Source organism: Pseudomonas sp. Pme6b (assembly GCF_058129925.1).
In genome coordinates this window covers 1,603,463-1,660,538 of record NZ_CM176704.1, presented here as the reverse complement: position 1 = coordinate 1,660,538, position 57,076 = coordinate 1,603,463, and the positions used below count along the sequence as shown (strand labels likewise).

The 57,076-nt window shown below is 58.3% G+C and carries 52 protein-coding genes and 2 pseudogenes (2 of these 54 cut by a window edge); 23 read left to right on the top strand and 31 right to left on the bottom strand.

Features of this window, described 5'->3' with window-relative positions; translation table 11 throughout:
• The 10 genes from AC4ANE_RS07535 to aauR all read left to right on the top strand — a co-directional run.
• Positions 1 to 199, top strand: partial view of an MIP/aquaporin family protein gene (locus tag AC4ANE_RS07535; RefSeq protein ID WP_002554858.1) — the 3' portion only. 659 nt of this gene lie to the left of the window's left edge; only the last 199 of its 858 coding nucleotides appear in the window; its start codon lies off the left edge, out of view; its stop codon occupies positions 197 to 199.
• A gap of 60 nt (positions 200 to 259) precedes the next feature.
• Complete coding sequence (gene glpK, locus AC4ANE_RS07530) at positions 260 to 1,765, top strand: glycerol kinase GlpK (protein WP_002554859.1); 1,506 nt, start codon at positions 260 to 262, stop codon at positions 1,763 to 1,765.
• A gap of 99 nt (positions 1,766 to 1,864) precedes the next feature.
• The gene (locus tag AC4ANE_RS07525) at positions 1,865 to 2,620 is read left to right on the top strand and encodes a DeoR/GlpR family transcriptional regulator (protein WP_031596991.1); all 756 of its coding nucleotides are present in this window, start codon (positions 1,865 to 1,867) and stop codon (positions 2,618 to 2,620) included.
• A gap of 440 nt (positions 2,621 to 3,060) precedes the next feature.
• Positions 3,061 to 4,599: a glycerol-3-phosphate dehydrogenase gene (gene glpD, locus AC4ANE_RS07520; protein WP_002554862.1), complete on the top strand. Its 1,539-nt coding sequence runs from the start codon at positions 3,061 to 3,063 to the stop codon at positions 4,597 to 4,599.
• A gap of 347 nt (positions 4,600 to 4,946) precedes the next feature.
• The gene (locus tag AC4ANE_RS07515; protein ID WP_002554863.1) at positions 4,947 to 5,861 is read left to right on the top strand and encodes a glutamate/aspartate ABC transporter substrate-binding protein; all 915 of its coding nucleotides are present in this window, start codon (positions 4,947 to 4,949) and stop codon (positions 5,859 to 5,861) included.
• A gap of 130 nt (positions 5,862 to 5,991) precedes the next feature.
• Positions 5,992 to 6,738 carry an amino acid ABC transporter permease gene (locus tag AC4ANE_RS07510; RefSeq protein ID WP_002554864.1) on the top strand — a complete coding sequence of 249 codons (747 nt, stop codon included), beginning with the start codon at positions 5,992 to 5,994 and terminating at the stop codon, positions 6,736 to 6,738.
• Positions 6,735 to 7,403, top strand: coding sequence for an amino acid ABC transporter permease (locus AC4ANE_RS07505; protein ID WP_170947361.1), 669 nt, complete (start codon positions 6,735 to 6,737; stop codon positions 7,401 to 7,403). The genes AC4ANE_RS07510 and AC4ANE_RS07505 overlap by 4 nt, the downstream gene beginning before the upstream one ends.
• Positions 7,400 to 8,134 (top strand): amino acid ABC transporter ATP-binding protein, encoded by a 735-nt coding sequence (locus AC4ANE_RS07500; RefSeq protein ID WP_002554866.1) that lies wholly within the window; start codon positions 7,400 to 7,402, stop codon positions 8,132 to 8,134. Before AC4ANE_RS07505 ends, AC4ANE_RS07500 begins: the two co-directional genes overlap by 4 nt.
• 55 nt (positions 8,135 to 8,189) lie before the next feature.
• Entirely contained in the window at positions 8,190 to 10,121 is a 1,932-nt protein-coding gene (gene aauS / locus AC4ANE_RS07495) for a two-component sensor histidine kinase AauS (protein ID WP_002554867.1), read from the top strand.
• Between the two features lie 10 nt (positions 10,122 to 10,131).
• Positions 10,132 to 11,460, top strand: a complete 1,329-nt coding sequence (gene aauR, locus AC4ANE_RS07490; protein ID WP_002554868.1) for a two-component response regulator AauR — start codon at positions 10,132 to 10,134, stop codon at positions 11,458 to 11,460.
• 131 nt (positions 11,461 to 11,591) lie between these two features.
• On the opposite strand, the gene AC4ANE_RS07485 is transcribed toward aauR, so the two are convergent.
• The 3 genes from AC4ANE_RS07485 to AC4ANE_RS07475 form a co-directional block, all read right to left on the bottom strand.
• Positions 11,592 to 12,239 (bottom strand): DsbA family oxidoreductase, encoded by a 648-nt coding sequence (locus AC4ANE_RS07485; protein WP_002554869.1) that lies wholly within the window; start codon positions 12,237 to 12,239, stop codon positions 11,592 to 11,594.
• Positions 12,240 to 12,320: 81 nt separating this feature from the next.
• Positions 12,321 to 13,313, bottom strand: coding sequence for an alpha/beta fold hydrolase (locus AC4ANE_RS07480; RefSeq protein ID WP_080164866.1), 993 nt, complete (start codon positions 13,311 to 13,313; stop codon positions 12,321 to 12,323).
• 123 nt (positions 13,314 to 13,436) lie between these two features.
• The gene (locus AC4ANE_RS07475; RefSeq protein ID WP_005732226.1) at positions 13,437 to 14,171 is read right to left on the bottom strand and encodes a 5-methyltetrahydropteroyltriglutamate--homocysteine methyltransferase; all 735 of its coding nucleotides are present in this window, start codon (positions 14,169 to 14,171) and stop codon (positions 13,437 to 13,439) included.
• A 106-nt stretch (positions 14,172 to 14,277) separates the two neighbouring features.
• On the opposite strand from AC4ANE_RS07475, the gene metR reads away from it, so the two are divergent.
• Complete coding sequence (metR, locus tag AC4ANE_RS07470; RefSeq protein WP_002554872.1) at positions 14,278 to 15,195, top strand: transcriptional regulator MetR; 918 nt, start codon at positions 14,278 to 14,280, stop codon at positions 15,193 to 15,195.
• Between the two features lie 38 nt (positions 15,196 to 15,233).
• Here the strand turns inward: metR and AC4ANE_RS07465 are convergent, their stop codons facing one another.
• From AC4ANE_RS07465 to AC4ANE_RS07455, 3 genes are all read right to left on the bottom strand, one after another.
• Entirely contained in the window at positions 15,234 to 15,644 is a 411-nt protein-coding gene (locus AC4ANE_RS07465) for an NUDIX hydrolase (protein ID WP_002554873.1), read from the bottom strand.
• The gene (gene ddlA / locus AC4ANE_RS07460) at positions 15,641 to 16,732 is read right to left on the bottom strand and encodes a D-alanine--D-alanine ligase (protein WP_002554874.1); all 1,092 of its coding nucleotides are present in this window, start codon (positions 16,730 to 16,732) and stop codon (positions 15,641 to 15,643) included. Before ddlA ends, AC4ANE_RS07465 begins: the two co-directional genes overlap by 4 nt.
• 151 nt (positions 16,733 to 16,883) lie before the next feature.
• A complete protein-coding gene (locus AC4ANE_RS07455) occupies positions 16,884 to 17,165 on the bottom strand; it encodes a type B 50S ribosomal protein L31 (protein WP_002554875.1) in 282 nt (93 codons plus the stop codon).
• Positions 17,166 to 17,459: 294 nt separating this feature from the next.
• Between AC4ANE_RS07455 and AC4ANE_RS07450 the strand changes: the two genes are divergently transcribed.
• Positions 17,460 to 18,590 (top strand): OpgC domain-containing protein, encoded by a 1,131-nt coding sequence (locus AC4ANE_RS07450; protein WP_002554876.1) that lies wholly within the window; start codon positions 17,460 to 17,462, stop codon positions 18,588 to 18,590.
• A 65-nt stretch (positions 18,591 to 18,655) separates the two neighbouring features.
• Here AC4ANE_RS07450 and AC4ANE_RS07445 read toward each other — a convergent pair whose 3' ends face one another.
• Both AC4ANE_RS07445 and AC4ANE_RS07440 read right to left on the bottom strand, forming a co-directional pair.
• Entirely contained in the window at positions 18,656 to 19,372 is a 717-nt protein-coding gene (locus AC4ANE_RS07445) for a hypothetical protein (protein WP_223216151.1), read from the bottom strand.
• A gap of 57 nt (positions 19,373 to 19,429) precedes the next feature.
• Positions 19,430 to 19,588: a hypothetical protein gene (locus tag AC4ANE_RS07440; protein ID WP_223216150.1), complete on the bottom strand. Its 159-nt coding sequence runs from the start codon at positions 19,586 to 19,588 to the stop codon at positions 19,430 to 19,432.
• Positions 19,589 to 19,792: 204 nt separating this feature from the next.
• Here AC4ANE_RS07440 and AC4ANE_RS07435 point away from each other — a divergent pair.
• A pseudogene (locus tag AC4ANE_RS07435) lies at positions 19,793 to 20,507 on the top strand (hypothetical protein).
• Between the two features lie 178 nt (positions 20,508 to 20,685).
• The gene (locus AC4ANE_RS07430; protein WP_002554878.1) at positions 20,686 to 21,375 is read left to right on the top strand and encodes a hypothetical protein; all 690 of its coding nucleotides are present in this window, start codon (positions 20,686 to 20,688) and stop codon (positions 21,373 to 21,375) included.
• A 50-nt stretch (positions 21,376 to 21,425) separates the two neighbouring features.
• Here AC4ANE_RS07430 and AC4ANE_RS07425 read toward each other — a convergent pair.
• A pseudogene (locus AC4ANE_RS07425) lies at positions 21,426 to 22,334 on the bottom strand (hypothetical protein).
• A 360-nt stretch (positions 22,335 to 22,694) separates the two neighbouring features.
• Between AC4ANE_RS07425 and AC4ANE_RS07420 the strand changes: the two are divergent.
• From AC4ANE_RS07420 to AC4ANE_RS07410, 3 genes are all read left to right on the top strand, one after another.
• Complete coding sequence (locus AC4ANE_RS07420) at positions 22,695 to 25,814, top strand: transglycosylase domain-containing protein (protein WP_460408984.1); 3,120 nt, start codon at positions 22,695 to 22,697, stop codon at positions 25,812 to 25,814.
• An 87-nt stretch (positions 25,815 to 25,901) separates the two neighbouring features.
• Positions 25,902 to 26,492 (top strand): PadR family transcriptional regulator, encoded by a 591-nt coding sequence (locus tag AC4ANE_RS07415; protein ID WP_002554881.1) that lies wholly within the window; start codon positions 25,902 to 25,904, stop codon positions 26,490 to 26,492.
• Complete coding sequence (locus tag AC4ANE_RS07410) at positions 26,489 to 27,256, top strand: siderophore-interacting protein (RefSeq protein WP_002554882.1); 768 nt, start codon at positions 26,489 to 26,491, stop codon at positions 27,254 to 27,256. Before AC4ANE_RS07415 ends, AC4ANE_RS07410 begins: the two co-directional genes overlap by 4 nt.
• Positions 27,257 to 27,271: 15 nt before the next feature.
• On the opposite strand, the gene AC4ANE_RS07405 is transcribed toward AC4ANE_RS07410, so the two are convergent.
• Both AC4ANE_RS07405 and AC4ANE_RS07400 read right to left on the bottom strand, forming a co-directional pair.
• Positions 27,272 to 27,928 (bottom strand): Pr6Pr family membrane protein, encoded by a 657-nt coding sequence (locus AC4ANE_RS07405; RefSeq protein ID WP_002554883.1) that lies wholly within the window; start codon positions 27,926 to 27,928, stop codon positions 27,272 to 27,274.
• A 53-nt stretch (positions 27,929 to 27,981) separates the two neighbouring features.
• Positions 27,982 to 28,209, bottom strand: coding sequence for a VF530 family protein (locus AC4ANE_RS07400; protein WP_002554884.1), 228 nt, complete (start codon positions 28,207 to 28,209; stop codon positions 27,982 to 27,984).
• A gap of 444 nt (positions 28,210 to 28,653) precedes the next feature.
• Between AC4ANE_RS07400 and AC4ANE_RS07395 the strand changes: the two genes are divergently transcribed.
• Positions 28,654 to 31,071, top strand: a complete 2,418-nt coding sequence (locus AC4ANE_RS07395; RefSeq protein WP_031594848.1) for a glucose/quinate/shikimate family membrane-bound PQQ-dependent dehydrogenase — start codon at positions 28,654 to 28,656, stop codon at positions 31,069 to 31,071.
• Between the two features lie 240 nt (positions 31,072 to 31,311).
• Here the strand turns inward: AC4ANE_RS07395 and AC4ANE_RS07390 are convergent, their stop codons facing one another.
• The 8 genes from AC4ANE_RS07390 to AC4ANE_RS07355 form a co-directional block, all read right to left on the bottom strand.
• Complete coding sequence (locus AC4ANE_RS07390) at positions 31,312 to 32,508, bottom strand: ABC transporter substrate-binding protein (protein WP_031594847.1); 1,197 nt, start codon at positions 32,506 to 32,508, stop codon at positions 31,312 to 31,314.
• Positions 32,505 to 33,512, bottom strand: a complete 1,008-nt coding sequence (locus AC4ANE_RS07385; RefSeq protein WP_460408769.1) for a CobW family GTP-binding protein — start codon at positions 33,510 to 33,512, stop codon at positions 32,505 to 32,507. Before AC4ANE_RS07385 ends, AC4ANE_RS07390 begins: the two co-directional genes overlap by 4 nt.
• On the bottom strand, positions 33,509 to 33,808 hold the full coding sequence (locus AC4ANE_RS07380; protein WP_002554888.1) for a hypothetical protein: 300 nt from the start codon (positions 33,806 to 33,808) through the stop codon (positions 33,509 to 33,511). Before AC4ANE_RS07380 ends, AC4ANE_RS07385 begins: the two co-directional genes overlap by 4 nt.
• A gap of 22 nt (positions 33,809 to 33,830) precedes the next feature.
• On the bottom strand, positions 33,831 to 34,580 hold the full coding sequence (locus AC4ANE_RS07375; RefSeq protein WP_002554889.1) for an SDR family NAD(P)-dependent oxidoreductase: 750 nt from the start codon (positions 34,578 to 34,580) through the stop codon (positions 33,831 to 33,833).
• Positions 34,581 to 34,611: 31 nt separating this feature from the next.
• Entirely contained in the window at positions 34,612 to 35,373 is a 762-nt protein-coding gene (locus AC4ANE_RS07370) for an SDR family NAD(P)-dependent oxidoreductase (protein WP_002554890.1), read from the bottom strand.
• 10 nt (positions 35,374 to 35,383) lie between these two features.
• Entirely contained in the window at positions 35,384 to 36,724 is a 1,341-nt protein-coding gene (locus AC4ANE_RS07365) for an MFS transporter (protein WP_002554891.1), read from the bottom strand.
• A 27-nt stretch (positions 36,725 to 36,751) separates the two neighbouring features.
• The gene (locus tag AC4ANE_RS07360; RefSeq protein WP_002554892.1) at positions 36,752 to 37,633 is read right to left on the bottom strand and encodes a polysaccharide deacetylase family protein; all 882 of its coding nucleotides are present in this window, start codon (positions 37,631 to 37,633) and stop codon (positions 36,752 to 36,754) included.
• Positions 37,634 to 37,710: 77 nt separating this feature from the next.
• A complete protein-coding gene (locus AC4ANE_RS07355) occupies positions 37,711 to 39,084 on the bottom strand; it encodes an amidase (protein WP_002554893.1) in 1,374 nt (457 codons plus the stop codon).
• 347 nt (positions 39,085 to 39,431) lie between these two features.
• On the opposite strand from AC4ANE_RS07355, the gene AC4ANE_RS07350 reads away from it, so the two are divergent.
• Positions 39,432 to 40,424 carry a GntR family transcriptional regulator gene (locus tag AC4ANE_RS07350; protein ID WP_369812048.1) on the top strand — a complete coding sequence of 331 codons (993 nt, stop codon included), beginning with the start codon at positions 39,432 to 39,434 and terminating at the stop codon, positions 40,422 to 40,424.
• Between the two features lie 440 nt (positions 40,425 to 40,864).
• Here the strand turns inward: AC4ANE_RS07350 and AC4ANE_RS07345 are convergent, their stop codons facing one another.
• Genes AC4ANE_RS07345 through AC4ANE_RS07330 form a run of 4 tightly spaced genes read right to left on the bottom strand, consistent with a single transcriptional unit; the run spans position 40,865 to position 45,197 of the window.
• Positions 40,865 to 41,293: a group I truncated hemoglobin gene (locus AC4ANE_RS07345; protein ID WP_002554895.1), complete on the bottom strand. Its 429-nt coding sequence runs from the start codon at positions 41,291 to 41,293 to the stop codon at positions 40,865 to 40,867.
• Positions 41,293 to 42,168, bottom strand: coding sequence for a DUF3034 family protein (locus AC4ANE_RS07340; RefSeq protein WP_005746589.1), 876 nt, complete (start codon positions 42,166 to 42,168; stop codon positions 41,293 to 41,295). The genes AC4ANE_RS07345 and AC4ANE_RS07340 overlap by 1 nt, the downstream gene beginning before the upstream one ends.
• A 3-nt stretch (positions 42,169 to 42,171) precedes the next feature.
• Positions 42,172 to 44,526 (bottom strand): bifunctional diguanylate cyclase/phosphodiesterase, encoded by a 2,355-nt coding sequence (locus AC4ANE_RS07335; protein WP_010215407.1) that lies wholly within the window; start codon positions 44,524 to 44,526, stop codon positions 42,172 to 42,174.
• Complete coding sequence (locus AC4ANE_RS07330; RefSeq protein ID WP_002554898.1) at positions 44,523 to 45,197, bottom strand: methylamine utilization protein; 675 nt, start codon at positions 45,195 to 45,197, stop codon at positions 44,523 to 44,525. The genes AC4ANE_RS07335 and AC4ANE_RS07330 overlap by 4 nt, the downstream gene beginning before the upstream one ends.
• A gap of 182 nt (positions 45,198 to 45,379) precedes the next feature.
• On the opposite strand from AC4ANE_RS07330, the gene lon reads away from it, so the two are divergent.
• The 4 genes from lon (at position 45,380) to cmoB (ending at position 50,320) form a co-directional block, all read left to right on the top strand.
• The gene (gene lon, locus AC4ANE_RS07325; RefSeq protein ID WP_002554899.1) at positions 45,380 to 47,797 is read left to right on the top strand and encodes an endopeptidase La; all 2,418 of its coding nucleotides are present in this window, start codon (positions 45,380 to 45,382) and stop codon (positions 47,795 to 47,797) included.
• Between the two features lie 330 nt (positions 47,798 to 48,127).
• On the top strand, positions 48,128 to 48,520 hold the full coding sequence (locus tag AC4ANE_RS07320; RefSeq protein WP_002554900.1) for a protease inhibitor I42 family protein: 393 nt from the start codon (positions 48,128 to 48,130) through the stop codon (positions 48,518 to 48,520).
• A 100-nt stretch (positions 48,521 to 48,620) separates the two neighbouring features.
• Positions 48,621 to 49,364: a carboxy-S-adenosyl-L-methionine synthase CmoA gene (cmoA, locus tag AC4ANE_RS07315; RefSeq protein WP_002554901.1), complete on the top strand. Its 744-nt coding sequence runs from the start codon at positions 48,621 to 48,623 to the stop codon at positions 49,362 to 49,364.
• The gene (cmoB, locus tag AC4ANE_RS07310; protein WP_002554902.1) at positions 49,361 to 50,320 is read left to right on the top strand and encodes a tRNA 5-methoxyuridine(34)/uridine 5-oxyacetic acid(34) synthase CmoB; all 960 of its coding nucleotides are present in this window, start codon (positions 49,361 to 49,363) and stop codon (positions 50,318 to 50,320) included. The genes cmoA and cmoB overlap by 4 nt, the downstream gene beginning before the upstream one ends.
• A gap of 8 nt (positions 50,321 to 50,328) precedes the next feature.
• Here the strand turns inward: cmoB and pdxJ are convergent, their stop codons facing one another.
• From pdxJ to AC4ANE_RS07270, 8 genes are all read right to left on the bottom strand, one after another.
• Entirely contained in the window at positions 50,329 to 51,069 is a 741-nt protein-coding gene (pdxJ, locus tag AC4ANE_RS07305; protein ID WP_002554903.1) for a pyridoxine 5'-phosphate synthase, read from the bottom strand.
• 59 nt (positions 51,070 to 51,128) lie between these two features.
• The gene (gene recO / locus AC4ANE_RS07300; RefSeq protein ID WP_002554904.1) at positions 51,129 to 51,812 is read right to left on the bottom strand and encodes a DNA repair protein RecO; all 684 of its coding nucleotides are present in this window, start codon (positions 51,810 to 51,812) and stop codon (positions 51,129 to 51,131) included.
• 60 nt (positions 51,813 to 51,872) lie between these two features.
• A complete protein-coding gene (gene era / locus AC4ANE_RS07295) occupies positions 51,873 to 52,775 on the bottom strand; it encodes a GTPase Era (RefSeq protein ID WP_002554905.1) in 903 nt (300 codons plus the stop codon).
• Positions 52,768 to 53,457, bottom strand: coding sequence for a ribonuclease III (gene rnc, locus AC4ANE_RS07290; RefSeq protein WP_002554906.1), 690 nt, complete (start codon positions 53,455 to 53,457; stop codon positions 52,768 to 52,770). The genes era and rnc overlap by 8 nt, the downstream gene beginning before the upstream one ends.
• Positions 53,454 to 53,831: a DUF4845 domain-containing protein gene (locus AC4ANE_RS07285; protein ID WP_002554907.1), complete on the bottom strand. Its 378-nt coding sequence runs from the start codon at positions 53,829 to 53,831 to the stop codon at positions 53,454 to 53,456. The genes rnc and AC4ANE_RS07285 overlap by 4 nt, the downstream gene beginning before the upstream one ends.
• A gap of 116 nt (positions 53,832 to 53,947) precedes the next feature.
• The gene (lepB, locus tag AC4ANE_RS07280) at positions 53,948 to 54,802 is read right to left on the bottom strand and encodes a signal peptidase I (protein WP_460408767.1); all 855 of its coding nucleotides are present in this window, start codon (positions 54,800 to 54,802) and stop codon (positions 53,948 to 53,950) included.
• 9 nt (positions 54,803 to 54,811) lie between these two features.
• The gene (gene lepA / locus AC4ANE_RS07275; RefSeq protein ID WP_010200891.1) at positions 54,812 to 56,608 is read right to left on the bottom strand and encodes a translation elongation factor 4; all 1,797 of its coding nucleotides are present in this window, start codon (positions 56,606 to 56,608) and stop codon (positions 54,812 to 54,814) included.
• 171 nt (positions 56,609 to 56,779) lie between these two features.
• Positions 56,780 to 57,076: the 3' end of a DegQ family serine endoprotease gene (locus tag AC4ANE_RS07270; RefSeq protein ID WP_223216152.1), read on the bottom strand. 1,128 nt of this gene lie beyond the right edge of the window; only the last 297 of its 1,425 coding nucleotides appear in the window; its start codon lies beyond the right edge, outside the window — the gene reads right to left on this strand; it ends in the stop codon at positions 56,780 to 56,782.

Genomic DNA, 57,076 nt, shown 5'->3' with positions numbered 1-57,076 from the left:
TGGCTGGGGTGAAATAGCCTTCACCGGTGGTCGTGACATTCCTTATTTCCTGGTTCCGATTTTTGCGTCCATCCTGGGTGCCTGCCTTGGTGCTGCTGGCTATCGCGCGCTGATTGCGCGTCATCTGCCGAGCGCCGATCCTGTTGAAAACGAAAAAAATGCTCCAGTGGTTCGCGGCAAAGTTCAGGCTTCATCTTGAATTTCACTCAATTTGAATCTCACCCAACTGAATCCCACCCAACAATGCAAGGCAATCGACATGACTGACACACAGAACAAGAACTACATCATTGCTCTTGACCAGGGCACCACCAGCTCGCGCGCCATTATTTTCGACCGCGATGCCAACGTGGTGAGCACTGCCCAAAGCGAATTCGTACAGCACTATCCGCAGGCAGGCTGGGTAGAGCATGACCCGATGGAAATCTTCGCCACTCAGACTGCGTGCATGACCAAGGCGCTGGCGCAGGCTGATCTGCACCATAACCAGATCGCCGCCATCGGTATCACCAACCAGCGTGAAACCACGGTCATCTGGGAGCGCGACACCGGCCGCCCGATCTACAACGCAATCGTCTGGCAGTGCCGCCGCAGCACCGAGATCTGCCAGCAGCTCAAGCGCGACGGTCTTGAGGAGTACATCAAGGACACCACAGGTCTGGTGATTGACCCGTACTTCTCCGGCTCCAAGGTCAAGTGGATTCTGGACAACGTCGAAGGCAGCCGCGAGCGCGCCCGCAAAGGCGAGCTGATGTTCGGCACCATCGATACCTGGCTGATCTGGAAATTCACCGGCGGCAAGGTTCACGTCACCGACTACACCAACGCCTCGCGGACCATGCTGTTCAACATCCATACGCTGGAATGGGATCAGCGCATGCTCGATGTGCTGGATATCCCGCGTGAGATCCTGCCAGAAGTCAAAGGCTCCTCCGAGGTCTACGGCCACAGTAAGAGCGGCATCCCGATTGCCGGTATCGCAGGCGACCAACAGGCGGCGCTGTTCGGCCAAATGTGTGTCGAACCCGGCCAGGCCAAGAACACCTACGGCACCGGCTGCTTCCTGCTGATGAACACCGGCAAGAAAGCGGTGAAATCGGCGCATGGCATGCTGACTACCATTGGCTGCGGGCCTCGCGGTGAAGTGGCTTACGCACTGGAAGGTGCCGTGTTCAACGGTGGCTCGACCGTGCAGTGGCTGCGCGACGAACTCAAACTCATCAACGACGCGCTGGACACCGAATACTTTGCCAGCAAGGTAAAGGACAGCAACGGCGTGTATCTGGTGCCCGCGTTCACCGGTCTGGGTGCGCCCTACTGGGACCCGTATGCACGAGGCGCACTGTTCGGCCTGACCCGTGGCGTGAAGGTTGATCACATCATCCGTGCAGCGCTGGAATCCATCGCTTATCAGACCCGCGACGTACTTGATGCGATGCAGCAGGACTCCGGCGAACGCCTCAAGTCACTGCGTGTAGATGGCGGTGCGGTAGCCAACAACTTCCTGATGCAGTTCCAGGCGGACATTCTCGGCACCCACGTCGAACGCCCGCAAATGCGTGAAACAACAGCCTTGGGCGCCGCGTTCCTGGCCGGTCTGGCGATCGGGTTCTGGAGCAGCCTGGACGAGTTGCGCAACAAGGCGGTGATCGAGCGCGTGTTCGAACCTTCCTGCGAAGAGGCCCACCGCGAGAAACTCTACGCGGGCTGGCAAAAAGCTGTCGCGCGCACCCGTGACTGGGAACCGCACGAAAACGAAGAGTGATACCCGCTGTTGTGCGGAGGGGACAGGATTCCGGCTGACAGGTCACACTTGCCTGCGGCATGATGGGCGCCATTTGCAGAGGGCGCTCAAGGAAAAACAATGAACCTGCCTCCCCGCCAACAACAGATCCTCGAACTGGTCCGTGACCGTGGTTACGTCAGCATTGAGGAAATGGCGACGCTGTTCGTCGTGACCCCACAAACCATCCGCCGTGATATCAATCAACTGGCGGAAATGAATCTGCTGCGTCGCTACCACGGCGGCGCGGCCTATGACTCCAGCATCGAAAACACCGCCTACGCCATGCGTGCGGATCAGATGCGCGACGAAAAACAACGGATCGCCGAGGCCATCGCCTCGCAGATCCCGGACAACGCCTCGTTGTTCATCAATATCGGCACCACCACCGAATCCATCGCACGCGCCCTGCTCAACCACAACAACCTGAAAATCATCACCAATAACCTGCATGTGGCATCGATCCTCAGTACCAAGGATGATTTCGAGGTCCTGATAGCTGGCGGCAATGTGCGTCGTGACGGCGGCGTCGTGGGCCAGGGAAGTATCGACTTCATTACCCAGTTCAAGGTGGACTTCGCGCTGGTCGGCATCAGCGGTATTGATGAAGACGGCAGCCTGCTGGATTTCGATTATCAGGAAGTACGGGTTTCCCAGGCGATCATCGCCAACGCACGCAAAGTGCTGCTGGCGGCTGACTCCAGCAAGTTCGGGCGTAATGCGATGGTCCGCTTGGGGCCAATCACCCTCATCGACTGCCTGGTAACCGACCAGCCCCCTGTGCCCGCGCTGCAGCAGTTGCTGAATCAGCACAAAATTCGTCTGGAAGTAGTGTGATTGTCAGGAACGAGTGGTTTCCGCGATTACACATGCCGTTCTGGACACTCTGCGCCCTATCCTGAATATGAGGCACGGCGCAGATGTGTAACGCAGAGCGCCGAATATCGTGCGACGCTCCGCGTCGCATGCCTTTCTGGACGCTCTGCGTCCTCGTGCGGCCAGAGCGTCGCGATCTGCATTCCCGCTGGAGCCTGAGACACGAGAGGTGTCTAGGCTGGCACGTGCAGAACGAAAAGCATCAGAAAATACGATCATCCCGCGCATAACATCCCGCCCTACAATGTTCATTTTTGTTCTTTTCCTGACTCCACCATCAGTATTTTCAATCGATACGTGCTGGCAAGGGCAATTTTATTGAGCTATTATTTTCGAAAGTGAACATTAATGTTCAGATTCGCCTTTCGAGCTTTGCTCACGAATTGTCCAGGAGGCCACCAATGCCCCACACTACCGTGCCAACCCAACCCCTCTCCGAGGTTTACGACATCGCCGTTATTGGCGGTGGCATCAATGGTGTCGGTATTGCGGCGGATGCCTCCGGTCGCGGCCTGTCGGTTTTTCTTTGCGAGAAGGACGACCTGGCCAGCCACACGTCCTCGGCCAGCAGCAAGCTGATTCATGGCGGCCTGCGCTATCTTGAGCACTACGAATTCCGTCTGGTCCGCGAGGCGCTCGCAGAGCGCGAAGTGCTGCTTGCCAAAGCGCCGCACATCGTCAAACCCATGCGTTTTGTCTTGCCTCACCGCCCGCACCTGCGTCCAGCGTGGATGATTCGTGCCGGCATGTTCCTGTATGACAACCTCGGCAAGCGCGAAAAGCTGCCCGCTTCGAAAACCATTCGTTTTGGTGCGGACAGCCCGCTCAACTCGAGCATCACCCGTGGCTTCGAATACTCCGATTGCTGGGTCGACGACGCTCGTCTGGTGGTGCTCAACGCCATGGCCGCGCGTGAAAACGGCGCGCACATTCATACTCAGACTCGCTGTGTCAGCGCCCGCCGTATCAAGGGCATGTGGCACCTGCATCTTGAGCGCAGCGACGGCAGCCTGTTCTCGATCCACGCCAAGGCATTGGTCAATGCGGCAGGCCCGTGGGTGGCCAAGTTCATCCGTGAAGACCTCAAGCTCGATTCGGCTTACGGCATCCGCCTGATTCAAGGCAGCCACCTGATCGTGCCGAAACTGTACGAGGGTGAGCACGCGTTCATTCTGCAGAACGAAGACAAGCGCATCGTGTTCACGATTCCGTACCTGGAGCACTTCACCATCGTCGGCACCACCGACCGTGAGTATCAGGGCGATCCGAACAAGGTGGACATCACCGAAGGCGAGATGGATTACGTGCTGAAAGTGGCCAACGACCACTTCAAGAAACAGTTGAGTCGCGCAGACGTGCTCCACACATTCTCTGGCGTGCGCCCGCTGTGCAACGACGAGTCCGATAATCCGTCTGCCATTACCCGTGATTACACGCTTTCGTTGTCAGGCGGCGCGGACGAGGCGCCAATTCTGTCGGTGTTCGGCGGCAAGCTGACCACCTACCGCAAACTGGCCGAATCGGCGATGACGCAATTGGCACCGTTCTTCAAGCAGATGAAACCGAGCTGGACGGCCAAGGCAGCACTGCCAGGCGGCGAAGACATGACCACGCCAGAAGCCCTGGCAGCAGAAATGACTCGCCGCTTCAGTTGGCTGCCCGCGCCTATCGCCAAACGCTGGGCGATTACCTACGGCAGCCGCAGCTGGCGTTTGCTGGAAGGCGCGCAGGGTCTGGAAGACCTCGGCCAGCATCTGGGTGCAGGTCTGTACACCCGAGAGGTCGATTACCTGTGCGACCAGGAATGGGCTACCAGCATCGAAGACATCCTGTGGCGCCGTACCAAGCTTGGCTTGTTCACCACGCCTGAAGAACAGGCCGCTGTGCGCAGCTATCTGGAAACCGTTGTGCGCAACAAGGCCGCTATCGAGGCTGCCTGATAGCTCGCATACCACCTGTTCGCCCATCGCGCGGCGAACAGGTTTGTTCCTCTGCACCGCCCTCCCCTGAATACCCGGTTGCATTCGGTTTTCCGAACATTTCGCTCTGCCTGATTCGGCTTCCCGGACGCTTCGATTCCGGGCGTCGCGTTCAATCACGAATAAAATCTTTTAAATTCATAGCCTTGATTGATTCAAGCTGCTTGGCACGATTCATGCTATACACTCTGAACCGAGCGTTTCGACAGGGCGTGTGTCTGGATCAGGACGCCGTTGAAGCATTCGCCAAGAAGCGGGCTGCCTCCCATTGCGGCCCCATCAATAAAAATGAAATCAAGGATTCATCAATGCGCATCGTTCCCCACCTGTTGGGCGTAACAATCACTGCCGCTCTGATCAGCACCCCGGTTTTCGCCGCCGAACTTACCGGCACCCTGAAGAAAATCAAGGAATCCGGCACCATCACGCTGGGCCACCGTGACGCGTCCATTCCGTTTTCCTACATCGCAGACGCTTCTGGCGTACCGATGGGCTACTCGCATGACATCCAGCTGAAAATCGTCGAAGCCATCAAGAAAGACCTCGACATGCCTGACCTCAAGGTCAAGTACAACCTGGTAACGTCTCAGACCCGTATTCCGCTGGTTCAGAACGGCACCGTCGACGTTGAATGTGGTTCGACCACCAACAATGTCGAGCGTCAGCAGCAGGTCGACTTCTCCATCGGCATCTTCGAAGTCGGCACGCGCCTGCTGTCGAAAAAAGACTCCAGCTACAAGGACTTCGATGACCTGAAAGGCAAGAACGTAGTGACCACCGCGGGCACAACGTCCGAGCGCATCCTCAAGGCGATGAACGCCGACAAGCAGATGGGCATGAACGTGATCTCGGCCAAGGACCACGGCGAATCCTTCCAGATGCTTGAGTCTGGCCGTGCGGTCGCATTCATGATGGACGACGCGCTGCTGGCCGGCGAGATGGCCAAGGCCAAGAAGCCGGATGACTGGGCAGTGACCGGTACTGCGCAATCCTACGAAATCTACGGCTGCATGGTCCGCAAGGGCGATGCCCCGTTCAAGAAGGCAGTGGATGACGCCATTATTGCCACCTACAAGTCTGGCGATATCAACGCCATCTACAGCAAGTGGTTCATGTCCCCCGTCCCGCCTAAAGGGCTGAATCTGAATTTCCCGATGAGCGACAAGCTCAAGGAACTGATTCAGAACCCGACCGACAAGGCCGCAGAAGACAAGAAAGCCTGAGCAACCGGTTCAGCCAGCCTGAACTGATCGCATCCCGAGCAGGCAAAACCTGTTCGGGACCGGCTCCTCACTCTCGAAGTCCGACAGTGCGTACATCTCGATATAAATAGAAAAATAGGGGGAGACCCTGATGAATTACAACTGGGACTGGGGCGTGTTCTTCAAGTCCACCGGCGTCGGCAGCGAGACCTATCTGGACTGGTTCATATCCGGCCTGGGCTGGACCATCGCCATTGCTGTCGTTGCCTGGATCATTGCCCTGATACTGGGTTCGGTACTGGGCGTCATGCGCACCGTACCAAGCCGTCTGGTATCGGGTATTGCCACGGTATACGTGGAAATTTTCCGTAATGTGCCACTGCTGGTACAGCTGTTCATCTGGTACTTTCTGGTGCCCGACCTGCTGCCGGAAAACCTGCAGGAGTGGTACAAGCAGGACCTCAACCCGACTACCTCCGCGTTCCTGAGCGTGGTGGTCTGCCTGGGTCTGTTTACCGCTGCACGGGTCTGCGAACAGGTGCGTACCGGCATTGAAGCACTGCCAAAGGGCCAGGAATCGGCCGCGCGTGCAATGGGCTTCAAGCTGCCGCAGATCTACTGGAACGTGCTGTTGCCACAGGCTTACCGGCTCATCATTCCGCCGCTCACTTCCGAATTCCTGAACGTGTTCAAGAACTCGTCGGTAGCATCGCTGATCGGCCTCATGGAGCTGCTCGCGCAGACCAAACAGACCGCCGAGTTTTCCGCCAACCTGTTTGAAGCCTTTACGCTCGCCACCCTCATCTACTTCACGCTGAACATGAGCCTGATGCTGCTGATGCGCATGATCGAGAAGAAAGTCGCTGTACCCGGACTCATCTCGCTGGGGGGCAAATAATGGACTTCACTGGAATCGTTCCGGCCATTCCCGGCCTGTGGAACGGCATGGTCATGACCCTCAAGCTGATGGCAATGGGTGTTGTCGGCGGCCTGGTGCTTGGCACTTTGCTGGCGTTGATGCGCCTGTCATCAAACAAGCTGCTGGCCAATGTGGCTGGCGCTTACGTGAACTACTTCCGTTCGATCCCGCTGCTGCTGGTGATCACCTGGTTCTACCTCGCAGTGCCATTCGTGTTGCGCTGGATTACCGGTGAAGACACGCCCATCGGGGCCTTCGCTTCCTGTGTCGTGGCCTTCATGATGTTCGAAGCCGCGTACTTTTGCGAAATCGTCCGTGCCGGCGTGCAGTCGATTTCCAAAGGACAGATGGGCGCAGCCCAGGCGCTGGGCATGAATTACTCGCAGATGATGCGACTGATCATCCTGCCCCAGGCGTTTCGCAAGATGACGCCGCTGTTGCTGCAACAGAGCATCATTCTGTTCCAGGACACCTCTCTGGTGTACACCGTGGGCCTTGTGGACTTTCTCAATGCATCGCGCTCCAGTGGCGACATTATCGGGCGCGCCAACGAGTTCCTGATCATTGCCGGTCTGGTGTATTTCACGATCAGCTTTGCCGCCTCGCTGCTGGTGAAGCGTCTGCAAAAAAGGTTTGCCGTATGATTTCCATCAAAAACGTCAACAAATGGTATGGCGACTTTCAGGTGCTGACCGATTGCAGCACCGAGGTCAGCAAAGGTGAAGTGGTTGTGGTGTGCGGGCCCTCCGGTTCCGGCAAGTCGACCCTGATCAAATGCGTGAATGCGCTGGAACCGTTTCAAAAAGGCGACATTGTCGTCGACGGCACATCGATTTCCGACTCGAAGACCAATCTGCCAAAACTGCGCTCGCGGGTCGGCATGGTGTTTCAGCACTTCGAACTGTTCCCGCACCTGAGCATTGTCGAAAACCTGACCATCGCGCAGATCAAGGTACTGGGTCGCAGCAAGGCCGAAGCGACCGAAAAAGGCCTGAAACTGCTGGACCGCGTCGGCCTGTCCGAGCATGCGCACAAGCATCCCGGGCAGCTTTCCGGTGGTCAGCAACAGCGTGTTGCCATCGCTCGCGCCCTGGCGATGGACCCGGTGGTCATGCTGTTTGACGAACCGACGTCTGCGCTGGACCCCGAAATGGTCAACGAAGTGCTCGACGTGATGGTGCAACTGGCGCACGAAGGCATGACCATGATGTGCGTGACCCACGAAATGGGCTTCGCTCGCAAGGTCGCCAATCGGGTGATTTTCATGGACAAGGGACAGATTGTCGAAGACTGCGAAAAAGAAGAGTTTTTCGGTGACGTCAGCGCACGTTCGGAACGCGCTCAGCAATTTCTCGCCAAGATTCTCCAGCACTAGGTAATGCCGGCTGCCCGCGCATTCGCGGGCAGCTGTTCGGCTCAGGACGACTGTGATAAAATGCGACCCCACTCTGTATCGCGCCGCGCCGCCATCACTCGCCGTGAAACCTCGTCTGATACGCCAACTGTTTTTACCGCCACTGATCCTCATGCTGATGATCGGACTGGGCTATATCGCCTACCTGATCAGCGAACACAGCGGTATCAAGAGCCTGCGCGAGACCGGTGAGCGCCAGCTGGAGCTGCATGCCCGCACGGTCGAGAGTGAAATCAGCAAATACACCTATTTACCCAGCGTGCTGGAGCTTGAATCCAGCGTGTCGCAGTTGCTCAACGAACCGAGTCCCGAGCTTCAGCAGCAGGTCAACCGCTATCTGGAAGGGATGAATCGACGCAGCCGCAGCCGTGCCATTTATGTGATGGACACCACCGGTCGGGTGCTGGCCACCAGCAACTGGCGTGATTCCGACAGTTATCAGGGTGAAGACCTGTCCTTCCGCGCCTACTTTCAGGACGCCGTGCGCGGCCTGCCCGGCCGTTTTTACGGGATTGGCACCACCACGGGCGAATCGGGTTACTACCTGGCCCACGGGTTGGAAGACAAAGGCCGGATCATCGGCGTCGCCGTGATCAAAGTACGCCTTGAAGCACTGGAAGAACGCTGGCAGCGTGCGCGCCTGGAGGCGTTTGTCAGCGACGAGAACGGCATCATCATCCTCTCGAGCGACCCGGCTCGGCGCCTGAAGTCAGTACGACCGCTCACCCCGCAGGTCAAGGAACGCCTGGCCCGTAGCCTGCAATATTACTGGTGGCCGCTTAACGAACTGGTGCCACTGGAGCGGGAAACCCTCTCCGAAGGCGTCGAAAAGCTTGTTTTCCCGGCCAACGTCAGTGTCGATCGGGAACACAAGCAGGTCAGTTATCTGGCCCAGAGCCGTCCGCTGAGCGATACCGCCTGGCACCTGACGCTGCTTACTCCACTGGAAGACCTACGCCGTGAAGCGGCCAATCAGGGCATGCTGGTAGCTGTGGCCTGCGCGCTAGTGACCTTTCTGCTGATTGCCTGGAACGAGCGGCGCAAGGTGATCTCGACCCGACTGGCGGCCAGAGAGGCGCTGCAGGCTGCGAACAATGAGCTGGAACGCAAGATCGCCGAGCGTACCGAACACCTGCGAGCCAGCAACGAACGCCTCAAGGCGCAGATTCGCGAACGAAGACAGGCTGAAGACACCCTGCGCAGAGCCCAGGACGAGTTGGTGCAAGCTGGCAAGCTGGCGGCCATCGGCCAGATGTCGACCAGCATCGCTCATGAATTGAACCAGCCTCTGGCGGCATTGCGCACCTTGTCCGGCAATACCGTGCGTTTTCTTGAGCGAGGCGCGCTGGACACCGCCAGTGCCAACCTGCGCACCATCAATGATCTGGTCGACCGCATGGGCCGCATTACCGCCAGCCTGCGCGCATTCGCCCGACGCGGCGACGATCAGGGCCAGGCGCAACTGAGCAAGGCCGTCGAGGCGGCGGCGCAGTTGCTGGGCGTACGCCTGGAGCAGTCTGGCCTGACGTTACACCGAGACTTCGTCGACGCCACCCTGAGCATCGACCAGACCCGCCTGGAACAGATCCTGGTCAATCTGATCGGCAATGCGCTGGACGCCATGTTCAACCAGCCAGCGCCCGAGTTGTGGCTCACCGGGTCAATTGAAGACGGGCGTTATCGCTTGCGGGTACGTGATAACGGGCACGGCATCGATACCAAAACCCGCAAGCACCTGTTCGAACCTTTCTTCACCACCAAACCCGGCGAACAAGGCCTGGGACTGGGCCTGACCCTGTCGGCGAGCCTCGCCGCCGCAGCCGGGGGCAGCCTGAGCGCAGAGCACCCAGGTGACGGCGGCACAACATTTTTCCTGAGCCTGCCATTTGTCCCCGATGCCCCGACCGACAATCGCCCGAGCGGCCCCGGCCCAGGTGGACTGACATGAGACGACACCCATGAGCATCAACAGCGACCTGACCGTGCTGATCGTCGAAGACGACCCGCATGTGTTGCTCGGCTGCCAGCAGGCGCTGGCGCTGGAAGACATTGCCAGCGAAGGCGTATCAAGCGCCGAAGACGCCCTCAAGCGCATCGGTGACAATTTTGCCGGTATCGTCATCAGCGACATTCGTTTGCCGGGTATCGACGGGCTGGAATTATTGAGCCGCCTCAAGGCGCGTGACAGCAGCCTGCCGGTGGTGCTGATCACCGGCCACGGCGACATCACCATGGCCGTCAACGCAATGCGCGATGGTGCTTACGATTTCATGGAGAAACCCTTTTCTCCCGAGCGTCTGGTCGACGTCACCCGGCGCGCGCTGGAGCAGCGCGGGCTGGCCCGTGAAGTCTGGGCGTTGCGCAAGCAACTTGCCGAACGCGATTCGCTGGAAGGCCGGATCATCGGCCGCTCCCCCGCCATGCAAAACCTGCGCGCATTGATTACCAACGTCGCCGATACGTCGGCCAATGTGCTGATCGAAGGCGAGACCGGCACCGGCAAGGAGCTAGTCGCGCGCTGCCTGCACGACTTCAGCCGACGCAAGGACAGTCAGTTCGTGGCACTCAATTGCGGCGGGCTGGCAGAAAGCCTGTTCGAGTCGGAAATTTTCGGTCACGAAGCCAATGCATTTACCGGCGCGGGCAAGCGGCGCATCGGCAAGATCGAACACGCCCACAATGGCACGCTGTTTCTCGATGAAGTGGAAAGCATGCCGGTCAACCTGCAGATCAAACTGTTGCGCGTCCTCCAGGAACGAACTCTGGAGCGGCTTGGTTCGAACCAAAGTGTTGCAGTGGATTGCCGGGTCATTGCGGCGACCAAATCCGACCTCAATGCACTGAGCAAGACCAGTCAGTTCCGCAGCGACCTGTATTACCGTCTGAACGTCGTCACGCTGGAGCTGCCGCCATTGCGTGAGCGCCGCGAAGACATTCTGCAACTGTTCGAACACTTCCTGCAGTTGTCGTCATTGCGCTTCGACCGTGAGCCGCCGACGCTGGACAGACAGACCAGTTCAAGCCTGATGAGCCACGACTGGCCGGGTAACGTGAGGGAGCTGCGCAACGTAGCCGAGCGGTTTGCCTTGGGTCTGCCGGCGTTCAAACAGGCAGGCACGGTCAGTGAAAATCAAAGCCTGGGGTTTGCCGAAGCGGTTGAGGCCTTCGAACGATCCCTGCTCAGCGAGGCCCTGCAACGCAGCGGCGGCAACCTCAGCCAGGCCAGTCAGGAACTGGGCATGGCCAAGACCACCTTGTTCGACAAGGTCAAGAAATACGGGCTTTGAGCACTGTGTCCAATCTTGAGTGTGCGGTATCGCGCATATCTGTGACGCAGAGCGTCACCCACTGCATTCCCACGCTGGAGCGTGCGGAACGATAGGCGTCCGCACGACACCGACCCTGCACAGGCAGTACCTTACTTCGACTCGCTGAGCATCTGCCGGATCGCGCTGACGAACACTTCAACCGGCTGCCCGCCCGATACCGCGTACTGGTCGTTGAAGACCATGGTCGGCACGGAGGTGATACCGCGGGATGTCCAGAGTTGCTCGGCTTCGCGGACCTCTGCGGTGTACTCGCCGCTGTCGAGGATGGCCTGAGCACGCAAACGGTCCAGGCCGACCTTCTGCGCTACGTCTGCCAGGGTCTGATGGCTGGACGGATCTTTCAGGTCACTGAAATAGGCTTCGAACAGCGCCTGCTTCAATGCGTACTGCTTGCCTTGTTGTTCGGCCCAGTGTAACAGGCGATGAGCATCGAACGTGTTGTAGATACGTCGCTCGCCCTTGGCAAAGGTGAAGCCCAGCTCGGCACCGCGCTCACGAATCGTCTCGTGAATGCTTTCGATCTGTTCTGGCGTAGAGCCATATTTTTCGGCGATGTGCTCTTTGATGTCCTGCCCTTCGGCAGGCATGTTCGGGTTCAACTCGAAAGGCTGGAAGTGGATGTGCGCTTGCACTTCATCCCCCAGCGCCTCCAGCGCCTGATCCAGCGCGCGCAGGCCGATGACACACCAGGGGCAGGAAACATCGGAGATGAAATCGATCTTCAGTGCAGTCGTCATGTCGGCCCTTTTCAGTCAGCAGATTCAATAAGCAAGGGCCATACGATACACCTCTGTCAGTGCCTGACAACCGGGCAGGCTTTACAGTTGGGCAAGGCTGCGACCGTCTTCATGCTGGGCTTTCAGGTACGGCAGCACAGCCCCGAGCAACGGTGCCTTGAAGGCTTCCTGAAAACGGTGAGCCAGCCCCGGAATCAGGCGCAACTGGCTGCCCTGAATGTGCGCGGCCACATGCACACCATGCATGACCGGCAACAATGGATCAGCCGTGCCATGCACGACCAGCACCGGCAGGCGCAGACGGTTCAGCAACTCCACCCGGCTCGGCTCGGCCAGAATCGCCATGATCTGACGCTTGACGCCCTCGGGATTGAAGGCCCGGTCGTAGGACACCGCAGCCTGATGCAGCAATTGCTGGCGATCATCCTTGACCTGCGGGCTGCCCAGCGCTGCAAGCAGATCGGCCTGCTGCTCGATGGCCATTTCCCGGTTGGGTGCGCCGCGCCGCGCCAGCAGTTGCATCAACGCCGCACTGGGCATAGGCAAGCCCTGCGCACCGGAGCTGGTCATGATCAGCGTCAGGCTTTCGACCCGCGACGGGGCCAGATCGGCCAGGTGCTGGGCAATCATGCCGCCCATGCTCGCGCCAAGAACGTGAAACTGGCGAATCTGCAAGGCGTCCATCAGGCCCAAGGCATCATCGGCCATATCGGTCAGCGAATACGGCGCAGAGACCGGCAGGCCCAGCTTGTAGCGCAGCACTTCAAAGGTCAGGTTGGCCTCGGCTGGCTGTTGCACCCAGGTAGACAGACCGACGTCGCGATTGTCGTAGCGAATCACCCGGTAGCCCTGCTGACACAGCGCAACCACAACCTCGTCCGGCCAATGAATCAACTGCCCGCCAAGGCCCATTACCAACAGCAAGGCAGGGTCGGACTCACTGCCGATGCTTTGATAGGCAATTCGTACCTCTTTAAGGTCAGCATGCTGTACAGGAACATCGACATCACAACGATCGGCCGCAAAAGACGGCAAGCCGCACAGAAGCGCGGCCAGAAAAATTAAAACCCGCATGAAAAACACCAAAAAACAGATCCCCAGTAGGCCGCGAGTCTGATGATGTTTCCCCAAGCGCGCTGCCACACTTGCGTGACAGTTTGATGAATGGCGCTGAGCGGTCGTTAATCGGGTGTTGCGTTACGCGGCGAACTGATCCGCCACCATCAGGTTTTTTCCAAAACGGGCGCGCGCTTCGAGGAGTGACTCCTGGTGCCAGCCCGAATGCGTGTCGCACTCGCCCAAGGACAGGACCTTGTAAACCGGCAGACGATCAAACACCGGAGCCAGCAGCTCCGGTTCGGTCACGCTGTCCAGATGCAACCCTGCAACCGGCAACAAGGCCGCGATACCCAGGTTGGGCCGCAGGTCACCGTGATAAAGACCAATGAGCTTCTTCAACGGCGAATACTGAAGAATGTGATAGGCACGTTCGAAGGCGTTGCTCCATGCCAGCGGCAGGTCGAGCGCCAGGATCGGTTCGTCGATCTGAATCCACTCGACACCGCGCGCCGCCAGACGCCCGAAGATCTCGCCATACACCGGCAGCAGATGCTCCAGCAGGTCGAGCCGATCTACCTGGTCACCCTGAACGTCACTTAGCCAGAGCAGTGTCAGAGGACCGATCAATGCGGGCTTGCGGCCTTGCTCGCACGCTTCAGCGACGCTCGCCAGCAGCGGTGCCCAATCAGGCTGAAAACGCTGGTCGCGTTTCAGGTGTGGCACCTGCTGCGGGTAACGCGCCATCAACCAGCTGCGCAGTTCGGCGTCAGTTGTCGCAACACCCTGATCCTGTTTCCAGAAAGCCTGCAGAGCGTGCTGCAATTCACGGTCTGCGCCAATGTGAAAATAGTCAGGGTGTTGAGTCAGGGCCACGATGCGTCCTCCATAAAAGATGGGTCTATTGTCGACAGCTGACACAACATGAGACAAACTCATTTTTTTCGTGTTGATCACAAATACTGCTCATGGAGCACTGACGGTGCTTGAAATACGCCACCTCAAAACCCTGCACGCCCTGCGCGAGGCCGACAGCCTTGTGGAGGCCGCCGAACGCCTGCATCTGACGCAGTCGGCGCTGTCCCATCAGTTCAAGGAACTGGAAGAGCGCATGGGCATGCCGCTGTTTGTGCGCAAGACCAAACCGGTACGGTTTACCAGCGCCGGTCTGCGCCTGCTGCAATTGGCCGATTCCATGCTGCCGCAACTGCGCAGTGCCGAGCGTGACATCGCCCGTCTGGCAGGCGGCACCGCGGGAAGGCTGCACATGGCAATCGAATGCCACAGCTGTTTTCAATGGCTGATGCCGACCATCGACCAGTTCCGCGATGCCTGGCCCGAGGTCGAACTGGACCTGTCTTCCGGCTTCTCGTTTGCACCATTGCCCGCGCTGGCGCGTGGTGACCTGGACTTGGTGGTGACGTCCGACCCGCTGGAATTGCCCGGCATCACCTACGTGCCGCTGTTCACCTATGAAGCGATGCTGGCGGTGGCCAATCAACACGCGCTGGCGGGCCGGCCGTACATTGTTCCAGAAGACCTGCTCAGCGAAACGCTGATCACCTACCCGGTGGAGCGCGACCGACTGGACATCTTTACCCGTTTTCTGGAGCCCGCCGATATCGAGCCTGCACAGGTACGAACCTCGGAATTGACGGTGATGATGATGCAACTGGTCGCCAGCGGACGCGGGGTCTGTGGGATGCCGCACTGGGCGCTGCATGAATACAGCTCACGCGGTTATGTGAAGGCCAAGCGCCTGGGTGAGAAAGGGCTGTTCGCAACGCTGTATGCCGGTATTCGCGCCGACATGCTCGACGCACCGTACATGCGCGATTTCCTGCTGACCGCCAAGGACACCTCGTTTTCGACGCTGGACGGGGTTAGCGTGGTTCGCTGACAGTATAGTCCTGCGCCAAGGCACAGGACGACACGGGTTCAGTTCGCTCGGGTTTGCCGCTGGCGGTACAACGGCAGGATCAGGTCGCGTGTCAGCGGAGCCAGATGCACATCCGCAAGACTGTCTGCGCCGACCCAGAGCACTTCTTCGATCTCGGCGGCGGGCAGAACCTGGGCATCAGTTCTGACCTCGTAAAGCTGACAACACACCTCAAAACCCGGCTCATTGGCAGCCGGTGCAACGAACTCGCCGAGAAACAGCGCCTGCTGCGGATCGATGATCAGCCCGAGTTCTTCTTCAAGCTCCCTGGCCAGCGCCCGCGGTGCCGGTTCGCCAGGTTCGATCTTGCCGCCCGGTTGCATGAATGCCTGAGTGCCGCGCTTGCGCACCAGCAGGGTCCGGCCGTCTGTGCCGATCAGCAGCGCCGCCGCGATGCGGATTATCTTCATGCAAAGATTTCCGTTTTCAGCAAACGTGCCTGATCAGCGCGCTCAAGGGCCAGCACGATCAGGCGATGGATCAGTTCGGCGTAGGTCAGACCGCTGGCCTGCCAGAGCTTGGGGTACATGCTGATGGAAGTGAAGCCAGGCAGCGTGTTGACCTCATTGATGATGATGTCACGCGTGTCGGTAACGAAGAAATCGACCCGCGAAAGCCCTGCGCAACCCAGCACCTTGTAAGCCTGCAACGCGACTTCACGCACCTGATCACTCAGATCGGCAGGAAACTCGGCGGGTATCGCGATGCGCGCCTGATCACCATTCAGGTACTTGGTGTCGTAGGCGTAGAACTCGTCGTTGGCAATCACTTCGCCACAGACACTGACCTGCGCATCGAAGTTACCCAGTACCGCGCACTCCACTTCCCGGCCGACGATGCCCTGCTCGATCAGCAGCTTGTGGTCAAATTCGAAACCCAATGCCAGCGCAGCCACGAAGCCAGCCTCGTCAGACACTTTGCTGACGCCCACCGACGAGCCTTGATTGGCCGGCTTGACGAACATCGGCAGGCCCAATTGCGTGGCTGCATCGGCGAACGACAGGGTTTCCGCACGGCTGAGCACCATGAACGGCGCGACAGCAATGCCTGCATCGCGCAGCAGACGCTTGGTCACGTCTTTGTCCATACACGCCGCCGAGGCGAGTACGTCAGCGCCGACAAACGGAACGGCCAGCATGCGCAGCACGCCTTGCAACGCACCGTCCTCACCAAACGCGCCGTGGATCAGCGGAAATACCACGTCAATGGCTGCCAGTGGCTTGCCTGTCTCGACCTCGACAAACTGGCCACCAGTGCTGCCAGGCAACAGCGACAACTGCTTGCCGGATGCGCTCAGTTTGATCCGCGCAGGATCATTGGCATTGAGCAGGTAGTCGCCCTCGTCGAAGCGCAACCAGCGGCCCAGCTTGTCGACGCCGATCAGGGTCAGCGTATAGCGTTCACGATCAATCGCATTGATCACGTTGCGTGCCGACTGCAACGAAACCTCATGCTCGCTGGATTGCCCACCGAAAACGATGGCGACTGACTTTTTCAAAGCGGTTACTCCTGTTTTTCAGGCCGCGAAGATAAAAGCAATGTTGGCTGTTAGTCCAGCAGATGATTGGCCATACGCCTGGAATTCAGGCAAAAAAAACCCGGTGGTGGGCAATCCATGCGAAATGCCCATCACCGGGAGGTCAGACAGCTCATTGAGCCGCTGCGGTTTCTTTCTTGCCGCCAGAGCCGAAGGTGGCGAAACGCTTGTTGAAACCCGCGATCCGGCCCTCGTTGGTGGTCTTGCGCTGCTGCCCGGTATACATCGGGTGCGAGGCGCTGGACACGTCTAGCGCGACATAAGGATAGGTGTTGCCGTCGGTGTGCTGCTGCGTACGGTCTGTGTCTACGGTCGAGCCGATCAGGAAGTAGACGTCGGCAGCGGTGTCGTGGAACAGCACAGTACGGTAAGCGGGATGGATGTCGGGTTTCATGGTTAGCTCTCCGGTGAGTTGACTGCAATCGTTATACAGTAACATAACAGAAGATGAGAATGATTGCTGTTGATTGCTATCATTGGCGAGCTTGATCGAACGCGCGCGTGCAGCAGCTGTCGTCCTGCAACCGCCAGAACCAGCGCGCCAGAGACATTCTGTAATAGCGTGCTTTTGCAATCGGGCCGAATTAACGGCACCCTGCCGCGCCGCCGAACGTCACTGGTCGCTGGCCTGGAACCTGAGCCTCTGTGGCCGATCTTTACTCATTAGCACTTTCAAGAGTCCACCGTTATGACTAACGGACGCGATCATCGAATCGACTTCTTTCGCGGCCTGGCGCTGATCTTCATATTCTGGGATCACGTGCCGGACAACCCGCTCGCGCAGTTGACCGTACGCAACTTCGGCTTCAGCGACGCAGCGGAAATCTTTGTCTTTCTTGCCGGTTACGCATCGATCATGGCCTATGGACGCATCGCCCGGCGCGACGGCATGCTGGTGGCTGGCGTGCGGATCCTGCGCCGCACCTGGGTGCTGTATGTGGTGCATATCTTTCTGCTGACCCTGCTGATGGGCATAGTCTTCGTCGCCAACAACCATGTCGAGACGCGCGACATGGTCCAGCAGATGGGCCTTGAATACTTCGTCGGCAACCCGCAACAGGCATTGGCCGATGAACTGTTGCTGCGTTTCAAGCCCAACCTGACCGACCCGTTGCCGCTGTATATCGTGCTGTTGCTGACCTTGCCGCTGACCTTGCCATTGATGCTGCGCAAACTGGAACTGGCGGTCGGCCTGTCGATTGCCCTGTACCTGATGGTGCCGTTGCTCGGCTGGAACCTGCGTGCCTATGAAGGCGGTGGCGTGTGGTATTTCAATCCGGTGGCCTGGCAGTTGCTGTTCATTCTCGGCGGTGCCTGTGCATTGCGCAGCGAAACAGCCACACCCGCCGTACACTCTCCGTTGCGCCAACAACCGCTGTTCCTGATGGCCGCCGTCTACGTGTTGATCGCCGGGATGCTGACCTTCAGCGAAAAATGGCCCGGCCTGCACAGCGCACTGGTCTCGACCCTGCACCTCGACGCCTTGTACCCAATCAGCAAAACCGACCTGGCACCCGCGCGCCTGCTGCACTTCCTTGCACTGGTCTACGTCGTCGCCCGACTGCTGCCGACCTCAAGCACCTGGCTCGAAAACTGGCCCGCCCGCCAGACCTGCCGCATGGGCCGTTATTCGCTGGAAGTCTTCTGCCTGGGCGTATTGCTCGCGCCACTGGCAGACATGGCAAATGCACTGGCAGGTGATACATGGCCTATGCAGGTGACTACCGCGATTGTCGGGCTCGGCTTGATGATGCTGATGGCCAATGGGCTGGAGTTGAATAAGCGGCTGGGGAGATATAAGGCCGCCATAGCGGTGTAAAGGAAGGAGCATTGCAAATGCAAAGACTGGCAAAACGCATTTGCCAGTCTTCTTTACACATTTACTTACGGGGTACTTTTGATCAGTCTCTGATGACAGATATGTCCGACTTGCCCTTTATCAGGATGAGGTGTGTCAAGGCCAGTATTTAAAGCATAAGGATTATCCACCACCCAACTACCTTCAAAATATTGGGTGCGCCAAATATGTGTCCATCTGTCTTTCTCTGCAAAAACATCCGCATCGTTACCACCGACGCAGCGGCCAATATCTACCACTGTGCGGACTTTACCGGATGCGTCAGTCTTCACAAGGCCAGTGGGACGGGACTTATCGGACTTCGGCAGATCAATTGAGTATGACGCAATGCCCCCTTCCAGGGGCGTCCCTGTCGAATCAGTCATATCGATCTCCAGAACAACGTTGCTTATTCCTTGAGCAGATAACGGCCCCAGGGTAGACGCATCCGGAGGTATTCTTGACATACCATATGGCTGATCTCGCAGGCGAGCATAGGTGACCTTTGGAAATGAACCCAGTATCAGGCCACAGGTAGAACCTTGTACAAAAGTACTGGACTCGTTATGAGAAACCCGAACAATTACATCCTGCCCAAGAGTCAAAGAAGGGAGCACCATTTTCTGACCACTGGCGAGCATATTCCATTTAGCGCCATCGTGAATTTCCAACTGAGCAGATCCGGACAGATGCCCTTGAATCAAAACCTTTTGCCCGCGCAATGCTGTGAAGCCGTAATAGTGGCTGTCCGCTGCGCTTACCAATGAATCCTTGATAATATTAAATTTGTCAGGCAGCTCAGTAAATTTAGGTTCTACAGCCTATTCCGTTCTAACCTCGCCAGATCCCTCTAAAACTTCCGCCTCACTTGCCTGCTCATTTAAAATATTCCGCCCCACTTCGTGTGCTATCGCTTGCGGGTGTAAAGCGCATGCCAACAACGAAAATGCCAAAATCTTTGCTGCCTTGAGATTATTCATGTGACGCTCCTAATATTAATAAAACACCTAAAACAGGACGTAATAGAAATCCAACCTCAAGGTCAATAGCAAAACGAAAAATAAAGAAACTTCCTACAAAACAATTGCCACCCCAGCAACCTGGGAATATTCCTACACTCTTCTCAGCGCAAGTTTTCCCTGTTCGTGCCGTTAGTAAATTGACTACAGAAAATCAGGTGCACAATGAATATCGGCCCTAACTACATCTCCGCACAAGAATGGCAAACCCTGTTTGATAAAAAAAACGAGATAGCCTCGCCCCTTTTGAACAAGCTCCCTACAGAGCCAGAACAAAAAAAAACCGCGTGACCCGAACGCTGAATTCTATACAACCGAAGAGACACCTTGGTTTTCCAGCTACAAAAATTCGGCGGCAGGACGCGCTATTTTAGAGAACATGTCTGAAAAGGAAGCAAAAGATATCCGAGGCAGGTATCTGGAAAACTACATTAAGGATTTTGACCAAACCATATGCCGTATGTACGACAATTTCCACGATTTCAAGCAGCAGCTTTTTTACCTCAATACAGAGCTGTCAAAAAAGCATTTCGGCTTCACGCTGGGCTTTAATCAGGACATTCAGGTGACCGACCCGGACGAGGTTCTCACCCCGGCAGAGTTCACGTACCTGACCGAGAAGCTGAACGAACGTCAACAACTGAAAGAGGATCTGCGTGCGCACGCAAAAATTGTGATGACGCTACTCGACCATTACACGGAAAAATTCGGTAACCAGCACACCCTCAATCTGGAGAGTTACAGCAAAGTCATCGACTACGGACAGATCTTCAGCCGCAACCATATTGGCAATTTCATGGACACGATTATTTACCAGATCGAGCGCTATGCGCCGAAGCGTGAGGAAGAACCAAAACCTCTGGTTGATGTGCACGTTTGATGAATGCAAATACAGGCCGTTGATATTTCGCTCGGAATAACCAGTGACATGCAGTTGGTTCGTGACGCAGATCACACAAAGCCTGTGACCAGGAATTTTCCCACAGCTTTATCAGCCCAAGTATCCAGCCCATTCACCGATAACAAGAAAGATACAGTCATTCAGCAAGGAGCAGAAAATGTACATTAGCACTATTACTTCCGACTTTTTACTTCCTCCGTCGCGCCCCTTGACCCACCTCCAAACAAAACCCCTCCCACGATCGCCTGAGGATAAACCGGCACTGAGTAAAAAAGAAGAGTTTGCAAATGCTTTCTACACGCGTGAGGAAGAGCCGTGGCTGCAATTCACCTCCAACCATCCCGACGAGAAAGACCCGACTAAAAAAGTCATTCGCCCAATGACAAAAGAGCTTTATCTAGAGCACCTTAATGTGGATGCATTGCTCATGTCGGAATTACAATCCTGTTTCTACCAGGAGTTCAGAGCGGAGCTTATAGATTTGCGGCCCGACCTGACGGGTAAAAATTTCAGCTATACGATAGGCGATGATGCCGAGCTTAAAATAATAGACTTGGACGATAAGTTAGGCACCAATGAAATCAAGTATTTATCAGATGCCATCAACCAAAAAACCCACCTCAAGGATGCTGCGATCACGCATGCCAAAATCCTCATGACGCTGGCTGACCATGACACAGACACATTCAAAGGAACCTATAAACTTGACCTGCTAAATTTTCAAAACATCATTGATCTTGGAAAAATAGCACTCAGCAAAAAAGATGACCCTAGTGAAATCTGGATAAGTCAGATCAAAGAAAAAGCAGAAAAAGATTCGACACACTTGATCGATACAAGGGCCTGACGGTCAGAAAACGCTCTGTAGCGCCTACGGCAGACAGAGCGTTTTTTAAATCAGTTCCTTGACCAGTTGATCAGCCAGCGATTGCAAATCAGCCCCAAGTTGTACACATGAGGTTTATCCGCCAATTGTTCAGCGAGCCTATTATTAGCCCAATACTTTTTTGGCCCGTAGCGAGTACTCCAGGTTTCTCGCCCGTTTTCACTTAAGTGAGTGAAGTTATCAGCGAGCAAACCACCCTCGCAGCGTTTAAACGTTACCCGCTGCATTATTTTCCCCGAACTGTCCGAGGTGTATTGTCCGTTAGCCTGGTGATGTTTGATACTGAGCTCGAAATCAAATACACCGCCCTCCAGCGGAAAAGCCTTGCTGTCGGTAAACGTAACCTCGAGCATTGCCTCTGTGAGCGCTTGTGTCGCCAGAAAAGCGGGTTTGGTGAAACCATACGGAATCAACCCTGAAGCCCTCTTCGTGGTGCAAGTCATAACGCATATGAGGAAACGAGCCAAACACCACGCTGTAATCAGTGGTATCAAACCTGGCACCGTCAGTCGCGACAATACGTATATTGAGACTTGTGAACCAGGATTAAGCCCTTCGATTCTCTGCGCCGATGAATGACGCTTGGGCTGCCACCGGCCGCCATCAACCTGATACTCCAACCTCCATTTCTGGTCGTAATCCGAATCCGGCGTTGTAATCAGTACATTCTGGCCGCGCGCAGCGGTGAAATTATACTGATGAACTGCCGAGGTATTCTCCAGAATATGACTGATCTGATGAATCTTGTCCGACAGCACCACAGGATTCGAATGGCTTGGGTTTTGTACAGCCCGTTCCTGCAACATTGGTTGTTGACTGACGACAGGAGCTCCTTCTACTTGACCCATGGCGTGATAAGACATTGCCGAGAGCAATCCAGACACAAACGCACGACCTGCCTTGTTTTTCTTGTTTTTCATTTTGTTGATCTCGATAGGGATTAACTAATCAGGGCATCATTGCCACTGACAAAACCGGACGTAATCACCTGTTTAATTCGAGATCAAGCGTTGGAAACAATTATCGGAAACGTCCTACAAATAACCAATAATATTTTATAAGTCCAACGCCTGGATTTATAAAGAATGCTTTTCAGGCGCTTATCTATGACTGATATTTTTTCAGTCAAACCCTGTGCTTAGACGAAAAAGCATACAAGCCATGCCAGTCCAGGCATCGCCTCAGCCAATCTCGAAAACCACCACACAATTCCCCCCACATTCCCATCCAGCGTCTAAGCTTGGGTCAGGTGCGTTGAAAGGATGACCGGACAATCGACTATGGGCGTATTTCGGCATTCCGATAGCAAGCATGAAGCGCTGTCAGCTGACCGCCAGGATGACCCACGCGCGCCAAAGCGTCCGCGTCGCAAGCGATACGGGTGGTGGGTGTTTTGGGTGATTGTGGTGCTGGCCTGCATTGCGCTGGGTGTTGCAATAACGGTGGAGAGCCGCAGTTCAAGGCTGCAGGCGCGGGAGTTCAGCCGCTTTGCCGCGAGCCTGAGTTATTCGATGCAGCCTGGGCCGAGTCATGATGTGGTGTATCCAGGTGACGGGCCGTTCGACAGGCGCCTGGGCTATTCGTCGCTGGATGAGTTCCTGCAGCGTCTGCTCAAGCGCGATTATGTGATTACTCGCCAGACCCGTTTCTCACCAGAGCTGATGCGCTACGTTCAGCATGGCTTCTTCGTGCCTTACGAGGAAAAGACCCAGGCTGGCCTGTCGATCACTGATTGCCGAAACGAACCGTTGTATGAGTTCAGATACCCGCAGCAGTTTTATCCGACCTTTACCGCTATTCCGCCACTGCTGGTGAACAGCCTGCTGTTTATCGAAAACCGCGACTTGCTGGACCCGCAGCAACCCTTGGCCAACCCGGCAGTGGACTGGCCACGCTTCGTGAAGGCCGCGTGGTCGCAACTGGCGAAGATGTTCGCCCTCCCCGGCCAGTCGGCTGGCGGCAGTACGCTTGCCACTCAACTGGAAAAATATCGCCATTCACCCGACGGGCTGACGCTGTCGGGTTCAGAGAAGTTGCGGCAGATGATTTCCGCCAGCGTTCGCGCTTATCAACCGGGCACCGAGACCCTCGCGGTACGCCAGCGGGTGGTCCGTGATTATCTGAACAGTGTGCCGTTGTCCGCGGTGCCGGGGCACGGTGAAGTGCATGGGCTGGCCGAAGGGTTGCGGGTGTGGTTCGGTGCGGATTTTGCCAAAACCAATGACTTACTGGCCTCCAGCCCCACAGACAAACAGCGGCTGGCCGACAAGGCGCTCGCCCTGCGCGAAGTGCTGTCACTGGTCATTGCCCAGCGTCGTCCGTCGCACTATCTGGCCAAGGGCCGCCTAGAACTGGCGGACCTGACCGACAGCCATCTACGTCTGCTGGCCCAGGCCAATGTCATTGATCAACCGCTGGCCGATGCCGCGTTGGCAGCCCAGGTCACCTACCGCGACTGGGCGCAGCAGCCGACCATTCAGCCTATCGAAACCAATAAAGGCATCAGTGTCGCGCGCACTCGTTTGTCGAACCTGCTCAATCGCCCGCTTTACGACCTGGACCGTCTTGATCTGTCGGCCACCAGTACCCTGCATGGCGAATTGCAGCGCAGCGTCAGCCAGTACCTGCGTGACCTGGCCAACCCTGAGTTCGCTGCAAAAACCGGCTTGATGGGAGAGCGGCTGCTGACCCCGGCCAGTACCACCCAGGTACGCTATAGCTTCACGCTGTTCGAACGCGGCGTGGATGGCTCGCGGGTCAGGGTGCAGACCGACAGCACTGATCAGCCGTTCGACATCAACGAAGGCAGCAAGCTGGAACTGGGTTCGACCGCGAAGATGCGTGTGCTGACCACTTACCTGGAGATCATCGCCGAGCTGCACGGGCGGTATGGGAATCTGAGTACCGCGCAACTGCGCAAGGTGCCTGTCGAAGAACCTGACCGGCTGACTCGCTGGGCGGTGGATTACCTGCTGATTAGCAAGGACCGTGATCTGGCGAAAATGCTCTCGGCCGCGCTGGATCGCACCTATTCGGCCAGCCCGGCAGAGGCGTTCTTCACCGGTGGCGGCATGCACCGTTTCAATAACTTCAGGCGCGAAGACAACGAGCGGATTCCCACCCTGCGCGAGTCGCTGCGTGAGTCGATCAACCTGCCGTTCATTCGCCTGATGCGCGATGTGGTGCGCTACAGCACGTATCAGGCGCCCAACAACAGCGCCGAGTTGCTCAAGGATGACGACAACCCGCGCCGTCAGGAATACCTCGCGCAGTTTGCCGACCGCGAGGGCACGGTGTTCCTGCTGCGCTTCTGGAAACGCTACAAGGAAAAGACCACTCAGGAACGCCTCGATACTTTTCTGGACGGTATCCATCCCACGGCCATCCGCTTGGCTGCCGTGCATCGCTACTTGCTGCCTGGGGCTGATCAAGCGACGTTCAACGCGTTCATCCGTGCGCATCTGGATGAGCCGAAAGCAACCTCAAAGCTGACCGACAAGCGTCTTGCCGACTTGTACAAGGGCTATGGGCCGGGCACTTACGACTTGCCCGATCAAGGCTACATCGCCCGCGTCCACCCGCTGGAACTGTGGCTGGTGGGCTACCTGCTCAAACACCCTGAAGCACAATTCAAGGACGCGGTGGCCGCCAGTCGTTACGAGCGTCAGGAAGTCTACGGCTGGCTGTTCAAGAGTCGCCACAAAAGCGCTCGCGACAGCCGCGTACGGACCATGATGGAGGTCGAAGCGTTTCTGGATATCGAACAGCGCTGGCAGCGCGTGGGCTATCCGTTCGACCATCTGGTGCCATCGCTGGCAACGGCTATCGGCAGCTCGGGTGATCGCCCGGCGGCGCTGGCCGAGCTGATCGGCATTATCCAGAACGACGGCATCCGTTTGCCGCCCGTGCGTATCGACAGTCTGCATTTTGCCGCTGGTACACCTTACGACACCGAACTGACCATCAACCCGGAGCTGGGCCAGCGCGTGCTGCCAGCAGAAGTTGCCGCGGCAATGCGCGAAGCCTTGTCGCAGGTGGTGGATGGCGGCACCGCCAAGCGTGTGCAAGGCACCTTCAAGATGCAGGACGGCAGCGTGCTGGAGATGGGCGGCAAGACTGGCACGGGTGATAACAGGATCGAGAGCATCGGCGCAGGCGGACGCATTCTCAGTTCCAGGGCGATCAATCGCACGGCGACCTTTGTGTTTTATATCGGCGACAACCACTTTGGCGCATTGACCGCGTTCGTACCGGGACGCGCCGCCGAAGGCTTTCGCTTCACCTCGGCGTTGCCGGTGCAGGTACTCAAAGGTATGGCTCCGATCCTGACCCCGTACTTGGAGAACCACGGACAGGCGATGTGCAATGCCCCGCTTGCCGACCCGCCCAAGGGTGTTTGACCGGCAATGACCGCTCGTCTGCCAGCTCTGTGATTACAATAAGATATAGCTTAAGGTATATCTAACTTGTAACCAGAGATCAAAAACATGCGTGAAGATAAACACCCTCCCCACCACCGTCCGCCGCATCCTCGTGAACCAGGTGAAGATCGCGACGGTTTTGAAAAACGCCCAGGCCGTGAACGCGGTGGACGTGGCCCTCGGGTTTTCGCCCCTGGCGATCTGAAATTACTGCTGTTGGCACTGATCGCCGAACAGCCCGCACACGGCTATGACCTGATCCGCAAGATCGAAGGTCTGTTCGAGGGTGCGTACTGCCCCAGCCCCGGCGTTATCTACCCCACCCTGACGTTTCTTGAAGAAAGCGAAATGGTGGTCGGCGATGCCCAGGCTGGCAAGAAGCTCTACACCATCACCGATGCGGGTCGCCAATCCCTGGAAGATCAGGCCGTGGCGCTGGAAGGTGTGCGCATGCGCATCGATGTCAGCAAGCGCTCACTGCGCGGCCACGATCGTCCGCCGGAAATCCACGAAGCGGTGCACAACCTGCGCCACGCACTGCAGATGCACCACGGTCGCTGGACCCCGGAAGAAATTCTGCGGGTCAGCGAGTTGCTCAACAGCACGGCCAAGGCTGTCGTCGATGGGCCTCAACCTACCTCGGAGGAGTCGGCATGAATTCGCCCCAGTCAATCCATCGCGTCATGCATGAAATCAAGCGTCGCAAACTAAAAGTGTTGCGAGTCACAGAGCTGACGCCGCTGATGCGCCGCATTACCTTGCAGGGCCCGGAACTGGCAGGCTTCATCAGTCTAGGCACAGACGACCACGTTAAACTGTTTTTCCCGCAGACAGCGCAAGAACAGGCTGCCCTGGAAGACCTGGCCGCTACCAGCGACAAGGACGCACCACGTCCACCGATGCGCGATTACACCCCGCGTCGCTATGACGAAAGCAGCGGTGAGCTGGATATCGACTTCGTTCTGCACGGCGAAGGCCCGGCTGCCACCTGGGCGGCTCAGGCTGAACCGGGGCAATTTCTGCACATCGCAGGGCCAAAGGGTTCAATGGTAGTGCCGGACATGTTCGACAGCTACCTGCTGATCGGCGATGAAACGGCGATTCCCGCCATCGCTCGACGCCTGGAGTCGCTGCCCGCCAACCGTGCTGCGCTGGTGGTGGTCGAAGTGGCCAACCCGCAGGAACAGCAGGTGTTCGACAGCGCCGCACAGGTCGACGTGATCTGGATCGTACGCGGCGAGCAGAGCCTGGTGGATGTCACGCGTCGCCTGGAGATGCCCGAGGGCAAGCTGTACGCGTGGGTCGCGACCGAATCCGCGCTGTCACGCAAGCTGCGCCGTGTGCTGCTCGATGAGTTCGGCCTGCAAGAGGATTTCGTCAAGGCCGCTGGCTACTGGAAGCTGGACGGCACTGAAGAATAGGCAAGCCTGGGCGACTCACATCGTGCGACGAGCCGCCCATCTGTCGACCCCAAGCAGCAACAGTGCAACCAGCAAGAACCCGAGCAGCACGCCCAGCGCGTTGATGAATGCCTTTGGAAAACCGATCGTGCCGACATCGATGAATGGATACAGGTAGTCACCAAGCATGTGGCCACGCAGCAGGACGTAGGCGAAGTAGATGATCGGATAGATCGCCCACAGCGGTACATGGCGCAAGCGCAACGCGCCTTTGGGCACGTACAGCCACCAGTACAGTACGAACGCCAGCGGCATTATGTCGTGCAGCAACTCATCGGCCACCCACTGCCAGCCTTGCGGGTGCCACAGATGGCGCAACAGAATGTTGTAAGCGATGCCCACCAGCGCAATGCTCACCGCAATGCCGCCGCATACCACCGGGTGCCGGAAAAAACGGTGGCCTGCCGACTGCCGCGCCGTCAGGGCACAACTCAGCGCGACAGCTGCCAGGGTGTTGGTCAGTACGGTAAAGAAACTTAAAAACCGCACCAGCCCGCCCAGCAGACTGGCGTGATCGGCATAACGGCCAATGAAGATCAGGTACAGCTGGATGACCAGCCCCGACCAGCCGAGGCAGGCTGCAACAAGGGTGTAATAGCGCTGTCCCTGCGCAGTTGAGTGTTCGCGGTGCATCAATCGTTATCCTTGAGTTCCAGCGTCCATGCCGGGCTTTTCTGGCGGGCCTGTTACCAGCCTTTGCCGCGATGCAACTTCACATACAACGCTTCAACCTTTTCACGCGCCCAGGGCGTCTTGCGCAGAAAAGTCAGACTGGATTTGATGCTCGGATCGCTTTTGAAACAGCGAATGTCGATGCGCTCGGCCATGCCGGACCATTCGTAATGTTCGACCAGAGCCCTGAGAATCTGCTCCAGCGTGACGCCGTGCAGCGGATCGGAATTGGGTGTTGTCATGATGAGCCTTGAAGCTGATGAAGAGGGATAGCAGCCTGAACAGCTTCCTGGAGCGCGCAGGTCTTCCCGAAAAGTCTGCCATTGTAAGCGCCGCGCTTTCATAAAACACAGTCGACTTGAGCCACTGTTGCCGACCTTGCAATGATCCATGTCAGGTTTATCGCTTTTAGAAAAATCGTTAGCGTCCTATCATTGCGCGTTTAAGGACTTCAGGTTTTCTTTCTGAAGAGGCTCCGCTGAATAAACACCTATGCACGAATTCGGGCGGCAATGGTCTACGAATCAATGACCGGGCCGCGCTGAATGGCCAACCGTGTTCTGTGTGATGTTGAATTCGACCGTCGGTGATTCGTTTCAATAAACAGCCTCAAGGAATGCTGCCAGGGTCGGCGGCGTACATGAAAACAAGATATCAACTACTTATTTCTCGCGGAGATTCGCATTATGAGCACTGACAGTGCTTCAAATAGAAATCGCCTGTTGCCGACCCTGCTCGGGCTGGTGATCCTGTTGATGGGGCTGGCCTTGCTGGTCGGTGGTGCCCGACTGCTGCAACTGGATGGCTCGTTGTATTACCTGTTGGCCGGTATCGGCTTCGCCGTGACCGGCGTGTTGCTGATCACTGGTCGCGCGGCTGCGCTGGGCCTTTATGCACTGCTGCTGTTCGCGAGCACTGTATGGTCGTTGTGGGAAGTCGGTCTCGACTGGTGGCAATTGGTACCACGCCTGGCGCTGTGGTTCGCACTGGGCATCGTCCTGCTGCTGCCGTGGTTCCGCAAGCCACTGCTGCGCAATGGCCCGGCGCGCCTGGGCACTGGCGCACTGAGCGTTGCTGTCGTGCTGGCCGGTCTGACCGCGCTGGCGAGCCAGTTCACCAACCCTGGCCGTATCGAAGGCCAGTTGGACCGCGAAACTGCCGGCACCACCAACACCGCTCCGGCCATGCCTGACGGCGACTGGCAGTCCTACGGCCGTACCGCATTCGGTGACCGCTACTCGCCTCTGGCGCAGATCACCCCGGAAAACGTCAACAAACTGGAACCGGCCTGGACCTTCCGCACTGGCGACATCCCTGGGCCGAACGACCCGGGTGAAACCACTGCCGAGAACACACCGCTCAAGGTGAACGGCATGCTCTACGTGTGCACGCCGCACAGCCAGGTGATCGCACTTGATCCGGATTCGGGTAAGGAAATCTGGCGCTTTGACCCGAAACTCAGCACCCAGAATGCGAAAAACTTCAAAGGCTGGGCGCACATGACCTGCCGTGGCGTCACTTATCATGACGACGCAGCCTATGCAGCCAGTGCCCCGGCACAAAGCCCGGCAGCACCGGCCGCAGCCAGCGCCACTTCAAATGCATGCCCACGCAGAATCTTCCTGCCGACTGCCGACACCCGTCTGATCGCGCTGAACGCCGATACCGGCAAAATGTGTGAGGACTTCGGCAACAAGGGTTCGGTTGACCTGACTGCCAACATGGGTACGTTTGCTCCGGGCGGCTATTACTCCACGTCGCCACCGGCAGTGACCAAAGACCTGGTGATCATCGGCGGCCACGTTACCGATAACGTCTCTATGGACGAACCGTCCGGCGTGATCCGTGCCTACGACGTGCACACTGGCCGTCTGGTCTGGAACTGGGACAGCGGCAACCCGGAAGAGACTGCGCCGATTGCCGAAGGCAAGATCTACACGCGCAACTCGCCGAACATGTGGTCCATGTTCAGCGTCGATGAAAAGCTCGGCATGATCTACCTGCCGATGGGTAACCAGACGCCTGACCAATGGGGCGGCGATCGTACGCCGGATTCCGAGAAATACAGCGCGGGCCTGGTTGCACTGGACATCGCGACGGGTCGCGTACGTTGGAATTACCAATTCACCCACCATGACCTGTGGGACATGGACGTGGGTGGTCAACCGACCCTGCTGGACATGAAAACGGCTGATGGCGTGAAGCCGGCGGTATTGGCATCGACCAAGCAGGGCAGCATCTACGTGCTGGACCGCAGCACCGGTCAGCCCATTGTGCCGATCAACGAAATACCGGTTCCGCAAGGCGCTGTTGCAGGCGATCACACCTCGCCGACCCAGCCCAAGTCCGACCTGAACTTCATGCCGCCGCCGCTTAAAGAGCGCGACATGTGGGGCGTGACGCCATTTGACCAGATGATGTGCCGAATCGACTTCAAGTCGCTGCGCTACGACGGCCCGTTCACGCCGCCATCGCTGCAGGGTTCGATTGTTTATCCAGGTAACTTCGGTGTGTTCGACTGGGGCGGTATTTCCGTCGACCCGGTTCGTCAGATTGCCTTCGTCAACCCGAGCTACATGGCGTTCCGTTCAAAGCTGGTGCCTGCTGCCGAAGTCGAAGGCGGCCCTGGCCGCAAGAGCGAAACCGAAGGCGTGCAGCCGAACAAGGGCGCACCTTATGGCGTGATCCTGGAAGCACTGCTGTCGCCAATGGGCCTGCCGTGCCAGGCACCGGCGTGGGGTTACGTGGCGGCGGTCGATCTGACCACCCACAAAACCATCTGGATGCACAAAAACGGTACCGTGCGTGACAGTTCGCCAATCCCGATCCCGCTGACCATGGGCGTTCCAAGCCTGGGTGGCCCGATCACAACGGCGAGCGGTCTGGCCTTCCTGAGCGGTACGCTTGACCAATACCTGCGCGCCTACGATGTACGTAACGGCAAACAGCTGTGGGAAGGTCGCCTGCCAGCAGGCGCCCAAACCACACCGATGACCTACACCCGCAAGGACGGTCAGCAATACGTGCTGGTCGTGGCGGGCGGTCACGGTTCATTGGGCACCAAACAGGGTGACTACGTGATGGCATTCAAACTGCCGAAGTGATGCATTAGTGCGGTAAATGGAAAGCGGCTATCGAGAGGTAGCCGCTTTTTTTGTTGCTACTGAAACCTTGTCTCGGCTGCATTTGCTACCGGACAAGGCTGTAGATCTATGACGCGGAGCGTCACGAAATGCATGCCAACGCAGAGCATTGGCACGATGGTGCTCTGACGATTATCGTTCCGCACGCTCCAGCGTGGGAATGCCGTTCTGGACGCTCTGCGTCCGCTTTTGAATGCGTGCCTAACGCGCTTTGGCGCTGCTTTTGCCACTGGCGCGCAGGATATCGTTCCAGCGGCGGACCAGGTAGTTGTGTTCGTTCATGACCGAGTTCCACACTGCAATGTGGCCCATGCGTTCCTCGTAGGAACCGCCGTCGCGGATCTCTCCGGCGTCGATCAGTGGCAGGCCGTCGCTGCCGAGCAGTTGCTCGCGGGCGGGCAGACCGGCGTACCAGTAATCCCATTCTGCGGCACTCAGATGATCACGACTGCGCGCCGGATTGCCGATGTAATACCCCTGCCGCGCCATCACTGCGCCCGGCCAGCCGGACAGCCACCAGTTCAGGTAGGCGTAGGCTGCATCCAGCACCGGGCCTTTGGCGTGGCGCGATAAAGACAGCCCGCCGAACCAGCCGCGATAACCCTCTTTGGGCACTGCCACGCGGTACTTCACACCCGCGCGGTGCAACCTGACCAGGGTCGGTGACCAGAGGCTCTGAATGTCGATGGTCGGGCTGAGCATCAGTTCGGCGGCTTCTTCGTCGTCTGACCAGAACGCGCCAAAATGCCCTTGCTGCTGTTTACGCACCAGCACGTGGGCCAGCACGTCGATTTCTTCGATGCTCATGTTGCCGATGTCCTTGAACGCCGCCAGCCCCGCGCCCTGCACGGCCAGTGCGGCATCCAGTGCGCCGATAGCAGCGTCGCTCTGCAAGGCGATGCGCCCACCCCACACAGGGTCGAGCAACCAGCCCCAACTTTCGTCAGCAGGACTCAGCCCATCCGGCAAACGCTCGGGGCGATAGGCGAAACTGTCGGCGTTGTGAGTCAGCGGCAACATACTGATGCGCTCAGTCACCGCACTGCCCAAGCTGCCATCGTGCTGCACGAACAGACGTTCGCTGGGCACACTGCCGCTGCCCGGTTGATCGGTGGGTCTTAGTCGGCCCTGTTTGGGCAGGTCGTTGATTTCGTGCCAAAGCGCGATGCGCCGCGTATCGATGGGTTGAATGGCCCGCGCAGGCCAGACGAAATCAACGTTATGAAACCACTGATCGTAAAGGTCGTAGCTGTCGGGCTGCATGACCGCGATGCGTTGCGCGGTCTGCACGTCATGGATCTGATAGATCAGCTTGATGCCCAGTTCCTGCTCGGCCCGCTCACGCAAGGACTCCAGCAAGGTCACGGACGTACCCAGCACACGCAAGGTAATGGTCATGCCGCAGACTCGCTGAGTGATGGCGCGAAGCTGCCGGAAAACACTTCGAATGAACGACGCAGCAACTCGGGATCAAGACCGCGCAGGATGAACACCAGCCGGGAAGTACGATCCTCTCCTGGCCAGGCTACAAGATGCACCGGCGCATGCAGGCAATGCTGCACACCATGAATCACGATGGGAGCCTGGTTGTCGTTCACGTTGAGCAGTCCTTTGACACGGAGGATTCGGTCACCGTGGCATCTTAACAGCATCGACAGCCACACCCCGAAACCGACCCAGTCCAGAGGCCGCTCGAACGTCAGGCAACAGACCTGCGCATCACCATGCCGCGCGGAAGTCGACAGCACCCGATGCAGTTGCCAATGCGTCACTTCAGCGGCCGGTTCGTCGCTGCGCATGCCCTCGCCCAGCAACAGTTGATCGCCACTGTGGATCTGCGCAGTATCCCGCAGCGGTGCAGAGAAATTCAGCGCTTGCAGGTGCTGACGAAGCGCATCCAGTGCGGGCTGATCGACCAGATCGGTCTTGCTCAACAACAGCCGGTCCGCCGCCGCGATCTGAGCCAGCCACTCCGGATGCAGACGCTCTTGCAGTGTTGCGTGGCAGGCGTCCACCAACGTGACGATCAGGCCGATATGAAAACGCCCGCGCAGTTGCGGGTCATTGCTCAGCGTGGTGAGAATCGGTGCGGGATCCGCAAGGCCGGTGGTCTCCAGGATCACCCGGCGAAACGCTGGAATCTCGCCACGATTACGTCGCTCCAGAAGGCCGAGCAACGCATCTTTCAGCTCCCCCCTGACGGTGCAGCAGACACAACCGCTGGGCAGCAGAACGGTATCCGGAGCAACCTCTTCAACCAGCAGATGATCGATACCGACATCGCCGAATTCGTTGATCAACAGCGCAGTTTCGCCCATGTCTTCATCGGCCAGCAGGCGTTTGAGCAACGTGGTCTTGCCGCTGCCGGGAAAGCCGGTAATCACATTGAGAGCAAGGCTCATGATGACCTCTGCAGATGGTCGAGCAAACGGGAATCCAGCGGGTCGAGCGGGCGACCAATCAGTAACTCGGCTTTCTGCCAGAGCTGCTCCAGGCCGGTCGCCAGTTCCTGCTTGCCGGTGGCCCCCAGCAGAAGGTAGGAAACGCCCTGAAAGTCCTCGACCTTAAGGCGAAAAGGAGCCACCACCTTGTTGATCGCGGCGATACGCCGCAAACGCTCACGCCGCCAGGGCAGTTCGGCAGCCAGTGGGTCGCTCCAGTGCACATCTTCGCCCAACAGCCCGCACAATCCACACATCAGGTGTTCTCCAGCAGTTTGCTCATGGCATGACGTCGCCGGAATTGGGGCCTAGCGTCTGGCCGACGAACAGGTTGCCACCCGGCTCGCTGGCCAAGAGCACCGCCACCGGCGCAACTTCCTCGGCCAGACCGAAACGCCCCAGCGGCAACTCGGCAGCCTTGGCGGTTTTCCACGCGCTGCTGATCCCGGCGACCAGCGGTGTTTCGATAGGGCCGGGAGCGATGGCATTGACCAGCACGTTGTCCTTGGCGACTTCCAGCGCAAGGGATTTGCTGAAACCGATCACCCCGGCCTTGGCAGCAGCGTAATGGGTCAACTCGGCACCGCCTTTGATGCCCAGTTGCGAGGCAACATTGATGATGCGTCCCCAACGCTGGGCAATCATGTGCGGCAAGGCGCGCTGGCTGGCCACAAATACGCTGGTCAGGTCGACGCGCAGCATGTCATTCCACATCTGGATGCTCAGGTCGACGCAACGTGCCTGGGTCAGCATGCCGGCGTTATTGACCAGAATGTCGATGCCGCCAAAATGCTCGACACAGGCATCGACACTGGCCTGCGCCCCCTCGACGCTGCCGACGTCGGCCACGCATTCGTGCACCTGCGCGCCGAGCTGACGGCAGTGTTCGGCAACCTTGGCCAGAGTGACCGGATCACGATCGCCCAGCACCAGATGCGCACCTTCACTCGCGTAGGCAAGCGCGATGGCAGCACCAATGCCGCTGCCTGCACCGGTGATCACCGCACGTTTTTGTTTGAGCTGTTGCATGGGTCGGGTTCCTTGGTTGAATTTGCGCGATCTACCCCGGCCAGCGCACGGTCAGGCCGCCGTCGATCACGATGCTTTGCCCGGTCAGGTAACTGGCTTCGTCGCTGCACAGAAAACGTACCAGCGCAGCGACTTCGTCCGCTCGGCCTACTCTACCCAGCGGAATGGCCTTGGCCGCCTGCGCCAGACCCTCAGGGCCCAGCGAGTTCTTGCTGTCCAGCGACTGTGGCGTTTCGATCAAACCGGGAATCACCGCATTGCAGCGGATGCCCTTGGGCGCCAGTTCCACTGCCAGCGAGCGACACAGCCCTAGCACACCCGCCTTGGCGGCGGCGTAATGGGAATGGTCCTGCCAGCCGTAGACACCACCGGCAATCGATGAGATCGCCACCAGCGAACCGCCCTCGCCCATATGCCGGGCGGCGGCGCGGAAAGTACGCATCACCCCGGTCAGGTCCACGTCGAGCATTTCGTCCCAGCGTTCGTCGGTCATTTCCAGCAAGGGCGCACGACGCAACAGTCCGGCATTGGCCACTGCGTAATCGATTCGGCCATAGGCCTTGATCGCAGCCGCAGCCAGATCGTCGACCGACTCGGTGCTGGTCACGTCCAGCGGCAGCATCAGGCATTCGCCACCCGCCGCCTCCACCAGCCTGCGGGTTTCATTCGGATCATGCGGGTCAGCCGGATAGAATCCGCCTGCCACCGCCACACCGTGCCGGGCAAAAGCCACTGCCAGTGCCTGGCCGATGCCGCTGGCGGCACCGGTTACTACTGCAACTTTACGAATCATGTGTTGCTCCTCATTTCACGGTTTCAGGTCGCACATGCCTGGCCGCAAACATCAGTGCACCCGACAGGAAGCAAGGCAGCGCGCCGAAATACAACGCCGAGGTCTGCCAGTCTCCGCCTGCACTCAATACCGACGTGGCACCGAAGCCTGCGACCACAGCACCGAGCGGGCCCATGGCGTGGATGATTGCGCCGCCCGTTGCACGAATGCTGGTCGGGAAGCTTTCGCTGATGAAGAACAAGGCCGCCGAGTAAGGGCCGATCAGAAAGAACAGCCCAAGGCTGTACAAGCCAACGACCGTCACCATGTTGCTAGGCCCGTAGAGCATGCCGGCGAACGCCAGACCACCCAGCATCCAGCCAAGACCGATCACGTTACGACGACCGATTCGGTCGCCCATCCAGCCGTGACACAGGTAACCGCAATAACCCACCAGGTTGGACAGCACCAGAATGATCAGCGAGTTCTCGAACGAGATGTGGTGAACGCTGACGATCACCGTTGTGCCCAGCACACTGAACACCTGAATCGCCGCCCAGTTGAGCAGGATCGCAGCACCGATCACCAGCGTGGCGCGGCACGAAGAACCGCGGAAGGCCGCGCCGATACCGGCCTTGCTGTGCTCGTCGTAATCGACCCCGTAGGTTTGCGCCACAGCCTGTGCCTGGCTCACGTCGCCCTTCTTGCGCAACTGAGTAATACGTTGATGGATCTGAAACTGCGGGCTCTCTTTGAGCTTGCGCGCCAGGATCGCGATGACGATGGCCGGGATGGCCGCGAACACGAAGCAACCCTGCCAGCCAATGATCGGCAGCAGCACGGCGGTCAGCCCTGCTGCGATCAAAGCGCCGACCGGCCAGCCGCCCTGCACCAGGCTGTAGATGAAGCCACGGCGCTTGGCCAGACGCGGGTCGTCGGATGCCGCGTAGATTTCGCTCAGGTAGGTCGCGTTGACCGTTTCTTCGGCATAACCCAGACCGCCCAGCGCACGAATCAGGATCAGTGGCGACTTGCCCCATGATCCGCCGATGGCCGTGAGCGCCGAGCAGATCGCCGAACCGCTCACGGTGAAAATGATACCCACGCGCCGTCCCAGGCGATCTACCAGCGGACCGATGGCCAGTGCCACCACCGCTGTGCCGACCGCGACCCAGGTCGCAATTTCGGCCTGTTCGACCTCACTCCAGCTGAAGTGCCGACCGATTTCCGGTAACAGCGTGCCAAACAGAATGAAGTCATATACCGCAAACACCCACGCGAAAAACGCAATCCATGTGGCGAACCGTACTTGCTCCGGAGTCAATTGCTCAGGTTTCCAGCCGGTCAGGTCGAGCTTGTTGTAAATGGACATGAGTGACGCCTCGGACAGGGCAATGTATCAACGGGTACGGGGGTTACGACGCACGAAGTCGTCGGCAATCTCGTCGAAAGTGACGAACTTGACGCCTGCATGGCTTTGAATGTGCTCGATCAAGCGCTCCAGCATCAGCAGCACTTGCGGGCGACCAGACACGTCCGGGTGAATGGTCATGGTGAATACGGCGTGTTCATGCTCGCGATAGACCCAGTCGAACTGGTCGCGCCACATTTCTTCCAGGTGCCGAGGGTTGACGAAACCGTGGCTGTTGGGTGCCTTCTTGATGAACATCATTGGCGGCAGATCGTCCAGGTACCAGTTGGCCGGAATTTCCACCAGATCGGTTTCTTCGCCACGTACCAGCGGCTTCATCCAGGTATCCGGATGCTGGCTGTAATCGATTTTGGTCCACTTGTCGCCCACCCGAACGTAGTAAGGGTGGAAGTCGTTGTGCATCAGGCTGTGGTCGTACTTGATGCCTTTCTTGAGCAGCAGCTCGTTGGTGACGTTGCTGAACTCCCACCATGGCGCGACATAGCCGGTCGGGCGCTTGCCGGTCATTTGCGTGATCAGGTCGATGGACTTGTCGAGGACGATCTCTTCCTGCTCCGGGGTCATCGCAATCGGGTTTTCATGGCTGTAACCATGCACACCGATTTCATGCCCGGCATCCGCCACGGCTTTCATCTGCTCGGGGAAGGTCTCCATGGAGTGCCCCGGAATGAACCAGGTGGTGCGCAGACCGTAACGCTCGAACAGCTTGAGCAGACGCGGAGCGCCGACTTCACCGGCGAACAGGCCGCGGGAAATGTCGTCCGGCGAATCCTCGCCGCCATAGGAGCCCAGCCAGCCAGCAACGGCATCCACATCCACACCAAACGCACACAGAATTTCTTTGGCCATCGTTGTTCTCCCACGGGTTAATCAGATCGGCTTCGCGCTGTACGGCACGCGGGCCGGTTTCAAAATTCACAGGTTGTTCAAGGGGCTGCGATCAGTGCTTCCACGGCCAGCGCTGCGCGTAGCAACCGTGCGTCTTCCCCCGCCGGAGCGCTAAGCAACACTGCGGTGGGCAGGCCCGAGGCATCACTGCCGCTGGGCAGCGACACGCCGGGCATGTTCAGCAGGCTGCCTGGCATGGTCAGGCGCAGCGTGGCGAGGTTGGTTTGAATGAACAGCTCTTCGTCGTTCAACAGGGGCACGAGCGGCGGCGCCACATGAGCAACAGTTGGAGTAATCAGCAGCGCGCCATCGAGTTCGAGGGTCAATTGCTCCTGCAAACGTTCGCGCGCGGCGTACAGATTGACCAGCAGGCTGGCGGGCATGTGCCGTGCGGCCTCCAGACGCTTGCGCACTCTGGGGTCGAGCTGGCTGGCGGCGTCGCTGTCGAGCAACGGCTGATGCAGCGCGAATGCCTCGGCTGCACCAAGCCAGCCCTGTTGCTGGGTTAACAGCAACGTGGCCTGAAATGCCTGGCAAGGCTTGACCTCGATCAGCGCACCGCTTGCACGCAAGGCTTCAACAGCACGCAACAGGTTGTCGCGAACGGCCGGCGTGACGCGTTCGTCTTCCAGCACCGCCTGATCGAGCAGGAAACGTTGACCGGCCAGGCTGCGTGGTATCAACGATGAAGGTTTGCTGCGCGCACAGAGCAGATCGTCGATCACTAGAGCGTCGCGCACACTGCGGGTCAGTGGCCCGACGCTGTCCAGCGTCAGCGCCAGCGGGAAAACGCCGTCGCGGCTATAGCGGCGGCTGGTGCTGCGAAACCCCACCAGACCGTTGAGCGCTGCCGGCACACGAATAGAACCGGCGGTATCGGTGCCCATGGCGATCGGTACGGTTCTGTTGGCGACGGCGACTGCCGAACCCGAAGACGAACCGCCAGGAATACGTGGCGAGCCGTCGCTGTTGGGGTTGATCGGCGTACCGAAATGCGGGTTCAGGCCCAGCCCTGAATAAGCGAATTCACTGAGATTGGTCTTGCCCAGGCTGACCATCCCGGACCGTGCCAGCAGCCCGACACTCGGCGCATCCAGCAGCGCGGGGGACAGGTTGTTGCGCACCGCAGCACCGGCGGTTGTGACGCTGCCTGCCACGTCGAAAAGATCCTTCCAGGCGATGGGCACGCCGTCGAAGGGGCTCAATGGCTGCCCTTGCTGCCAGCGGGCCGCAGACGCTTCGGCTTCCCTGCGTGCCCGTTCGATACTCATGGAAATGAACACATGATCGGCGCGTGCCGCCTGTTGCAGCGCCTTGTCCAGAGCCTGCACAGGGTCACTGCGCCCTTGGGCAAAATCCTCGGCCAGTGCGCAGGCATCACCGGTAACGCTGTGACTCCCGGTATCGGTCATGGACATCACACCCTCAAAAATGTACTTATTAATAAAATGTACATTTAAAAAAGGCAGATTCCATGCCAATCTGCATGTCGCGACGCCCTGACCCGATCAAGCTGACGGCCCTTTCGCGCTGGAAACGCCGTACTAGAAACCTTTCTGCAAAGGCATCAATCAGTTGCGATAAGGCGTCGTGGGCGAACAGGATCGTCATAAAGAAATAATGTATCTTTTACAAAAGGTACATTTCAGTGCAAAAAAGTAACGGTGGCCCCATGAGCGAGCATCAGGACGTGGCCCAGGGTGACAACGGCGCATCTGTGCGAGAATTGCCCGTCAACCGCCAGAAGTGTATGAAACCGATGTCAGAAGAGGACACGCGCACCGCGTCGCGTTACGCCACGATCCGTGAGGTGTTGCGTAACGCAATCGTCTCGGGTGCGGCTGCCAATGGACTGGTGCTGCTTGAAGCACCGTTGGCAGAACTGTTCGGCACCAGCCGGGTGCCGGTGCGCAAGGCGCTCAATCTGCTGCATGAAGAAGGCTTGATCAGCCGTTTCGATGGCCGGGGTTACCTGGTCAATCCTGACGCCGGGGAAGTCGAGCCGTTGCGGTTGAGCCTGAGCCACAAGCAGTTCGGGCTGGACAGCAGCGAAGAGCTGGTCGACACCCGCCCACTCGGCGAACGTATTCATGACGAGATCGGCGCGGCGCTGTCGGCCTGTATCGCCTTTGGTCATTATCGGCTGGATGAACAAAGCGCCGCGCAGCACTACGGAGTGAGCCGCGCAGTGGTTCGTGAGGCGCTGATGCGTCTGCGGGATCGCGGCCTGGTGGAAAAAGAGCCTTACTCGCAATGGCTGGCGGGGCCGTTGACGGCCCGGGAAATCACCGAAGACTACGAACTGCGCGCCTGCCTTGAGCCCGAAGCCCTGCGCCAGACCGCGCCGCAGCTGAGTCGCGAAACTCTGGAGGCCATGCTGGCCAGAGTCATTCAGGCGCAAAATGCCGAACAGTGCAGCCTGGAGGAAATAGAGCGCCTTGAGGACGACCTGCATCAGCAGTGTCTGAGCGGCCTGCAAAACCGCAAGATCGCTACTCTGATCAGTCAGGCGCAGAGCCCGATGATCATCAACCGGATTTTCTACCGGTTGCTGGAAATTGGCGCGGATGAAGCGATGCTGGCCGAGCACCGGCTGATCATTGAGTTGCTGCTGCACGGTGCTTTCGACGCCGCGGCCTTGAACCTCAAGGAGCACCTGCAACGCGCCCGACAGCGCATGCTCCAGCGCCTGAAAGTGCTATCGGTACTGCCGGAGCAGGAAGTGCCGGGGTACCTGACGCGGTTGAGTTGAGATGGGGCAAAGTTGGAGTTAACGCGACAGAGACTATCGTTACCACGCTCCAGCGTGGCAACGCAGTTCTGGACGCTCTGTGTCCGATCCTGAACACGCGGCGCGGCGTCGATTTGTGACGCGGAGCGTCACGAACGGCATGCCAACGCGGAGCATTGGCACGATAGTGTTCTCGCGCAAGTGCTCTCCCTGAAGATTATCGTTCCGCACGCTCCAGCGTGGGAACGCTGTTCTGGATGCTCGGCGTCCAATCCGGAGCGCGCGGCGCGACGGCGATTTGTGACGCTGAGCGTCACCAACGGCATGCCAACGCGGAGCATTGGCACGATAGTGTTCTCGCGTAAGCGCTCTCCCTGAAGATTATCGTTCCGCACGCTCCAGCGTGGGAACGCCGTTCTGGACGCGGAGCGTTGGCACGATAGTCAGAGTGCATTTAAAGATTACTTGCCAACCACGTCGCCACGCATTGGCGCCAACCGGGCGATCAAACGGTTCTGGACCGGAACCGGGACGTTCTCGGTGTCCATCGCTGCGATCAGGTTTTCAACCAGCGCGTTGAAATCGCTGGGGGTAAGGTTCTGGCCCTTGTGCGACTCGGCCATGCTGTCACCGGTGTAGCGGCACGGGCCGCCCGCTTCGACACAGAGTTGCTCGACCAGTTTGTCGCGCAGACGCACGATGTCGACTTTCTTGAAGTGCTCGACAATCCGGTCATCCCTGGCCACGTTCATGAGCATGCCTTCGACGATGCGCTGGATGCCGGCACGCTGGCCAAGGTCTCGATAAAGACTGTCATCCTTGGGGGGCTGTTGCTGTTGGGCGCAACCGGCCAGCACCGTCAGCATCAGACAGATCAGCAAGCGTCTCATCAGAAACTCCCCTGCACAGACAGATAAGTGCCGTTCTGGTTATCCAGCGTGGCGATTTCGCCCAGACGGGCGTAGGCCAATACAACGGACAGATGCTTGTTGGGGAAATAACCGAGAAACACATCTGCCCAGTCGCTCTCGCCAGCAAACGAAAGATTATCCGGCTTTTCGCGATATTCGACGCCAAGCGCCCAGCGCGGATTGAACAGCACCGCTACCGAGCCCTCCTTGAGCAGACTGCGACTGTCACGCCGGTCCCCGCCAAACCCTAGCAGACCGGTTTCGTTGGCGCGGCTATAACGCATGCCACCGTTGACCACGACGTTGTAGCCAAACGCCGCGCCCATGAACAGCCGACTGGCCGTCAGATACCCTTCGACATCCGAATCACGCTTGGCCCCCACCAGACTCGGGATCAGGAAATCGTTCTGATGCTTGTACTGCACGCCCAGGGAAACCTGCGGCAGGCTTTCATAGATCAGGTCGCCGAACAGGCGCACTTTGACGCCGAACACGTCCTGGCTGAGGTTGTCGTCCGGCAGGCTGAGCCTGTGCTGCAGGTTGCTGATATCGAAACGTTGGTGAGCATAGGAAAACTCGACGCGGTTGCCATAGGCGACGGCGAGGCCTGCCACATCAAGGTTGTAGTCCGGCAGATTGATGTGCGTGGCGAAGGCTGTCGCCCCCCACTCGCCTTGCTCGCTGTAACCGGTGATCACCGCCCATGGGGTGATACCGCCACCGGCGCTGCCCTCAATACTGGTTGCGCCACCCGTGGCGATAAGTCGGCCGTTGTCGCCCAGCGCGAGCGTCGGGGCAACCCCTGCCACACCCGCCAAAAGATAACCCAACAGTAATGATGTCTTGTAGGACATGGATTAATTCACCATAAGACTGGGTGATGCCTGATACGTAGCAATCCATGCCTCGAATGCTGACGCCGTCAGCGGCCGACTGATCAGGTAACCCTGGGCCGTATCGCAATGCCAACGCCGGAGCAGGTCCAGACTGTGTTGGTACTCGACACCCTCTGCCACCACCTTGAGTCCGAGGTTATGGCTCATTTCGATGGTCGACCGCACGATCACCGCGTCTTCGCTGGTTTCATCCAGGTTGCGCACGAAAGACTGGTCGATTTTCAACTCCTGCACTGGCAGACGCTTCAAGTGGGCCAGTGACGAGTAACCGGTGCCGAAGTCATCGACCGACAGGCTGATACCGCAGTCGCGTAGACGATGCAGAACCACCAGGGCTTTCTCCGGCTCGCTCATGACCGCGCTCTCGGTTATCTCGAATACCAGTTGTTCGGCAGGCACCGCGTATTGCTTGAGCAGTTTCATGACATAACCGGCCAGATCGTCGCCCAGCAGGTCGTCGGCGGAAATGTTGACCGATACCTGCAGCACCAGACCGCGCTGGCGCCATTCGGCCAACTGACGCATTGCCTCTTCGATAACCCAGTTGGTCAGCAGGTTGATACTGCCGGTGCGCTCGGCGAGCACAATGAATTCGGCTGGCGAAACATTGCCAAAGCGCGGGTGAGTCCAGCGCAGCAGGGCTTCGGCCTGACGAACATAGCCCTGACGGATATCCAGTTTGGGTTGGTAATGGAGCATCAGTTCGCCATTCTGCGGAGCCTTGCGCAGGTCGCGGATCAGACATATCTGACGCTGGTGAGCGAGGTCACGTCCGTCCTGGTAGATCTGCAGGCGACCGGGAATGAACGCTGCGTCCTTGCGTGCAATCGCCGCACGGTTGACCAGTTCCTGAGCCGAATCACCGTGTTCCGGATAAACCGTGATGCCTATGCAGCACTCAAGCATCAGATCATGGTTGTCGATACGTTGCGGCTCGCTGAGCAAGCGCTGCACGGCGTCGGCCATGCCCACCGCGCCGTCACTGGCAGTGTTGTCCAGCAACAGCAAGAACTCGTTGGCACTCAGCCGTGCCACCGTGTCGCCAGACCGCAAATTGCCCTGCAAACGCTGCCCCAACTGGCGTAACAGTTGCTCAACGCCTTCGGCACCCGCACTTTCGTTGATCGTGGCCAGGTTCTCGATGCCTAGGTACAGCAAGGCGACCGTGCGATTTGCCGCAATCAAACTGCCAAGACGTTCCATCACCAACGCTCGATTGGGCAGGCCGGTCAGGTTGTCGTGCAGAGCGTTGTGAGCCAACTGGCCTTCGCGCACGGCGATACCCTGTTGCATGGTGTTGATCGCGTCGGCGAGCATGCCCAATTCGTCACTGCGCACCAGGGTTACCGGCGTTTTATAGTCGCCATCGCCAATACGTTTGGCCGCAATAGCCAACTCCTGCACCGGCAGCGACACGCTGCGGGCCAGCGCCAGCGTACCAAGCAGCGACGCCAGCAATGCGATCATGGAAATCCAGAAAATCTTTTCATTCAGCGGTGCAAACGCTTGATAAGCCTTGTCCAGCGGGCTCTGCAACAGCGCGATCACTTGTCCGTCGTCGCCATTGCTGCTTTTGGCCAGCATCAGCGTTTGACTGAGAAAGTTGAGGTTCGCTTGCTCGGTCAGCAGCATCTGCCCTTCAGAGGAACTGCGCATCAGCTCGATCAGACCAGCGTACAAGGCTTTCGGCTGGGTGCTGATCAGTTCCCCGGACTGGCCGTTTTCCACCGTGAGAAACGACACTTCCAGCCCACTGAGAGAACGCAGCTCTTCGGCAATGCCACTGTCGATGGTGAAGCCCATCACTACGCGGCCTATCGGCAACGGCGCAAGCACGGTACTTTCCACCAGCAAATGAGGTATTCCGCCACCCGGAATAATAAGCACTGACTGACCGGCAAGCTTGGCGTTGCGCAACGCCTGGTCATAGACAAACCTGGACCCCTCCGGCACCGCTGTCTCGGTACTGGCAACCACCACGCCATCCATGCCCAGCAGGAACATATCGCTGGCGTTGATGCGTTTGCCATGATTGAGCAGTACCGATCGAATGGTCGATGAATCGGCACTCGCTACAGCATCACGAAACCCGAAGTCGGCCGCCAACAGTTGCACGGCGTCACGCAGACGCTTGCCGCGCAGATCAATCAGCCGCTCGAACACACGGCTACCCACTTCCAGCTGCGCCTGGGCCTGAGTGCGCACCGCGTCGTCGGTCGCAACCTTGACGGCGAGATAGACCGCACTCACGACAATCAGCAACAGGACAATCAGAACCCCGGCAATGCGTGCCTGAAAGCTGGCTCTAAATTTCATTCATGTGCGGCCTTGTGAAAAGCGTCGCCGAAACCGCCGGGGGCCGGCTTGCCGGGTTTATCCTCGGCCTTCACTTCGACCGCGAGGTTGAAACGCTGGGTGAGGCCCGATGCGGGCACATCGAATTCACCGCCCGATACAGGCTGCATGTCTTCAATTTGCGGATGCCAGAGCGTGGCAGCGTAGTGTCCGGCTGGCACCTGATCGAGTTTGAGCAGGCCATTGCTGTCCGTCACGCCGAACCAGGGTTCGTCCGTGACATAGATGTAGCCGACCATCCAGTCATGGATGTTGCAGCCCAGCACTACCACACCAGGCTTGTCGAACAACAGCGGTTCCGAGGGGGTGCCTTCGTAAAGTCGCAACTCGAAACGCTTGGCCGGGGAAAAGGAATAAACCTGATGGCGGATGTTGTCGCTGTTGGGAAACTTGACCTGCGTGCCGGTATGTACAGCCAGCACATGGGGTGCAAACTCCTGGTCGCGCTGGTCCATGGCAGCCTTGAGCACAGCGGGCGACGGATCAGCCGGGCCTTTGAGCGTCACGACTGCATCTGCAAGGGGCTTGCCCTGCTTGTCGAATACCTGTGCGGTAAAGGCAGAAGCCGATGCATTAGCAGCCGATGCCATCCATAGTCCAGCCAGTAATGCCGAAATAAATACGTTGGTCATACCTGATTCAACCCATAACGGCAGCGCCGTAAATGAAATAAGCCAGCGCTGGCCAGCACGGACTGGACCAACAACTAATAAATGACAGTTTTGCACACGCTTTACAGACTATCGACCAAGACTATTGAAACCTGAGGGCTGCTGCCCCATCTAAGAAGCATGTTCAACTTCTCAGGTGCCCCATGAGCGACCAGCAGACAGACTCGCCAGATTTGCCCGATGACGCAGACGAGCACAACGTGTCTCTGAGTTCCGACAGCACCTCGCTTGCCTTGCCCGGCCAGAACCTGCCCGACAAGGTTTACATCATCCCGATCCACAACCGTCCGTTCTTTCCGGCGCAGGTCTTGCCGGTTATCGTCAATGAAGAACCGTGGGCCGAAACGCTGGAACTGGTCAGCAAGTCCGAGCACCATTCGCTGGCGTTGTTCTTTATGGACACTCCTCAGGAAGACCCGCGCCACTTCAAGACCGATGCGCTTCCCGAGTACGGCACTCTGGTCAAGGTTCACCACGCCAGCCGCGAAAATGGCCGGTTGCAGTTTGTGGCGCAAGGCTTGAGCCGTGTGCGCATTCGTACCTGGCTCAAGCATTACCGCCCACCGTATCTGGTGGAAGTTGAATACCCGCAGCAACCCAACGATCCGACCGACGAGGTGAAGGCTTACGGCATGGCTTTGATCAACGCGATCAAAGAGCTGCTGCCGCTCAACCCGCTGTACAGCGAAGAGCTGAAGAATTACCTCAACCGCTTCAGCCCCAATGATCCTTCGCCGCTCACCGACTTCGCCGCGGCCCTTACCTCGGCCACCGGCGTCGAGCTGCAAGAGGTACTCGACTGCGTGCCGATGCTCAGGCGCATGGAGAAAGTCCTGCCGATGCTGCGCAAGGAAGTCGAGGTCGCCCGCCTGCAGAAGGAAATTTCTGCCGAGGTCAATCGCAAGATCGGCGAGCATCAGCGTCAGTTCTTCCTCAAGGAGCAGCTCAAGGTTATTCAGCAGGAGCTGGGGCTGAGCAAGGACGACCGTAGTGCCGACATCGAACAGTTCGAACAGCGACTGGAAGGCAAGACCCTGCCACCGCAGGCGCGCAAGAAGTTCGACGAAGAAATAGGCAAGCTCAAGGTGCTGGAAACCGGCTCGCCGGAATACGCCGTGACACGTAATTATCTGGACTGGACCAGTTCGTTGCCGTGGGGTGTCTACGGCGAAGACAAGCTGGACCTCAAGCACGCTCGTAAAGTGCTCGATCAACACCATGCCGGCCTGGATGACATCAAGGCGCGCATTCTCGAGTTTCTTGCAGTGGGTGCCTATAAAGGCGAGATCAGCGGCTCGATCGTCCTGCTGGTGGGCCCACCGGGTGTCGGCAAGACCAGCGTCGGGCGCTCGATTGCCGAGTCGCTGGGGCGACCATTCTATCGACTGAGCGTGGGCGGCATGCGCGACGAGGCCGAAATCAAGGGCCACCGCCGTACCTACATCGGCGCCCAGCCAGGCAAGCTGGTGCAGGCGCTGAAGGATGTAGAAGTCATGAACCCGGTCATCATGCTCGATGAAATCGACAAGATGGGCCAAAGCTACCAGGGCGACCCGGCGTCTGCGCTGCTGGAAACCCTGGACCCGGAACAGAACGTCGAATTCCTCGATCACTACCTGGACCTGCGTCTGGACCTTTCCAAAGTCCTGTTCGTGTGCACCGCCAACACCCTGGACTCAATCCCCGGCCCGCTCCTTGACCGCATGGAAGTGATTCGCCTGTCCGGCTATATCACTGAAGAGAAGCTTGCGATTGCCAAACGCCACCTGTGGCCAAAGCAATTGGAGAAAGCCGGTGTTGCCAAAAGCAAGCTGAGCATCAGCGACAGCGCCCTGCGCGCCGTCATCGAAGGCTACGCTCGCGAAGCCGGTGTGCGGCATCTGGAAAAACAACTGGGCAAGCTGGTGCGCAAAGCGGTGGTCAAACTGCTGGATACGCCTGACTCGGTGATCAAGATCGGCCCGAAAGACCTTGAAGCGTCATTGGGCATGCCGGTGTTTCGCAGCGAACAGGTGCTGTCGGGCACCGGTGTGATCACAGGCCTGGCCTGGACCAGTATGGGCGGCGCGACGTTACCGATTGAAGCAACGCGCATTCACACCCTGAATCGCGGCTTCAAACTGACCGGGCAACTGGGCGATGTCATGAAAGAGTCGGCTGAAATTGCCTACAGCTACGTCAGCGCCAACCTGTCGAAGTTTGGCGGCGACGCGAAGTTCTTCGATGAGGCGTTTGTACACGTACACGTTCCCGAAGGTGCAACCCCGAAAGATGGCCCTAGCGCGGGCGTTACCATGGCCAGTGCCCTGCTGTCCCTGGCGCGTAACCAGCCGCCGAAAAAAGGCGTGGCCATGACCGGCGAACTGACGCTGACGGGGCACGTATTGCCTATCGGCGGGGTGCGCGAGAAAGTCATTGCCGCGCGACGTCAGAAGATTCACGAACTGATCCTTCCGGAACCTAACCGTGGCAACTTCGAAGAACTGCCGGACTATCTCAAGGAAGGCATCACCGTTCACTTTGCCAAACGCTTTGCAGATGTGGTGAAGGTGTTGTTTTAAAGATTGATGCGGGGGCACGTCTCACACTGACTCGCTCCCGCGCCCTTCGGGCAGAATCAAAAGCGGACGTGTGTTTAACGCTGAATGATCTGACCCACAATGGGGCTTCTGCCCGCAGGGCGTGGGAGCGGACTTGTCCGCAAAGAGGATGCTTCAGACGACGTATTTTCGGCGATCATAGTGGCTCTTTCGCGGACATGCCCGCTCCCACGGCTTTGACTATCTGATCTGATCAACTGATTCCGATCCTGAGCGGTATACCTGCCGTACTCCCCCCTAAAACCCTGATCGGTTATCCTTGCGTCTCGTCTCGCAAAACCGGAACTTGCCATGACCCCTGCCCGCTTCCTTGCACCGTTGAGCCTTGCGCTGCTGACGGCGTGTGCGCAAACACCGAAAAACATCGTGTCCATCGAGGCTGAAAACGACTGCCCACTGACGCTCCAGAGCGGACAGACGCTGATCCTCACCCTGCCCAGCAACCCGACAACCGGCTTTCGCTGGCTGACCCAAAACCCGGCGCAGAACATCCTGCGCAGCCTCGGGCCGGAGGTGTATGCCAACGCCGAGAGCAAGGAGATGGTCGGCAGCGGCGGGCAGTCAGTCTGGCGCTACAAGGCAACCGACGCAGGGACCGGGCGACTGGTGATGACCTACCAGCAGCCGTGGGCTCCGGAAGTGGCGCCGGAGCAGACTTTCGAATGCGCAATCACGGTGAACTGACCGTTTGCCCGCGGCTTGTCCGAAGGCACGCGCTGCACCATGCATCACGGCGACAACTTGGCTAGAATGCCCGCTTTTCAAAGCCTTCGCCGGAACCGCCGTGAGCAAAGAAACCGACCGCATTTTCGCCCAGCCACTGGCCCAGGTGCCTGACTTCGCCTTCAACGAAGACGTGGTGCGGGTCTTCCCGGACATGATCAAACGCTCGGTGCCCGGCTATCCGACGATTGTCGAAAACCTCGGCGTACTTGCCGCGCAGTTCGCCCAGCCGGATACCGTACTTTACGACCTTGGCAGTTCGCTGGGTGCCGTGACTCAAGCCTTGCGTCGCCATGTACGCAGCGAAGGCTGTGAAGTCATTGCGATAGATAACTCCAGTGCGATGGTCGAGCGCTGCCGTGAGTACCTCAATGCGCAGAACTCCATGTTTCAGGAGCTGTTGCCGGTGCAGGTCATCGAAGGTGACATTCTGGCGCTGGAGTTCAAGTCCGCGTCGGTGGTCGCGCTTAACTTCACCCTGCAATTCATCGCCCCCGAGCAGCGCCTGACATTGCTCGGGCGCATTCGTGATGCGCTGGTGCCAGGCGGCGCGTTGATCCTTTCGGAGAAACTGCGTTTTGATGACGAACAGGAGCATGCGCTGCTGACGGATCTGCACATCGCTTTCAAGCGCGCCAACGGCTACAGCGATCTGGAAATTGCCCAGAAGCGCAGTGCCATCGAAAACGTGATGAAGCCCGACAGCCTGGAAGAACATCGCCAACGTCTGCTCGCCGCCGGTTTTTCCAAGGTGGTGCCCTGGTTTCAATGCCTTAACTTCACCTCGTTGATTGCCCTGCCATGATTGATCTCGCTCCTCTTGTCCGCCGTCTGGCGGGAACCCCTCTGGCTGATTGGGCAAACGGCTTGCAAGCCCAGCTTGATACGAAAATGGCCAAGGGTCATGGTGACTTGCAGCGCTGGCAAAGTGCGCTGGATGCGCTTCCAGACCTGCAACCCGAGCGAATCGATCTGCTCGATAGCTTTACCCTGCAAGCCGAGTGCAACGGCGAAACCCGAACCGTGCTGCGCAAGGCGTTATTAGGCCTGTCGCCTTGGCGCAAAGGGCCGTTCAATGTGTTCGGCGTACATATCGACACCGAATGGCGCTCGGACTGGAAGTGGTCACGGGTATCGCCGCATCTGGACCTGAAGGGCAAACGGGTTCTGGATGTTGGTTGCGGCAACGGCTATTACCAGTGGCGCATGCTCGGTGCCGGGGCTGACAGCGTGATTGGTGTTGACCCCAACTGGCTGTTCTTCTGCCAGTTTCAGGCCATGCAGCGCTACCTGCCTGACCTTCCTGCCTGGCATCTGCCCTTCGCACTTGAGGACTTGCCAGCCAACCTGGAAGGCTTCGATACGGTGTTCTCAATGGGTGTTCTGTATCACCGCAAATCGCCCATAGATCATTTGCTGGCGTTGAAAGATTGCCTGGTAAAAGGCGGCGAGCTGGTGATGGAAACTCTGGTAGTGCCGGGCGATGTTCATCAGGTGCTGGTGCCGGAAGACCGTTACGCACAGATGCGCAACGTCTGGTTCCTGCCGTCGGTCCCCGCGCTGGAGCTGTGGATGCGCCGCGCAGGCTTCACCGATGTGCGCTGCGTCGACGTCAGCCATACGACGATCGAGGAACAGCGCAGCACCGAATGGATGCGCTTCCAGTCACTGAGCGACTATCTGGACCCTGCCGATCACAGCAAGACCGTCGAAGGCTTGCCTGCGCCGATGCGCGCTGTGATTGTGGGGCGCAAGCCCTGAGGGATTAGTTATCTGGCCGCCGCCACGATCAACGCTTTCATCTCGGCCACTGCCGACTTGAAGCCGACGAACAGAGCATGAGCCACCAGCGCGTGGCCGATGTTCAGTTCGTTGATGCCCTTGATCGCTGCGACCGCTTCGACGTTGTGATAATGCAGGCCGTGACCGGCGTTGACGATCAGGCCCTGGGCGAGACCAAATGCTACGCCGTCGGCGACCCGCTGCAGTTCTTCGGCGACTTCAGTCGGGGTCTGAGCATCGGCATAGCGACCGGTATGCAGTTCAATGGCTGGCGCACCGACGCGCTTTGAAGCGGCGATCTGGCGCTCATCGGCGTCGATAAACAACGAGACCTCGCAGCCGATTTTCGCCAGCCGCTCGACCGCTGCCTTGATCCGCGCTTCCTGGCCCGCGACGTCCAGCCCGCCTTCGGTAGTCAGCTCCTGACGTGTCTCCGGCACCAGGCAGATATGCGCAGGACGAATGCGCTCGGCAAATGCGAGCATTTCCTCGGTCACGCCCATCTCGAAGTTCATGCGAGTCTGCAGCACGTCCTTGAGCAGCAGGACGTCGCGCTCCTGAATATGCCGACGGTCTTCACGCAGGTGAACGGTGATGCCGTCGGCACCTGCCTCTTCGGCGTCCAGGGCAGCCTTGACCGGGTCCGGGTAGCGCGTGCCACGGGCCTGACGCAAGGTGGCTACATGGTCGATGTTCACGCCGAGAAGGATGCGAGTGCTTTGGGTCACGGTTGTCTCCAGAAAAATGGGCGAGCTGGTCGAAGCAGGCTGTAGAGAATAAAGCCTGATCAAGGCTTGCGAAACAGTTCACGACTGACAAGTGGGCGGCCGCCCAGATGCACAGCCAGCGCCTGACGCATCAGACGCTTGGCAGCAGACAACGCACCGGGGACGCTCCAGTCCGCCTCGGACATGGCCAGCAATTCTGCGCCTTGAAACAGGCCGGGCTGAAGCAGGTAAACACGCTCAAGCCCGGCATCCACTTGCAGGCGGTACATGCCATCAATTGCCAGCGGCTCGCCGTTGATGTCGGCGTCCATGGCAAAGCCGTAGCCCAGATCATCCAGCAACCGCCATTCGAACGAACGCAGCAACGGTTCCAGCGGACGGCCCAGTGCGAGGGCCAGCAATGTGGCGGCGTAATGTTCGAATACAGCTGGATGCGGATCTTCGGCAGGCAACAGGCGAATCAGCAGTTCGTTGAGGTACATGCCGCTGAACAGCGCCTCGCCGGTCATCCAGGTAGCAACGCCTGCGCTTTCCATGCGGCCGACATTCTTTAGTTCGCCACGCCCTCGAAACTCGACTTCAAGGGGCACGAACGGACGCGCCAGCGAGCCTGCCTTGCCTTTGGCACTGCGCAGCACGGCACGTAGCCGCCCTTGGGGCGTGAGGAAATCGACCAGCGCGCTGTTTTCGCGATACGCACGGCTGTGGAGCACATAAGCAGGTTGGCCGGTGGGCGCGCTCATCAGGCTGGCTCGAAAGAGAAGTGTTCGCCCAACCGCAGACGGGTCAGGCGAAAGGGCAGCTTAGAGGTCGCCGTAGCCGAGCGAGCGAAGGGCGCGCTCGTCATCGGACCAGCCACCTTTGACCTTGACCCACAGGTTAAGCATGACTTTGGAGTCGAACAGCAGCTCCATGTCGCGACGCGCATCACTGCCGATGCGCTTGATACGGTCGCCCTTGTCGCCAATAATGATTCTCTTCTGCCCGTCACGCTCGACAAGAATCAGCGCATGGATATGCAGGGTGCGGCCCTGCTGCTTGAACTCTTCGATCTCGACGGTGATCTGGTATGGAAGCTCGGCACCCAACTGACGCATGATCTTCTCGCGAACCAGCTCGGCAGCCAGAAAGCGGCTGCTGCGATCAGTGATCTGATCTTCCGGGAAGAAGTGATCATTCTCGGGCAGGTGCGAGGCAATCAGGCTTTCCAGCGCTTCCAGGTTGTGGCCATGCTGCGCGGAGATAGGCACGATGGACGCATTCGGCAGTTGGCCTTGCAGCCACTCCAGGTGCGGCATCAGATCGCTCTTGTCTTCAATGCGATCGGTTTTGTTGATCGCCAGAATGACCGGGCCTTGCACGTACTGAACACGCTCCAGAACCATCTGGTCTTCGTCGGTCCAGCGGGTGCGATCCACGACGAAGATCACCACGTCGACGTCTTTCAACGCAGCCGAAGCAGTCTTGTTCATGTAGCGGTTGAGCGCTTTCTCGCCATTCTTGTGCATGCCGGGAGTGTCGACATAGATCGCCTGCACGGCACCCTCGGTCTTGATCCCGAGCATGTTGTGACGCGTGGTCTGCGGCTTGCGCGAGGTGATCGCCAGCTTTTGACCCAGAATATGGTTGAGCAGCGTGGACTTGCCTACGTTGGGACGGCCGACAATGGCAACATAGCCACAGCGTGTTGCGGTTGTATCATTCATGACCGTTCTCCACGCCCAGGGCAATAAGTGCTGCTGCTGCGGCTACCTGTTCGGCAATCCGGCGGCTGACACCCTGTCCTCGGCTTTTTTCATTCAATAGGTTGATCTCGCATTCGACGAAAAACGTCCGGCAATGCGGTTCACCCTGGATATCCACCACCTCGTAACGCGGCAGTTCGCAGGCCCGCGACTGGAGAAATTCCTGCAGTCGGGTCTTGGGGTCCTTGTTGGTGTCTACCAGCGTCAGGCTGTCGAACTCGGTTGTCAGCCAGGCCAGAACGCGCTCGCGCGCAGCCTCCATGCCAGCGTCCAGATAGATCGCCCCGATCAGCGCTTCAAGGGCGTCGGCGAGAATCGACTCGCGACGGAAACCACCGCTTTTCAGCTCGCCGGAACCCAGGCGAAGGTACTCGCCCAGATCGAAACCACGGGCCAGCAACGCAAGGGTTTCACCCTTCACCAGGCGCGCACGCAAGCGCGACAGCTGGCCTTCGCGGGCCTGAGGGAAGCGTTCGAACAACGCCTCACCCGCCACGAAGTTGAGAATGGCATCACCGAGAAATTCCAGACGCTCGTTGTTGCGACCGGCAAAACTGCGATGGGTCAGGGCCAGGACCATCAGTTCCTGATCCTTGAAGGTATAGCCGAGCTGACGCTCAAGGCGGCTCAAGGATACGCTCACGGTTTACCCACACTGAATTGCTTGTCGAACTTCATCACCAGATCGATGTTCTGGAACCACGGTTCACGCTGCTCATAGTTCAAATGAGCTTTGAACGCATTGTTCTCCACCGTCACTTTCAACGCCTTGTTCAAATCTATATCCCGAATGCTGTTGACCTGCATGTTCTTACCGACATAACCGTAGAAATCGTCGACCGTGGTAATGTCCAGGGCCTGATTGGTGTCGACCGTTTCGATGATTTTCTTCATCGTCATGTAGTCGAGGTAATGCGGGACCAGCTTGAAGGCCGTGCTCGTCGCGAACGCGACAAGCGCCAGCACCAACAGCCATCCCACTAGCGAAAAACCTTTTTGAGAAGTAGAGAACGTCATGTTCGACTTCAACCTCGAGAGTTCACTGCCTGCCCGACCGGGTCGACTCAGGGTTCAGAGGCGTTTCCAGTCAGCCCAAATGACATACGGCGCTGCTCCAGGCAGCGCCGCATCGATTACTTGATCAACCCTACGCGTGCAAAATTAGGGAAGTGGCTCAATTTCGGTTCCGGCCAGCTCATCCAGACGGCGAACGCCTTGCCTACGATGTTCTTGTCCGGGACCATGCCCAGTTCGTCCTTGGGAATATTGGGATCATCCCAGTAACGGCTGTCATTCGAGTTGTCGCGGTTGTCGCCCATCATGAAGTAGTGCGCAGCAGGCACTGTCCATTCACTGTCAGGCGGCGCGCGGTATCGGCTCATTTCCTGACGGATCTGATGTTCGACTGCGCCCAGTTGTTCTTCGTACAGTTCTGCACTGCCCAGTGTACCGGGCTCGGTGCCGATCAGTTTCTTGGCAACCAGCTCACCGTTGATGAACAACCGCTTGTCGCTGGTATAGCGAATGCGATCACCCGGCAGACCGACGACACGCTTGATGTAGTTGACGCTTGGGTCGCTTGGGTAGCGGAACACCATCACATCGCCACGCTGCGGATCACCGAGCTGGATGACCTTCTGATCCAGTACCGGCAGGCGGATGCCATACGCGAACTTGTTGACCAGAATGAAATCACCCACATCCAGCGTCGGCTTCATGGAGCCCGAAGGAATCTGGAACGGCTCTACCAGAAACGCACGAAGCACCAGCACGATAAACAACACCGGAAAGAACGATTTGCCGTACTCAACCAGCAAAGGCTCTTTGTTCAAGCGCTCTACGACAGCAATGTCAGGTTCGCCGACGCTTCCCTGATAGTTCGAAATGGCAGCCCGGCGACGAGGCGCCAGGATGACCAGATCAATCAGTGCAAGCACGCCACAGACGAACACAGCGATGACCAACAACAGCGGAAAATTTAGTGACATAGGACCTGACTATTCCAACCTGAGCACTGCGAGGAAGGCTTCCTGTGGAATTTCCACGTTACCGACCTGCTTCATGCGTTTCTTACCGGCCTTTTGCTTCTCCAGCAATTTACGCTTGCGGCTGACGTCGCCGCCGTAGCATTTGGCCAGTACGTTCTTTCTAAGCGCCTTGACGGTTGTCCGGGCCACGATCTGACCGCCAATGGCGGCCTGAATTGCCACGTCGAACATTTGTCGAGGGATCAGCTCTTTCATCTTCTCGGTCAACGCACGCCCTTTGTAATGAGCGTTGTCGCGGTGAACGATCAATGCCAGGGCATCGACCTTCTCGGCGTTGATCAGAACGTCGAGCTTGACCAGGTTGGCCGACTGGTAACGATCAAAATGATAATCCAGCGAAGCATAACCGCGGCTGACAGACTTGAGACGATCGAAGAAGTCCAGAACCACTTCGTTCATCGGCAAATCGTAGCTCACCTGAACCTGGGTGCCGAGGAACAGCATGTCGTGCTGTACGCCACGTTTTTCGATGCACAACGTAATGACGTTGCCCAGGTGCTCCTGCGGCACAAGAATATTTGCGCGAACGATAGGCTCGCGCATGTCTTCGATGGACGACAGGTCAGGCAGTTTGGACGGGTTATCGACATAAATTGTTTCGCCGGTCTTCAGCAACAGCTCGAAGATTACGGTTGGCGCAGTGGTGATCAGGTCGAGATTGTATTCACGCTCAAGACGCTCCTGGATGATCTCCATGTGGAGCATGCCGAGGAAGCCACAACGGAAGCCGAAGCCCAGTGCATCGGAGCTTTCAGGCAGGTATTGCAGCGAAGAGTCATTCAGCGTCAGTTTTTGCAGGGCTTCACGGAAGTCTTCGAAATCGTCGGAGCTGACCGGGAAAAGGCCGGCGTATACCTGAGGCTGGATACGCTTGAAGCCGGGCAGCACGTCTACATCGGGCGTGGTGCTCAGGGTCAGGGTGTCACCAACCGGCGCTCCGTGAATGTCCTTGATACCGGCAATGATAAAGCCCACTTCGCCGGCTTTCAGATCAACGGTTGCCGTGTGCTTGGGGTTGAACACCCCAACGCTGTCGACCAGATGCAGCTTGCCGGTGGACTTGACGAGGATCTTGTCGCCTTTCTTGACGCGACCGTGGCGCACGCGCACCAGAGACACGACGCCCAGGTAATTGTCGAACCAGGAATCGATGATCAACGCTTGCAGCGGATCTTCGATGTTGCCGGTCGGTGCGGGAATGGTTGCTACCAGACGCTCGAGGACCTCGTCCACGCCCATACCGCTCTTGGCGCTGCACGCCACGGCATCGGTGGCGTCGATACCGATGATCTTCTCGATCTCTTCCTTGACGCGGTCCGGATCGGCCTGCGGCAAGTCCATCTTGTTCAATACCGGCATGACCTCTAGGCCCTGCTCGATGGCGGTGTAGCAGTTGGCGACCGATTGAGCCTCGACGCCCTGCCCTGCATCGACCACCAGCAACGCACCTTCGCACGCGGCCAACGAACGGCTGACTTCATAGGTGAAGTCGACGTGCCCCGGGGTGTCAATGAAGTTCAACTGGTAGGTGATACCGTCTTTGGCCTTGTAATACAGGGTAACGCTATGGGCCTTGATGGTGATCCCGCGCTCGCGCTCAAGATCCATGGAGTCGAGCACCTGGGCTTCCATTTCGCGCTCGGACAGGCCGCCGCACATTTGAATGAAGCGGTCGGCCAGCGTCGACTTGCCATGGTCAATGTGGGCGATGATGGAGAAATTGCGGATATGACTCAAATCACTCACGGATCAACACTCAAAAAGGTTGCAGGCAGATTGCCCGCCGAAAAATAGCCGGGAATTGTACCTGAACTAAGCAAGAGGCGTCACGCTTACAGGTACCCGGATAGGCGCAAGGTAAACAAACAGGTACAAAAAAGGGTGGCCGCAGCCACCCTTCCCGGTCAAACCGCCCTGTTACTCGGACAGCTTGAAGGTGATGAACGTCGCACGGCCCTGACGCAGAACACGCATCGAAACAGAGCGATCCTTGGGCAGGCTTTTCGCCACCTCAGTGAACTGCTTACTGGACGTAATCGCCTGGTTGTTCAGATGAGTGATCACATCACCCGGCTGCAGGCCAATCAGCGAAGCCGGACCACCTGTGACTTCCTTGATGGCCACACCGCCCTTGAGGTCCAGGGATTTCTTCTGCTCGGCAGTCAGTTCGATCACCGACACGCCCAGACGGTTGCTGCTGCGTTCGGCGCCCGT

What these genes read in the sequence shown, in the direction of transcription:
- glpK (WP_002554859.1), top strand. Translation starts at nt 260, where the DNA reads ATGACTGACACACAGAACAAGAACTACATCATTGCTCTTGACCAGGGC.
- AC4ANE_RS07525 (WP_031596991.1), top strand. Translation starts at nt 1,865, where the DNA reads ATGAACCTGCCTCCCCGCCAACAACAGATCCTCGAACTGGTCCGTGAC.
- glpD (WP_002554862.1), top strand. Translation starts at nt 3,061, where the DNA reads ATGCCCCACACTACCGTGCCAACCCAACCCCTCTCCGAGGTTTACGAC.
- AC4ANE_RS07515 (WP_002554863.1), top strand. Translation starts at nt 4,947, where the DNA reads ATGCGCATCGTTCCCCACCTGTTGGGCGTAACAATCACTGCCGCTCTG.
- AC4ANE_RS07510 (WP_002554864.1), top strand. Translation starts at nt 5,992, where the DNA reads ATGAATTACAACTGGGACTGGGGCGTGTTCTTCAAGTCCACCGGCGTC.
- AC4ANE_RS07500 (WP_002554866.1), top strand. Translation starts at nt 7,400, where the DNA reads ATGATTTCCATCAAAAACGTCAACAAATGGTATGGCGACTTTCAGGTG.
- aauR (WP_002554868.1), top strand. Translation starts at nt 10,132, where the DNA reads ATGAGCATCAACAGCGACCTGACCGTGCTGATCGTCGAAGACGACCCG.
- AC4ANE_RS07485 (WP_002554869.1), bottom strand. Translation starts at nt 12,239, where the DNA reads ATGACGACTGCACTGAAGATCGATTTCATCTCCGATGTTTCCTGCCCC.
- AC4ANE_RS07480 (WP_080164866.1), bottom strand. Translation starts at nt 13,313, where the DNA reads ATGCGGGTTTTAATTTTTCTGGCCGCGCTTCTGTGCGGCTTGCCGTCT.
- AC4ANE_RS07465 (WP_002554873.1), bottom strand. Translation starts at nt 15,644, where the DNA reads ATGAAGATAATCCGCATCGCGGCGGCGCTGCTGATCGGCACAGACGGC.
- AC4ANE_RS07455 (WP_002554875.1), bottom strand. Translation starts at nt 17,165, where the DNA reads ATGAAACCCGACATCCATCCCGCTTACCGTACTGTGCTGTTCCACGAC.
- AC4ANE_RS07450 (WP_002554876.1), top strand. Translation starts at nt 17,460, where the DNA reads ATGACTAACGGACGCGATCATCGAATCGACTTCTTTCGCGGCCTGGCG.
- AC4ANE_RS07440 (WP_223216150.1), bottom strand. Translation starts at nt 19,588, where the DNA reads ATGAATAATCTCAAGGCAGCAAAGATTTTGGCATTTTCGTTGTTGGCA.
- AC4ANE_RS07430 (WP_002554878.1), top strand. Translation starts at nt 20,686, where the DNA reads ATGTACATTAGCACTATTACTTCCGACTTTTTACTTCCTCCGTCGCGC.
- AC4ANE_RS07420 (WP_460408984.1), top strand. Translation starts at nt 22,695, where the DNA reads ATGGGCGTATTTCGGCATTCCGATAGCAAGCATGAAGCGCTGTCAGCT.
- AC4ANE_RS07415 (WP_002554881.1), top strand. Translation starts at nt 25,902, where the DNA reads ATGCGTGAAGATAAACACCCTCCCCACCACCGTCCGCCGCATCCTCGT.
- AC4ANE_RS07410 (WP_002554882.1), top strand. Translation starts at nt 26,489, where the DNA reads ATGAATTCGCCCCAGTCAATCCATCGCGTCATGCATGAAATCAAGCGT.
- AC4ANE_RS07405 (WP_002554883.1), bottom strand. Translation starts at nt 27,928, where the DNA reads ATGCACCGCGAACACTCAACTGCGCAGGGACAGCGCTATTACACCCTT.
- AC4ANE_RS07400 (WP_002554884.1), bottom strand. Translation starts at nt 28,209, where the DNA reads ATGACAACACCCAATTCCGATCCGCTGCACGGCGTCACGCTGGAGCAG.
- AC4ANE_RS07395 (WP_031594848.1), top strand. Translation starts at nt 28,654, where the DNA reads ATGAGCACTGACAGTGCTTCAAATAGAAATCGCCTGTTGCCGACCCTG.
- AC4ANE_RS07390 (WP_031594847.1), bottom strand. Translation starts at nt 32,508, where the DNA reads ATGACCATTACCTTGCGTGTGCTGGGTACGTCCGTGACCTTGCTGGAG.
- AC4ANE_RS07385 (WP_460408769.1), bottom strand. Translation starts at nt 33,512, where the DNA reads ATGAGCCTTGCTCTCAATGTGATTACCGGCTTTCCCGGCAGCGGCAAG.
- AC4ANE_RS07380 (WP_002554888.1), bottom strand. Translation starts at nt 33,808, where the DNA reads ATGTGTGGATTGTGCGGGCTGTTGGGCGAAGATGTGCACTGGAGCGAC.
- AC4ANE_RS07375 (WP_002554889.1), bottom strand. Translation starts at nt 34,580, where the DNA reads ATGCAACAGCTCAAACAAAAACGTGCGGTGATCACCGGTGCAGGCAGC.
- AC4ANE_RS07370 (WP_002554890.1), bottom strand. Translation starts at nt 35,373, where the DNA reads ATGATTCGTAAAGTTGCAGTAGTAACCGGTGCCGCCAGCGGCATCGGC.
- AC4ANE_RS07365 (WP_002554891.1), bottom strand. Translation starts at nt 36,724, where the DNA reads ATGTCCATTTACAACAAGCTCGACCTGACCGGCTGGAAACCTGAGCAA.
- AC4ANE_RS07360 (WP_002554892.1), bottom strand. Translation starts at nt 37,633, where the DNA reads ATGGCCAAAGAAATTCTGTGTGCGTTTGGTGTGGATGTGGATGCCGTT.
- AC4ANE_RS07355 (WP_002554893.1), bottom strand. Translation starts at nt 39,084, where the DNA reads ATGACCGATACCGGGAGTCACAGCGTTACCGGTGATGCCTGCGCACTG.
- AC4ANE_RS07350 (WP_369812048.1), top strand. Translation starts at nt 39,432, where the DNA reads ATGTCAGAAGAGGACACGCGCACCGCGTCGCGTTACGCCACGATCCGT.
- AC4ANE_RS07345 (WP_002554895.1), bottom strand. Translation starts at nt 41,293, where the DNA reads ATGAGACGCTTGCTGATCTGTCTGATGCTGACGGTGCTGGCCGGTTGC.
- AC4ANE_RS07340 (WP_005746589.1), bottom strand. Translation starts at nt 42,168, where the DNA reads ATGTCCTACAAGACATCATTACTGTTGGGTTATCTTTTGGCGGGTGTG.
- AC4ANE_RS07335 (WP_010215407.1), bottom strand. Translation starts at nt 44,526, where the DNA reads ATGAAATTTAGAGCCAGCTTTCAGGCACGCATTGCCGGGGTTCTGATT.
- AC4ANE_RS07330 (WP_002554898.1), bottom strand. Translation starts at nt 45,197, where the DNA reads ATGACCAACGTATTTATTTCGGCATTACTGGCTGGACTATGGATGGCA.
- lon (WP_002554899.1), top strand. Translation starts at nt 45,380, where the DNA reads ATGAGCGACCAGCAGACAGACTCGCCAGATTTGCCCGATGACGCAGAC.
- AC4ANE_RS07320 (WP_002554900.1), top strand. Translation starts at nt 48,128, where the DNA reads ATGACCCCTGCCCGCTTCCTTGCACCGTTGAGCCTTGCGCTGCTGACG.
- cmoB (WP_002554902.1), top strand. Translation starts at nt 49,361, where the DNA reads ATGATTGATCTCGCTCCTCTTGTCCGCCGTCTGGCGGGAACCCCTCTG.
- recO (WP_002554904.1), bottom strand. Translation starts at nt 51,812, where the DNA reads ATGAGCGCGCCCACCGGCCAACCTGCTTATGTGCTCCACAGCCGTGCG.
- era (WP_002554905.1), bottom strand. Translation starts at nt 52,775, where the DNA reads ATGAATGATACAACCGCAACACGCTGTGGCTATGTTGCCATTGTCGGC.
- AC4ANE_RS07285 (WP_002554907.1), bottom strand. Translation starts at nt 53,831, where the DNA reads ATGACGTTCTCTACTTCTCAAAAAGGTTTTTCGCTAGTGGGATGGCTG.
- lepB (WP_460408767.1), bottom strand. Translation starts at nt 54,802, where the DNA reads ATGTCACTAAATTTTCCGCTGTTGTTGGTCATCGCTGTGTTCGTCTGT.